Origin of the sequence: Mucilaginibacter polytrichastri, from assembly GCF_001911425.1 — a bacterium.
Taxonomy (GTDB): domain Bacteria; phylum Bacteroidota; class Bacteroidia; order Sphingobacteriales; family Sphingobacteriaceae; genus Mucilaginibacter; species Mucilaginibacter polytrichastri.
This window is the reverse complement of the sequence record NZ_MPPL01000002.1, coordinates 1-57,671: the sequence shown is the minus strand read 5'-3', so window position 1 is coordinate 57,671 and position 57,671 is coordinate 1. Positions and strand designations below refer to the sequence as shown.

General features: G+C 41.9%; 37 protein-coding genes (1 of these 37 running past the window's edge). 14 read left to right on the top strand and 23 right to left on the bottom strand.

What is annotated here, in order from left to right; genetic code table 11:
* The 3 genes from RG47T_RS25340 to RG47T_RS25330 all read right to left on the bottom strand — a co-directional run.
* On the bottom strand, window positions 1-2,647 hold the 5' portion of the coding sequence (locus RG47T_RS25340) for a SusC/RagA family TonB-linked outer membrane protein (protein ID WP_083627591.1). The gene continues 335 nt to the left of window position 1, outside the view; only the first 2,647 of its 2,982 coding nucleotides appear in the window; it begins with the start codon at window positions 2,645-2,647; its stop codon lies off the left edge, out of view.
* Between the two features lie 533 nt (window positions 2,648-3,180).
* Window positions 3,181-7,152 (bottom strand): response regulator, encoded by a 3,972-nt coding sequence (locus RG47T_RS25335; protein WP_139235780.1) that lies wholly within the window; start codon window positions 7,150-7,152, stop codon window positions 3,181-3,183.
* Window positions 7,153-7,440: 288 nt separating this feature from the next.
* A complete protein-coding gene (locus RG47T_RS25330; protein ID WP_083627593.1) occupies window positions 7,441-9,771 on the bottom strand; it encodes a glycoside hydrolase family 31 protein in 2,331 nt (776 codons plus the stop codon).
* 183 nt (window positions 9,772-9,954) lie between these two features.
* Between RG47T_RS25330 and RG47T_RS25325 the strand changes: the two genes are divergently transcribed.
* From RG47T_RS25325 to RG47T_RS25300, 5 genes are all read left to right on the top strand, one after another.
* The gene (locus RG47T_RS25325) at window positions 9,955-12,324 is read left to right on the top strand and encodes a glycoside hydrolase family 127 protein (RefSeq protein WP_074493871.1); all 2,370 of its coding nucleotides are present in this window, start codon (window positions 9,955-9,957) and stop codon (window positions 12,322-12,324) included.
* A gap of 272 nt (window positions 12,325-12,596) precedes the next feature.
* Complete coding sequence (locus RG47T_RS25320) at window positions 12,597-14,558, top strand: alpha-L-arabinofuranosidase family protein (protein WP_216351146.1); 1,962 nt, start codon at window positions 12,597-12,599, stop codon at window positions 14,556-14,558.
* 214 nt (window positions 14,559-14,772) lie between these two features.
* Window positions 14,773-15,063, top strand: coding sequence for a hypothetical protein (locus RG47T_RS25310; protein WP_139235779.1), 291 nt, complete (start codon window positions 14,773-14,775; stop codon window positions 15,061-15,063).
* A gap of 1,027 nt (window positions 15,064-16,090) precedes the next feature.
* Window positions 16,091-16,339: a cyclic nucleotide-binding domain-containing protein gene (locus RG47T_RS26930; protein WP_245770880.1), complete on the top strand. Its 249-nt coding sequence runs from the start codon at window positions 16,091-16,093 to the stop codon at window positions 16,337-16,339.
* A 415-nt stretch (window positions 16,340-16,754) separates the two neighbouring features.
* The gene (locus RG47T_RS25300; protein ID WP_074493864.1) at window positions 16,755-17,177 is read left to right on the top strand and encodes an ester cyclase; all 423 of its coding nucleotides are present in this window, start codon (window positions 16,755-16,757) and stop codon (window positions 17,175-17,177) included.
* Between the two features lie 396 nt (window positions 17,178-17,573).
* On the opposite strand, the gene RG47T_RS25295 is transcribed toward RG47T_RS25300, so the two are convergent.
* From RG47T_RS25295 to RG47T_RS25235, 12 genes are all read right to left on the bottom strand, one after another.
* Window positions 17,574-18,218: a TetR/AcrR family transcriptional regulator gene (locus RG47T_RS25295; RefSeq protein ID WP_074493862.1), complete on the bottom strand. Its 645-nt coding sequence runs from the start codon at window positions 18,216-18,218 to the stop codon at window positions 17,574-17,576.
* 551 nt (window positions 18,219-18,769) lie between these two features.
* Entirely contained in the window at window positions 18,770-19,156 is a 387-nt protein-coding gene (locus RG47T_RS25290) for a response regulator (RefSeq protein WP_074493860.1), read from the bottom strand.
* A gap of 914 nt (window positions 19,157-20,070) precedes the next feature.
* Window positions 20,071-20,520 carry a protein-disulfide reductase DsbD domain-containing protein gene (locus RG47T_RS25280; protein WP_074493931.1) on the bottom strand — a complete coding sequence of 150 codons (450 nt, stop codon included), beginning with the start codon at window positions 20,518-20,520 and terminating at the stop codon, window positions 20,071-20,073.
* 128 nt (window positions 20,521-20,648) lie between these two features.
* On the bottom strand, window positions 20,649-21,236 hold the full coding sequence (locus RG47T_RS25275) for a Crp/Fnr family transcriptional regulator (protein ID WP_245770879.1): 588 nt from the start codon (window positions 21,234-21,236) through the stop codon (window positions 20,649-20,651).
* Between the two features lie 181 nt (window positions 21,237-21,417).
* The gene (locus RG47T_RS25270; RefSeq protein WP_074493854.1) at window positions 21,418-22,569 is read right to left on the bottom strand and encodes a TlpA disulfide reductase family protein; all 1,152 of its coding nucleotides are present in this window, start codon (window positions 22,567-22,569) and stop codon (window positions 21,418-21,420) included.
* A gap of 21 nt (window positions 22,570-22,590) precedes the next feature.
* Window positions 22,591-24,201, bottom strand: a complete 1,611-nt coding sequence (locus RG47T_RS25265) for a S41 family peptidase (protein WP_074493852.1) — start codon at window positions 24,199-24,201, stop codon at window positions 22,591-22,593.
* Window position 24,202: 1 nt separating this feature from the next.
* On the bottom strand, window positions 24,203-26,191 hold the full coding sequence (locus RG47T_RS25260; RefSeq protein ID WP_074493850.1) for a TlpA family protein disulfide reductase: 1,989 nt from the start codon (window positions 26,189-26,191) through the stop codon (window positions 24,203-24,205).
* 18 nt (window positions 26,192-26,209) lie between these two features.
* Window positions 26,210-27,568: a RagB/SusD family nutrient uptake outer membrane protein gene (locus RG47T_RS25255; protein ID WP_074493847.1), complete on the bottom strand. Its 1,359-nt coding sequence runs from the start codon at window positions 27,566-27,568 to the stop codon at window positions 26,210-26,212.
* Between the two features lie 6 nt (window positions 27,569-27,574).
* Window positions 27,575-31,189 carry a SusC/RagA family TonB-linked outer membrane protein gene (locus RG47T_RS25250; RefSeq protein ID WP_074493845.1) on the bottom strand — a complete coding sequence of 1,205 codons (3,615 nt, stop codon included), beginning with the start codon at window positions 31,187-31,189 and terminating at the stop codon, window positions 27,575-27,577.
* A 162-nt stretch (window positions 31,190-31,351) separates the two neighbouring features.
* Window positions 31,352-32,584 carry a FecR family protein gene (locus RG47T_RS25245; protein WP_074493843.1) on the bottom strand — a complete coding sequence of 411 codons (1,233 nt, stop codon included), beginning with the start codon at window positions 32,582-32,584 and terminating at the stop codon, window positions 31,352-31,354.
* A 45-nt stretch (window positions 32,585-32,629) separates the two neighbouring features.
* Entirely contained in the window at window positions 32,630-33,271 is a 642-nt protein-coding gene (locus tag RG47T_RS25240) for an RNA polymerase sigma factor (RefSeq protein ID WP_139235778.1), read from the bottom strand.
* A 239-nt stretch (window positions 33,272-33,510) separates the two neighbouring features.
* Window positions 33,511-36,246: a hybrid sensor histidine kinase/response regulator transcription factor gene (locus RG47T_RS25235; RefSeq protein WP_083627592.1), complete on the bottom strand. Its 2,736-nt coding sequence runs from the start codon at window positions 36,244-36,246 to the stop codon at window positions 33,511-33,513.
* Window positions 36,247-36,617: 371 nt separating this feature from the next.
* On the opposite strand from RG47T_RS25235, the gene RG47T_RS25230 reads away from it, so the two are divergent.
* The 7 genes from RG47T_RS25230 to RG47T_RS25200 are packed head-to-tail and all read left to right on the top strand — an operon-like array spanning window position 36,618 to window position 48,232.
* Window positions 36,618-37,943, top strand: a complete 1,326-nt coding sequence (locus tag RG47T_RS25230; RefSeq protein WP_074493837.1) for a sugar porter family MFS transporter — start codon at window positions 36,618-36,620, stop codon at window positions 37,941-37,943.
* 11 nt (window positions 37,944-37,954) lie between these two features.
* Complete coding sequence (locus RG47T_RS25225) at window positions 37,955-38,863, top strand: carbohydrate kinase family protein (protein ID WP_074493835.1); 909 nt, start codon at window positions 37,955-37,957, stop codon at window positions 38,861-38,863.
* Between the two features lie 38 nt (window positions 38,864-38,901).
* Window positions 38,902-41,991, top strand: a complete 3,090-nt coding sequence (locus RG47T_RS25220) for a SusC/RagA family TonB-linked outer membrane protein (RefSeq protein ID WP_074493833.1) — start codon at window positions 38,902-38,904, stop codon at window positions 41,989-41,991.
* Between the two features lie 19 nt (window positions 41,992-42,010).
* On the top strand, window positions 42,011-43,732 hold the full coding sequence (locus tag RG47T_RS25215) for a RagB/SusD family nutrient uptake outer membrane protein (RefSeq protein WP_074493929.1): 1,722 nt from the start codon (window positions 42,011-42,013) through the stop codon (window positions 43,730-43,732).
* 17 nt (window positions 43,733-43,749) lie between these two features.
* Window positions 43,750-45,141, top strand: coding sequence for a DUF4960 domain-containing protein (locus RG47T_RS25210; protein WP_083627589.1), 1,392 nt, complete (start codon window positions 43,750-43,752; stop codon window positions 45,139-45,141).
* 50 nt (window positions 45,142-45,191) lie between these two features.
* Window positions 45,192-46,676 (top strand): glycoside hydrolase family 32 protein, encoded by a 1,485-nt coding sequence (locus RG47T_RS25205; RefSeq protein WP_074493831.1) that lies wholly within the window; start codon window positions 45,192-45,194, stop codon window positions 46,674-46,676.
* Between the two features lie 26 nt (window positions 46,677-46,702).
* Window positions 46,703-48,232, top strand: a complete 1,530-nt coding sequence (locus tag RG47T_RS25200; protein WP_083627587.1) for a glycoside hydrolase family 32 protein — start codon at window positions 46,703-46,705, stop codon at window positions 48,230-48,232.
* A 642-nt stretch (window positions 48,233-48,874) separates the two neighbouring features.
* Here the strand turns inward: RG47T_RS25200 and RG47T_RS25195 are convergent.
* The 8 genes from RG47T_RS25195 to RG47T_RS25155 all read right to left on the bottom strand — a co-directional run bounded on the left by RG47T_RS25195 (window position 48,875) and on the right by RG47T_RS25155 (window position 56,220).
* The gene (locus RG47T_RS25195; protein WP_171972612.1) at window positions 48,875-50,167 is read right to left on the bottom strand and encodes an alginate export family protein; all 1,293 of its coding nucleotides are present in this window, start codon (window positions 50,165-50,167) and stop codon (window positions 48,875-48,877) included.
* Window positions 50,168-50,317: 150 nt separating this feature from the next.
* Window positions 50,318-51,226 carry a pirin family protein gene (locus RG47T_RS25190; protein WP_074493825.1) on the bottom strand — a complete coding sequence of 303 codons (909 nt, stop codon included), beginning with the start codon at window positions 51,224-51,226 and terminating at the stop codon, window positions 50,318-50,320.
* 40 nt (window positions 51,227-51,266) lie between these two features.
* Window positions 51,267-52,295, bottom strand: coding sequence for an LLM class flavin-dependent oxidoreductase (locus tag RG47T_RS25185; protein WP_074493823.1), 1,029 nt, complete (start codon window positions 52,293-52,295; stop codon window positions 51,267-51,269).
* Window positions 52,296-52,313: 18 nt separating this feature from the next.
* A complete protein-coding gene (locus tag RG47T_RS25180) occupies window positions 52,314-53,051 on the bottom strand; it encodes a pirin family protein (RefSeq protein WP_074493821.1) in 738 nt (245 codons plus the stop codon).
* 345 nt (window positions 53,052-53,396) lie between these two features.
* Window positions 53,397-54,356 (bottom strand): SphA family protein, encoded by a 960-nt coding sequence (locus tag RG47T_RS25170; RefSeq protein ID WP_074493816.1) that lies wholly within the window; start codon window positions 54,354-54,356, stop codon window positions 53,397-53,399.
* A 96-nt stretch (window positions 54,357-54,452) separates the two neighbouring features.
* Complete coding sequence (locus RG47T_RS27140; RefSeq protein ID WP_139235777.1) at window positions 54,453-54,722, bottom strand: YceI family protein; 270 nt, start codon at window positions 54,720-54,722, stop codon at window positions 54,453-54,455.
* Window positions 54,723-54,830: 108 nt separating this feature from the next.
* Complete coding sequence (locus RG47T_RS25160; RefSeq protein ID WP_074493812.1) at window positions 54,831-55,157, bottom strand: amidohydrolase family protein; 327 nt, start codon at window positions 55,155-55,157, stop codon at window positions 54,831-54,833.
* A 337-nt stretch (window positions 55,158-55,494) separates the two neighbouring features.
* Entirely contained in the window at window positions 55,495-56,220 is a 726-nt protein-coding gene (locus RG47T_RS25155) for a hydrolase (RefSeq protein ID WP_091691002.1), read from the bottom strand.
* A gap of 124 nt (window positions 56,221-56,344) precedes the next feature.
* Between RG47T_RS25155 and RG47T_RS25150 the strand changes: the two genes are divergently transcribed.
* Window positions 56,345-56,950 carry a Crp/Fnr family transcriptional regulator gene (locus tag RG47T_RS25150; protein WP_074493810.1) on the top strand — a complete coding sequence of 202 codons (606 nt, stop codon included), beginning with the start codon at window positions 56,345-56,347 and terminating at the stop codon, window positions 56,948-56,950.
* 267 nt (window positions 56,951-57,217) lie between these two features.
* Window positions 57,218-57,391 (top strand): BF3379 family histone-like protein, encoded by a 174-nt coding sequence (locus RG47T_RS25145; RefSeq protein ID WP_074493808.1) that lies wholly within the window; start codon window positions 57,218-57,220, stop codon window positions 57,389-57,391.
* The last annotated feature ends 280 nt before the right edge of the window (window positions 57,392-57,671 follow it).

Sequence of the window (57,671 nt, the reverse complement as noted above, 5' to 3'; positions counted from 1 at the left end):
TTATACCCGGACCTTCATAATATAACCTTTGCAAATTCAAAACCTGGTAATCAAACGCTCCACGCATAGTAATGCTCAAGTCCCAATTTCCATAAGAAAAACTATTATTCCATCCCGCGTAAAATTTGGGCAACCCGTTACCAAGAACCTGTTTATCAGAAAAAGCATGGTTAAAATCATTATACGCAACAGATTTCCCGTCAGGTTCCTGGTAAATCCAGTAGCCATTTTTATCAACGCCAGTAACTTTAAAGCCGTAAAAATCACCAATATTATGTCCAACCTGAACTATGCTTGAGAATGTAGTAACAGGGCTTCCTGCCCAGCCTGTTGTAAAATAAGGTACACTCGCCTGATAAAGGTCATTGGAAAGACTGACAAGTTTATTTCGGTTAGTAGAGAAATTAATGCTACTCGTCCATCTGAATTTTTTTGTATTAACCGCTTGTACATTAATAACGGCCTCTAAGCCCCGATTTTGCATTGTGCCCACATTGGCTTGAGTTGTAGGGTAAAGGTTAGGTGGGCTTGGCACATTGTAGTTATATAATAAGCCGGTTACACGGCTGTTATAAACATCGATATTACCGGTAATGAAGCCTTTAAGTAAACTAAAATCAAGACCGATGTCTGTATCATGCTTTTCTTCCCAGCGTAATGATGGGTTAGCATTTTGACTTGGAGATAGCGTTTGAATCCAGGTACCGTTATATAGTACATAATTGCCATAGCCTAATAAGCCAACCCCCAGAAAACCTTGAGCCGGTTGATTACCCGTAATACCATATCCCACCCTTAACTTTAGATCATCAAATACCTTTTGATCTTTCATGAAGTTTTCTTTAGTTAGGCGCCAACCGGCCTGAATTGAGGGGAACTTACCATAAGGCTCACTGGCACCATATAACTGGCTGGCACCGTCAATACGCATGCTGGCCAATAACATGTATTTCTCTTTGTAATTATAGGTGAACCTTGCAAAATAGCTGATCAGGTTTGAGTTACTGCGAGAACTGTTGATAACGTCCTGTCCGTTTTTTTGGGCCGTTCCGAGCTGAATTTGATTAACCCCGAAATAGTCTGTCGGAAAATCATGATTAGTGATGTTGGTGCCAAAGGTATCGTCATCCTGATATTCATAACCGCCCAGCAGTGTGAATCGGTGATCTCCGAGCGATTTAGAATATTCGGCTGTTAAATTTAAAAAGCGGTCAATCGACTGGCCCTGCCCAATACTTGCAACACCATTTTGGTTGTCACGTAATGTCGATATATCCTGGTGATTGGCATAATACAAATTCTCATACCCACTTTTCGTATATGATCCTGTAGCAGCCAGACGTAGTCCTTCTACTGGCAGCAAAGTTATCGTAGCGTTGTATTTTTGACGATAAGAATTCTGCGGCTGCTCTTGATTAAGCATGTCCGCCACTGGGTTTTGATAGCCGAAGTTAGTTGGTTGCTGATAAAATGAACCGTCTGGCTCTCTGACAGGGGCGGTAGGGTTCATCATTAATGCTTGATTATACTCATTGCTATTAAATGGTATATCGTTAAAGTTAGTATTCAATATACCTAAATTGAATTTTAGTTTTCCATCGAGCATGGTGTGATTAATGTCTGCCCGGCCTGTAACTTGTGCATGGTTCGATTTTAGAAAAACGCCATTCAAAAAACGGTAATTTAAAGAGGCTACGTAATTGGTTTGATTATTACCCCCGTTAAAACTTAAACTTTGAATTGTAGAAACAGGATGTGCCTTGCTCACAGCTTTAATCCAGTCTGTTGAATTACCTAAATCGTAAGCCTTATCTCTTATCCCCTGGGCTATTTGGTCACGATAATCGTCTCCTGTTAGTAGTTTCGGAGTTCGGGTAAATTGCGAAAGACTTGCAGAACCGTTATAATCGATTCTATTGATCTTGTCGCCAGAACTTCTTTTAGTAGTAATTATAATTACACCATTAGATCCCCTCACACCATATATCGCGGCTGATGAAGCATCCTTTAAGACAGATATTTCGGCAATATCCTCTGGGGCTACCGTTAATAAATCTCCGGGAACACCATCTACAATTACTAAAGGGCCGGTGTTTGCGCCGTTTAAGGTCTGTGTCCCCCGTAATAAAATTTGCGATTGTGCATTGGGGTCTCCACTTGGATTGGATATGGTAAGTCCGGCAACTTTTCCTTTCAATAAAGCGGCGCCATCAGAGACTGGCCCTGTCACAAAATCGGTCGATTTGACTGTGGTAACCGCACTTGTTATATCAGCTTTTCGCTGGGCGCCATAACCGATAACCACTACTTCACTGAGCGATTGATTGTTATCTGTAAGAACAACGTTGATAACATTTTGATTGTTAACCGGGAGTTCCTTAGTCGCAAATCCTATAAAAGTAAAAACAAGCGTGGAATTAGCAGGTGCATTCAAAGTAAAATCACCTTCCAGGGAGGTTTGCGCGCCTGCGTTTGTTCCTTTAATTTTTACGCTGACACCAGGAAGCGCAAGCCCCTTGTCATCTTTTACGGCGCCTTTTATCTTAATATTCCCATCTTGTGCTTGAGCACACAGTGACATAATTGATGCTAAAAAAAAGGCAAAAAGGAGCCTACAACACCTTAAATAAAGTTGAATTTTTTTCATGAAATTGTTTATAATGGTTGGTTTATAAATGTTAATGGTTCAATTATTATTGTTTTTTCAACAGTTAATAATTGGGGTTGGGGGTACTTGCTTAGTTGAATTTTTCCATATCTTTTGATTTAAATGTTAAGCTGTTGATTTATTTGAATTACCGGTTTGTACAATGAGTTAACCAATACATGATTATCAGTTTATCAAAAAAAATGGCCTGAATCCGTATTTTTTAACAAATCGATAATCCTCGACGAATTAATTAACAAATAGATCAATACAGTCTAATACTTTGGCGCCTAACGCCCTACAGTATTAATCTTATGGTTCAATAAATTGGTTTATAGTTATCCTGACTATTTGGCTATCAGGTGAGGTAAAAGTAGCGGTGAATCACTGTTGGCAGACAACACTCACGTTGAAATAAATAATACATATGATGAAATTAAGGATGAGAGCCTATCCTTATAGCATTTAAAAGCAATCCGGGGATCTGAAATGCGGAGATAATGCCCCAATATCAATCAGTTACGCCCGGATGTTTAGCTTTGCTGAAGCGTGTCAGCGTAATGAGAGGGTTTTACATGAAATTCTTCCTGAAAACATTTGCTAAAGTATGCGGCATTACCGAATCCGACCTGTTCGGAAATTTCTGAGACAGATAATTCACGCTTACTTAACAATTGCGCAGCTTTTTTCAGTCTGACCGAGCGGATAAACTCAGAGGGCGTCTGACCGATGATAGCAACTAATTTACGGTATAACCCAGATCGTTCCATATTCATGTCACTGCTGAACTCTTCTACGGAATAAGTGGAGTTACCCAATTTTTTTTCGATACATTCCAGCGCCTTTCTTATTAATTTTTCATCAATGTCAGACGTAGTAACCATCTCCGGTTGCAATACGATCGTTTTTTTAAATAATTTCTTCCGCTGCTCCTGCTGCTCGATTAGGTTCCGAATGCGCACGGTGAGGATATCCATATTAAAGGGCTTGGTTATATAGGCATCGGCCCTGGCTTGGTATCCCTCATACTGTGATTCGTCAGAGGACCGCGCGGTTAGCAATATCAGCGGGATATGTGAGGCTCTGATATCTTTTTTCAAGGTATCGCACAGCTCGAGGCCGTTCATTTCCGGCATCATGATGTCACTGATCACCAGGTCAGGCAATTGTTCTAAAACTATATCCAGCGCTTCTTTCCCATTGGAAGCCACAATTATGTCATACAGCTGGCTTAACTGTTCTTGCAGAAATTGACGAAACTCATCATTATCTTCAGCAATTAAAATCTTAATCGGACTGTTCTTCCTGTATTCATCCGGGGCAGGTTTAAGCTTATCTGTTAGTACAGGTTTCAGGTCTACGGGGATGTACAAAGTAAAAACGCTTCCATTCCCTTCGGAACTCTTAACCTCGGCAAAACCATGATGCAGGTTTGCATACTCCTGCACAAGGTGGAGCCCGATACCGCTTCCCGTATTGTTACCAGACTGGTTATCTGCCTGGAAAAAGCGGTTGAAAATTTGCGGAAGATCCTTATCTGATATGCCAGTACCGGTATCTATCACACTCACCGCTATTGCAGGGGTTATTCCGCCCGGTATTACCGTATTTTCAATCTTTACACTAATAGTTCCGCCATCAGGCGTAAATTTAAACGCATTTGATAACAAGTTATTCATCATTATGCCGAATTTGTCCTTGTCGAGATTAAGCCAAAGATCGGCAGGGCATATTCTTTCAAAATAAATCTTCCTGCTAGCCGCCAGTTCCCGGAAAGGCTGGCACAGTGCTTCCGTGAATTCATTAACATCGCAGTAATTTAAGTGAAGCACTTCACCGTTTAGTTCCAGGCGACGGAAGTTGAGCAACTGGTTAACCAGGTCCAGTAATGATTGAGCATTTCGGTAGATACCGGTAAGCTGCGACTTGATGGGACCATCCTCTGCTTTTTTTAAGATCACCTCAAGTGGGGTCAAAATCAGTGTGAGCGGGGTTTTTAACTCATGGCTCATATTGGTAAAAAAGCTAAATTTCAGTTCGTCCAATTTCTGCTGCTGTATTTTTAATTGTTTTACCCTGCTTTTTTTAATGTACCAGGAAATGGTTAGATATATAAATAACACCCCGGTTATTGTGTACAGTGCGATCATAAAAGATGTTTTCCACCAGGGGGCGAGTACGGTAATTTTCAATGTGGCCATTTTCCATCCCCATTTTCCGCTGTTATCCGCGGCCCGCACCTTCAATAGGTATGACCCGGTGCCGAGATTGGTATAGGTAGCCCGACCAATCCCATCAGGCGCAGCAGTCTCGTGCCAATTATTGTCCACGCCTTCCAGGAAGTATTGATAATACGATTGCGAAGGGTTAACGTAATTGAGTGCGGAGAAACCCACGCTTAGAAAATTCTGGTTATGTTTTAATATGACCGACCTGGAAGCAGCGATGGCCTTTTCAAGAATTTTGGTTCCCTCATATAGTTCTCCAACTTTAACTGCCTTGCCAAAAACCTGAAAATCTACAAAAATAGGATCAAAAGCCTTTCTGGCTACAAAAATCCTGCGCAGATCTGCTTTATTGTAACCATCAATCCCTCCCAGCAATAGAGTTCTATCCTTGGTTATGTAAGATGATCGCGGTATAAATTCATTATTGATCACCCCATCATAACGGTTAAAATTTGTAAACGTATAAGTTCTTTTGTTATCCTTGTTACCTATCCGCAAATGTGAAACCCCATTTGATGTGGAAACCCAGACCGAGTTTTGGCCATCTTCTGTAACTGTTTTAATGGTGTTATTTACAAGGCCGTCATCAGTATGAAAACTAAGCAGCTGCTTTGCCTTGTCATCCCACACATTTAAACCATCTTGCGTTCCGAACCATAATAGTCCCCTGCTGTCGGCCAGCAGACAAGAATATTGCCTGTTATTATGATTTAACATCCCCGCGCCATAATGATCACTGATCATACGGAGTTCCTTTTTGCCGGTATCATAAACGAATAGGCCGCTACTTGAAATACCCATCAAAGCACCATTCCAGTCAACAACCTGAAGTATGGTATGGAGTTTGTCACGGTCGCTTTCCTTTACAGGAATGCTGTTATGACTACCCGTCGCGGGATCGAATTGCATAAGACCGTTACCATTCATACAAAGATAAAACCGACCGTCTTTTGCCTCCATTATATTGTTGATATCCCCTATCGGGTATTTGCTGATCTTATTGGAAGATATAGCAAACAAGCCTTGTTCAGCCGCTATCCATATATTTCCGTGGCGGTCTGTCAACATGGCCTTGCAAATCACCCCCCGGAAATCCGGCGCATAAAGCGTTAGCCTTCCCATTTTATCAGAATAGCGAAATAAGCCCCTGTCAGTACCTATCAAGAGCTGTCCCCCTTCATTTTCTGCGAAACTTGTTACATACAGTTCCTGATTTTCCGGTAAGGAAAAAAGGGATTTACCTATATTTCGGAACCGGAAACGATCGGGGTGATAATACAACAGTCCTTTATTCAGCGTACCCAGCCAAAGTCCGCCCTGACGATCAAAGAACAGGTTGCTTACTTCAATATCAATCAGCCTGCCGTCAACCAGGTGAAGTGTTGGGCTAAATGTGAGATTTGTTAAATCATGATCCATCATCCAGAGTCCCTTTCTACAGGTTACCACAATTTCTCCAGAGGCGCCAATAGACAAAGAATTCAGCCAGTAATCGGTTTCGATGATTTTCTCCCATTTATTCCGGGTTAGATTTAGGGCCAGCATAATACCGCGAGCGCCGTTTCTAAGCAGGTAAAGGGTATGATTACCGGGAACCACGTAAAGCGTAGACTGATAGGCGTCTGGAGTCTGGTTTTCCAGCGAATTTTGGCGGCCCGTTTCTTTTTGTGTTGCAATGTTATAAATGATAACCAGGCCAGAGCGATAAAAAACATACAAATTGCCATCCATCACCGCAATATCATAAACCGGGTCAGGAAATTTTGCAGGAGACTTTACTTGCGATAAAAATGTTACGATTTTTCCGGAGACCTGGTTCCGGCAAATCAGCTTGCCCGAAACGGTTATCACCCACAGATTCCTGCCGGCATCCATAAAAAAGTCGGATAAAGGCTCTATTATGCCAAGCGTTGCCAACACTTTTTCAGGATGTTCTTCATAACGTTCCGTACTCAGGTCAATTAACATCAGCTTTCCCTCTGTTTTGATCCAGAGCCGTTTTTCATTTTCAACATACATATGATGAAAGCCTAAGTAGCCTGTCAGCGGATAAGTATGCCCGTCATTGATATGAATGTATTGAAACGATGTGCCGTTATACAGGTTAACCATACCTTCGGTAACGATGGCCATTCTTCCATCGGGCAATTGGTTAATGGCACGAACACTGTTTTCAGATAGCCCGTTACTGCTCTCGATTGGGATAAAGGCACGGAATTGCTGGGCAAATGCGCCATCTCCGATCAATAACGCTAAAACGAAAAGAAGTAGTCTCACATTAGTACTTTTAATCCGGTTAATTCTTTAACTATCCGGTCCTGCCCTACGGGAAATTTAAATTTCATCATCCATCAGGCAAGATCAGCTATTGCACCAGGTTTATAAATTGGCTGCCAGACTTATGGATATTCCTGGTCAATTGGTCATTGAAATCTGGTTTAAATATACAATTTATTGATATGCAAGCCCCGAATTTTTATTAGCGGATAACCTTAATTTATTGATGAATGAGGAACAGGAATTATGTAGCTCTATCATACATAATTCCTGCACCTTGGGTTTAATTTACAATCTAATGGAAGAAGCCGCTCCGTTGTAATAGATAACTTTATCAGTTTTCTTACTTACTTGTTCTCCTATACCTTTCGTTTCCGTCACCAACACGATATTGAATTTCCTGTTAACAAGTGAACCAGTAAAATCACCTCTCCTTTTGCCAATCGTCAGGATATGGGATTTGTCATTCCAGTGGAACGGGGTTTCTGTGTATTTTCCTTCCTCGTAATTGTAATTGTCGTTTTCATCCTCATACAAGGTAAAATCGCCATCTGCCCCCGGGTAAATTCTGATTTCCAGGTTATTCCATTTTTTCTCTTCGGCAAACTGAACTTTAGGCCCCCATGGCATAATAGCTCCGGCTTTTACATATAACGGCATGATATCAATTGGGGTAGTGCTAATGATAGATTTGCCGCCGTCCTCGGTTTTTCCCGTCCAGAAATCATACCACAAAGTACCTGCCGGAAGATAAACAGCCTGCTCTTTTTGCCCGGCTTGAGTTACAGGTGAAACCATAAATGACTTTCCGAACATGTACTGATTGCCGATATCATATACTTGTATGTCTTTTTCAAAATCCATAAATAAAGCCCTCATGATAGACCCCGATTGATGGGTTACGTCCCAAGCGGTAGAATAGATATAAGGGAGAAGGCTGTAACGCAGATTGATGAATTTTGCTATAACGTCGAAAGTTTTTTCGCCTGGTTTTCCAAACTGGTAAATCTCCCTTGGAATGTCGGTTCCATGTGACCTCATCATCGGGGTAAATGCGGCGAATTGTAACCAGCGTGTATACAATTCCTGAAATTCAGGATTTTTAGCACCTCCCCCTTGTTTGAAAGCGCCGGCGAAGAAACCACCTATGTCCGCATTCCAATAAGGAATGCCGCTAAGCGAAAAATTCAATGCTGCCGGGATCTGCTTTTGAAGTGTAGGCCAGGTGGATACAATATCCCCACTCCATGTGTTGGCCGCGTAACGCTGCTGCCCTGCAAATGCAGAACGGGTAAAAATGGTTACACGTTTTTGAGAAGTAGTTTTGCGCTGGCTGTCATAGATCCCGCCTACATGCTCTAAAGGGAATGCGTTGATAACACTTCTGAATGACCCAAGGTAAGTGGGCTGGTCAAAGTCCTGATCTTTAATATTTATATGGTCAGGTTCGGTTGAATCAAGCCACCAGCCGTCTGTGCCAAGCGAAAAAACACCTTTATTGAGGTAATCCCAGTAGATGGCATGACTTGCCGGATTATAGGGGTCAAAAGGTTTTGCACCGCTTTTAGGGGGCCAGGTATCAAAGTCAATAAGCATGTTTTTCTGCTTAAATTCGGCGTATTGTTTGGTCAAAGGCCCGAAACCTGGCCACGCCACTATAAAGAGGTGTGCCTTTAACTGATGAACTTTGTCAATCATGCCTTTAGGATCAGGATAAGTAACCGGATCAAATGACATCGAATTCCATAAGCTATCTTTACCCCAGTACTGCCAGTCCTGTACAATACCATCCAATGGCACTTTTAAGGCTCTGTATTTTTTAACTACATCAATCAGTTCTTCCTGTGTTTTATACCTTTCTTTGGACTGGTTATAGCCATATACCCACAGGGGCATCATAGGTGCCTGGCCAGTAAGGTCGCGCATTTGTGCTATAACACCATCACCACTTCCGCCCCACATAAAATAGTAGTCAGAGCAATCTCCGATTTCTGAATCGAACGAAGTCTCTTGCAGATTATCAGTAAATGTGGTTGGTGAATAGTTATCCCAAAACACCCCATAACCCTTAACTGACTGAATAAAAGGAATGCAAACTTTCGTGTTTTGATTTGAAAGATACACTCTTTGTCCCCGCTGGTTCATTTTGCCGTTCTGCTGTTGCCCCAGGCCATAGATCACTTCATCTTTTTCGAGCATAAACGCCTGCCTAACCGAATAAGTGTTTCTACCGGCATCTTTGGTAGCCGTAAACTGGGCACCGTAATCCTTCTCGGTAAAAAGCGGTCCTCCCTGTAAATCTAAAAATGAAACTTTACCGGTTTTCAGGTTCAACGCCACCTGTAAAGCAGCGCTTTTTAAATATACGATATTGTTTTCTTCATTAACCGACAAGGCAGTTTGTTCGGGCTTTTTGATTACGGAAAGGCTTTGTTTATTTAGAGGTAATCCCTCGGGATTCCTGATAATCCTGACGATAGTCGGAGAAAAAAACTGAGCTTCGATATCCATGAACTGTGTATTCGCTTTTATACCCAACTGTGTTCTTTGGAAATCCTGCGCAAAAGTTCGTGCGGTAAAAAACAGGAGCATAACAGCGCCTATGAATTTAGTCCTCATATTAATTAAAAATTGGTTTATAGTTCCTGTAAATGTAAATGACATCTGTTAATGCCAACTTACAATCATGTTGAAAGAAATAACAATCTCGTTGAAAAGCGGACCTAATCCTTGTTTGCCGGCCTAATCGGGTTGCATTACAAATCCATATAGTGTAAATTTCACGACTAATTATAACCTGATATGATATTTAGAAGATTTTTCATAAGCGCTTTGGCTTGTGTATTCCTTATTCTTCCTTTTACCCTCAAAGCCCAAAAAAGCAATCAACTCAAAAGTTTTTCATTGCAAGAGGTTCGGTTGCTGCCTGGAATGTTTAAAACACAGGAATTAACAGATCTTAATTATATCCTTGAATTAAAGCCAGACAGGCTGCTTGCTCCTTTCAGACGGGAAGCAGGCCTTCCTGAAAAAACAAAAAGTTACACTAATTGGGAAAATACAGGATTGGATGGGCATATAGGCGGGCACTATCTGTCGGCTCTTGCGATGATGTACGCCTCTACCGGAGACCAAAGGATTAGGGATAGGCTTGATTATATGATTGGCGAATTGAAACTTTGCCAGGATAAAAATGGAAACGGCTATGTTGGCGGTGTACCAGGCAGCCAGAAACTGTGGCCAGAGGTATTGAAGGGAAATTTCACTGACTTTAACCGAAAATGGGTACCATTTTACAATATCCATAAAGTATTCGCCGGGCTTCGCGATGCATACCTATACGAAGGCAATCAGACTGCCAAACTGATGCTGATCAAATTCGCAGACTGGTTCTGTGAAATTACCAGGGCGCTTAATCAAAAACAAATGCAACAACTGCTGGGTAATGAACATGGCGGAATTAACGAAGTTCTGGCCGACGTTTATGGTATTTCGGGCGATAAAAAATATCTGGACGCTGCCAAAGGCTTTTCACATCAGGCTATACTGCTTCCACTGGAAAAAAATGTAGATAATTTGGATAATTTACATGCCAATACACAGATTCCGAAAGTTATCGGTTTCAAAAGGATTGCCGATTATAGTGGCGATACGAGTTACAGCCATGCGGCTGAATTTTTCTGGGAAACAGTAGTCAATCACCGTACAATAGCAACTGGTGGCAACAGCGTTAGAGAGCATTTCAACCCGTCGACGGATTTCTCAACGATGATATCCAGTGTAGAAGGGCCGGAAACCTGTAATACCTACAATATGCTTAAGCTGACGGAGGATTTATATTTCTCAGACCCGAAAGTATCTTACATCGATTATTATGAACGGGCATTATACAACCATATTCTCACCACCCAACGACCGGGCAAAGGTGGATTTGTTTATTTCACCCCTATGCGTCCCGGGCATTACCGCGTTTATTCGCAGCCACAGACAAGTATGTGGTGCTGTGTTGGCTCTGGCATGGAAAATCATGCCAAATACGGAAAAATGATTTATAGTCATTCCGCTAATGCGCTTTTTGTCAACCTTTTTATTCCGTCAAAACTGTCATGGAAAGAAAAGGGTCTATTACTACGACAGGAAACCAGTTTCCCTGAGCGAGATGAAACTACACTTAAAATTATAAATGCCGGGAAGGGATTGTTCAACCTAAACATCCGTTATCCTTCCTGGGTGGCGAAAGGGGGACTAAAAATCACCATCAACGGCAAAAACGTACCAGTGATGGCCGATCCTTCTTCGTATGTATGCCTGACCCAAAAATGGCATAAGGGTGATTTGATTAAGATTAAACTTCCTATGCGTATTACAACAGAAAAGTTGCCCGACGGATCTAATTACGAGGCTGTGCTGCACGGGCCGATCGTGCTGGCCTCTGCCATAGATACGCTTGCAGAGAAAGGCCGCGACGCAGACGATAGCAGGATGGGTCATGTAGCTGCGGGCGCGCTATATAAACTTACCGACATGCCTGTTTTTGTAAGTGACTTGGAAGATGATGCCGCAGATATAGTGCAGGACAAGAAAACCACCATGTCTTTTACTGCGAAAAACCTGATTTATCCTGTCAAATACCGAGAACTGAAACTCGTACCATTTTATAAAATACAGGATGCCCGTTACGTAGTATACTGGCGAAAGGAATCCCGTAAGGACTTCACCGCATTGCAGCAGAGACTTGCCGAGGAAGACGCTCAGGAAGCCCGGCTTGCTGAGAATACCATAGACCTGGTAACGGCAGGAGAACAACAACCAGAATCTGACCATTTTATGGAAAAAGAGAATTCATTTGAAGGTGTTAATTTTAACCGGCATTGGAGAGCAGCAAAAGATTGGTTCAATTATAAGTTGATTGATAAGGACAAGGCCGGAAGAAAAATCAGGATTACCTATTTTGGAACCGAATGGAACCATAAATTCAGCATTTGGGTCAATGACAGGAAACTTGGAAACGTAGATCTTAGCGAAGGTAAACGGGATACGTTCTTCTCAATTGATTACGCTCTGCCGGATAATCTGGCCTATGCGGCCGATCAATCTTTCCGGATCAAATTCATTGCGGAGAATGGGTCCACCGCCGGCCCTGTGTATGAAGTGCGGCTGCTGAAAAATTGATTGCCTTACTTCGAATATGAAAACGATACCGAATTAACAGGTTGAAAAACAATTGGACTGCAACGATCAATGAGTGGCAAATATGATTTTTACTAAAACGGGCGTTTTACCTGATTGCAGGCTGATATGACCGGCCCGAGTGTAGTATGGGAGTAGAAACACTTTTAAATGGAGTTGCTGAACATATAACCATAAACTGTTGGAGAAATGCTAATTAATCAATTACATATTGAACTATTATAAACTAAAATAAATCATTTAATCCAAAGCTTATGCTATTTAAACGCGTTGCGCACATCATTATATTTATTCTAATGGCAACTACTGTTTTTGCCCAGTCCGGCAATTCAGAAAAGGATAAGTCTACCACCACCAAAACGATCAGTCCGGATCTGTTCGGGGTATTTTTTGAAGACTTGAGTTACGCTGCCGATGGCGGTTTATATGCAGAGTTGGTGCAAAACAGATCATTTGAATACAGCGCGAGCGACAAAAAAGATTGGAATTCGCTAACCGCCTGGGAGTATATTACACAAGGATATAGCTACGGCACCCTATCGATAGAATCGGCGCATCCTGTTCATCCTAATAACCCTCATTATCTGCTTCTAAATATCGAAGATTCAGGACAGGAAGGTTTAGGTATCAGCAATTCTGGTTATGATGGTATCACCGTAAAAGCGGGCGAGCAATATAATTTTTCGGTGTATCTCCAGCAGTTATCCCCAAACCCCATCCCGGTAACCGTACAACTGCGTGATAAGAAAGGAACTGTTTATGGCGCGGCTACTTTTATTACTGAATCCGGCGGATGGAAAAAGTACAACAACGTGTTAACCGTAAATCAAACTGCCGATTCTTTAAAGCTGTTTGTTTTAGCAAAAAAGCCCGGAAAACTGGCAATTGACGAAGTTTCGCTATTCCCGCAAAATACTTTTAAAGGCGAAGCCAACGGCCTGCGTGCAGATCTGGCACAAGCCATTGCTGACCTGCAACCTAAGTTCATGCGATTTCCGGGTGGTTGCCTGGTACATGGCGACGGGCTTGGCAATATGTACCGCTGGAAAAACACAATTGGCCCGGTTGAACAGCGCATACAGCAACGAAACATCTGGAACTACCATCAAAGCATTGGCTTGGGTTTTTATGAATACTTTAGATTTTGCGAAGATATTGGCGCTAAGCCCCTGCCCGTTGTGGCGGCAGGCGTGAGTTGCCAAAATTCAGGCGGCACCTGGCGCATAGGCGGCATCGGGCAAAAAGGGCTTCCTTTAACCGACATGCAGGGTTATATACAAGATGTATTGGACTTAATAGAGTACGCTAACGGCCCGGTTAACAGTAAATGGGGGGCACAACGCGCAGCCGCCGGCCATCCAAAGCCTTTTAATCTGCAATATGTTGGGATTGGAAATGAGGACAAACAAACCGATGATTTCAGGCTCCGTTTTAAAATGATCTATGATGTGGTGAAAGCTAAACACCCCGAAATTACGGTGGTAGGCACAGTTGGCCCTTCACCTTCAGGCGATGATTATGATCAGGGCTGGAAGTTTGCTAACTTGCTCAATATCCCCATTGTAGATGAACATTTTTACGAAAGGCCAGAATGGTTTTTATCTAACAATGCACGTTATGATACCTACAACCGTAAAAAATCTGAAGTATATATTGGTGAATACGCATCGCAAGGTAACGATTTGATCAATGCGCTAACCGAAGCAGCATTTATGACCTCCATCGAGCGCAATGGCGACGTGGTACGTATGGCATCATATGCGCCGCTACTGGCCAATAGCAAGCATACTTCGTGGAACCCTAACCTGATCTATTTTAATAACAGTAAATGGGTACCAACTGTAAACTATTACGTTCAACAACTATTCTCGGTAAACCAGGGCGATAGCTATATTCGGAACGTAGTTACATTTAACGGTATCACAGATTCTACCCTTGCGGCATCCTGCGTTAAAGACAGTAGAACAGGCGATATTATTATCAAAATTGTGAACGCCGGCACTACTGCCACCTCCTCTAAAATCGATTTAAAAGCGTTAAACATCCAAAGTAAAAAAGCCAAGCTAAATATCCTTAAAGGTAATCCGAACGATAAAAACACATTAAATGAACCGCTTAAACTTGTTCCGATAGTATCAGATTTTGACACAAAAACGTTAAACAACTATACAGTGCCTGCTTATTCCCTGAGCGTGATAAGGATAAAAGGGCGTTAGTGAGGTAAAAGATAACGGCTAAGTTGCCCATATCTTAACGAGGTATGGGGTTAATGACTTCACATTGCATAAACTTATTGCAATATTCTCGGTCGTTTGCACAACTTGGTGGTTCAAAGCGTCCAGAATACCCTGGTCAACTCTCCCAGAATATCCAGTCAAAGCTGATTTCCTTAGCATCTGGCTTTCATTGGGCATACACGAAAAACAGGAAGTGGCAAAACTAAATGACCAGCTTTACAGGTTTATTAATACCGCAAATTTCACGGACCAGTCGCTGGAGCAAAGGGTCATCAAGCCTTTTGAATCTTTTGGTAAAACCATCTCGCTCAACCATGAGGTTACCCAGGAACAACTAAGCGGCTATGACGCCAGCTTAAGCGCAAAAGTCTTCCGGTTCCATTATACCGATAAAAAGGAGCATAAGGCGGTCATTTCGTGTTGGAGCAAGCCGGATTGCGTTCATATCACGATCAAAAACGAAGGCTGGAAGAAAGCTTTTTGAATACTGTAACAGATACGCTGAGTAAGTGTATTTACGTATAAATACATTTAAAGGATCGCCAGTTCTGTAAATTAGCCATGCCGAAATTTCAATTCCCCCCGCTAAAGGATGAAAAACTGTTTGAAGAGTTACCTGCGACCTGTTTGATGCTATCGACAGCAAGGTTACGCAATAGCCCGGCGACTACCAGATCTTCGGGGTCAGGGGACAAAACCAGCGCGGGATCGATATTTATTCGAGTAGAGGGACTACGGCCATTCAGTGCAAATTAAAAGACATCCGTAAAAAAGACGACCAGATCCGCCAGCAGCTAAAAGTTGACATCTTAACTGATGTAGGAAAAGCGAGGAAACTCAATTTGGGGATATCCCGGTTTGTCGTAATTTCCACATTTCGCGATGATACGTTATTACAGGAATTTGTCCACCAGTTAAAGGCCGGGCTACAGCTTCCCTTTGAGGGATATTACTGGGGATGGGATACGCTGACTGGCCATGCGGAACAATTAAGCAGTATCATGAATAAGTATTTTCCTCACTGCTGCTTGCTGTCTGCAGTGAGATTTCCTTGCCGCGCGATCTTAGATAGTGGTAAAGAATACCACCGGTTTATCCAACTTCATCGAAATCCCATCACACTCTTTGTAATATTGCATTTAACATCTGTTGCTGACCTTCGCTTGAAGTAATATTCAATTAGAAGAATGTGCCGCCGTTAAATATTACTTGCGAAATTTTGTAATTAATGCTTATAACTAAGGAATGCACCGGGAATGCACGTTAAAAAAGCCCCAATCCATCAGCATAATGTTAGGACTTTAAGCTGCGACTTGTAAAATTCAAATTGGTTTTGATCGAAAGCGAATTGGGTTGCAAATAGTTGAGAGCAGAGCTTTTCTGTATGAATCGGATGGAAGTTTTCGGCAAATCGTTAACTATACTTTATCGCAAGCTGCCAAAGCGACCATTTTACCATTTCATTCGTCACAATCAATGTGATTTAGATAAATTCGTTTAAATTGAATGAAGTGTCTATCGAAAAACTATATCAATATTTTGATAATTATTTTCCTCTAAATGCAGAAGAGGCAAAAGAGCTGGGATCGCTTTTTGCAGAACGAACAATTAAACGGCATCAATATATTTTACAACAGGACGATATATGCCGTCATTTTACTTTCGTGATTTCAGGCTGCTTAAAAATGTATGCAATTGATAAGATTGGTAAACACACAATATTCAATTTACTGCAAAAAATGATTGGATTACAGATTTAAGTAGCTTTTACGCAGAGCAGCCCAGTAAATTATATATTGAAGAAATAGAGTCAGCCGTTATATTGCAGGTTAAACATGACGATCTACTAAAGTTATATGTAAAATATTACACGATCGACCACAACTTTCGAGTAATTATAGAGCAAAAGTATATCGAACTGGAAAATAGAGCTACAAAATATTAGTTCTTCAGCCTAAGAACGATATTTGTTGTTTCTGGATCAATACCGGGACCTTTCCAGAAAACTTCCAAATACGCAAATCGCCTCCTATTTAGGTATCACGCCCGAGTTCCTGAACTTGGTCAGAAAGGGGCTTTCCCGTAAAAATTCTCAAAGTAATTTAAGATTATTTCTTAAGATACCTTATTGGTAGTATTTAAAAGAACAGTCGATATTTGTTTTAAATTAAATTTATGTCAACAGCAAACAATAAACGATTGATGAAACGCTTTGTGGAATTCATCAATACATCCAGCGAGGTTTTAAGTAAAGAACTTATAGCAACAGAAGCGAAATTTTTTGTACCGGGGCAAAAAGAGCCGCTAGAAGGACCAACTGGATATCTGAATATAATTAACATGATGCGTTCCGGTTTTTCTGACATTCAATGGGAACTCGAAGATATGGTAGCGGAAGATAATCAGATAGCTGCACGTTTTACCATGCGTGGCACACACGATGGCTTGTTCTTTAATGTGCCGGCTACATTTAGAACCATTGAAGTAAAAGCTGTAAATTTCTACAAATTTTATAATGATCAAATCATTGAAGAATTTGGCCAGCCTGACTTGCTAAACTTGTTACAACAGATAGGGGCATTACCATCAATGAATTAAAGCAGAGACCTGGACCATCATTATTCAATGATTTGATTTTATAATTTCCAGATAGGTGATATTTATTTTAATCTATGTTATAAGCGTGTCTTTGGCAAGTTTATTTTCGAGAATAAATAATAATTTGCTGAAGAAAACACTTATCAATTTAGGACTTCATTAAGCTAAAAATGAATAAACAAGGCGGAGTTGCCCGAAGAACTGGCTTAAGTGCTTACAGACTGATCCAACTATCGATTAACCCGAAATCACAATTCCGGCTTGATAAGCTATACCTTATTGCACTTGCTATCGAATCAGATCCGGCGGATCTCCTGCTTGCCATCATGCGGTAAGATTTCCTTACCGCATGATAGCCAATAGTTAAAATCACTTACGGTAAGAGAATTATAGATATTACTGATCTACGGCTGCTAGATAAGCCCAATCGACTATTTGCGCGATTGCCTTTGTTATGTCTGCCCGGCCTGGCTCCGTACTGATATCTATGTCTGTAAATTTACCACCATTATTTATGGTGTGTAGAATTGTATAATATATTCCTCCAACGATCAGGGCACCAATTGCCCGGAAATTAACATTTGAATTTTTAAAATGAAGATCAGTTAATTCAAGCAGTCCTTGACCCATCATTTCCCTCGCATTATGAGTCCTTTTCATTGTCTCACTTTTTGAGGTCAACTCCCAAAGAATTAAACGCTGCATGTCTTTTTGTGCGAAAAAATAAAGGAACTGATTTTGAAGTAAAGAAGTGATTAATTCTTTGCTGCCCGGAAATTCATTAGATTTTAATAGTTCGTTCATGTCCTCTAAAAAAATCAGCCAATAATCAGTCTTTTCCACATATCGCTCAATCAATTTATTTAAGCCGCCAAAATACCGGTTAATCAATTTTCGGTCTACTTCAGCTCTCCGGGCAATTTTGCTTCCGTTAAGCGAATTAAAGCCTTCCAATTTAATAGTTTCTCCTAAAGCCCAAATTAACTTCTCTTTGGTCAATTCTTTATTTTTAATCTGTTTTGAGTTAGCGTTTCCCTTCATGTTTGAAAATCATTTAAGTTAAATTTCACCATCTTATTTAGGCCTTTCATTTAAGGTTTTCCGTTGCACAATGATTATCCATGATAGTATCATTAGCATAAAATAGAATGCCAGGTTTTGCCACAAGCTTCCAATGCTTAGGTTTTGTTCGATGAAGTGTAGGGTATCGGCTGTCATAATGTTCAGGTTTATAACCAAATACTGTCAGGGCAATTCTCAGGATAAAAGCAATAAAACCCGATAATTTATCAAGTGTACCGAGTTAATTTTAAAGATCATCTTTCAACGTGAGAAATTCTCTAAGATAAATTGCTTAACAGAAGATTAAAAGGCAACTGTATCTTCAATCTAAATTAACTAATAGTTTAAAGAGAATCAGGGATTTATATCAGTTGTATCGCTGATATAAATCAGGTTCAGATTACTAGCAGAGACAATAAATATAAGCTGATGGCAGGGAAAATTAACCCAGTGACTACCGGGAAGAATGAATTTCTTGTCTGTGAAATTGCACTAAACTTTATAGTTATTATTGTCGAAAAGCGATGACGCTAAGGTTCGTACACTTCCTGGATGAGCTCCGCGATTTTAATGCCATTAAAATCCTTGGCTATAAATCGATCGGCACCGGCTGCTATCATTTTATTACTAACTGAAGGGTCAAGCGAACCCGAGTTGGCAATAATTTTGATTTGCGGCCAATGCTTTTTAAGCATTCTCGCAGTTTCGAAGCCGTCCATCTGCGGCATCTCTACATCTAAAATTACAATATCCGGCAACAAGTTGGCCTGCTCCATTAAGCCGATACTTTCGGCTCCGCTTGCAGCCTCAAAGAGAATTTTAACATTATTTTTTTCAAGCAGATGAGCAATCACTTTCCGGTATAGCGGATCATCATCAATAATGGCAATAGCTGGAATTTTAGGAGTAGGGTTCATCGTAACAGGGAGTTGAATTAAAAAACGGTTAATTACCAAAGATTTTTGATTGTACTATTCCCGTCTGTTAGGCTGCTTTAAAACAGTGTGTTTTACACTTATCATCCACAGCAAAAGAAAACAGGTCGAGTAAATCGCCAAATTCTGCCAAGCATATCCGACGCTTAAGTATGGTTTAATAAGATTCAGCACATCGACACTAATATGGATCAAGGGTACATAGCCTTTAAAAGGTATAAGCAGATCTGGCCATGTATCCCGAAATGAATAGTTGACTAAGATTTGGACCATGAACAATTGAATTAGCTTCATGAGCATGATTTTATTCGATCTAAACAGATCATCATTTGATAATTCTATCTGGTGCGATTCATTCGTAATTCAATACTGTCGATTTACGATATCATCTCTATTGTTCATCTTAACCTGCTACTTGTCCCAAAATGACTTGAGTCTCAAATTTAAATATCTTGAAAGAACCACTTCAGGCTTTCATTCAAAAATGGAAAAGTAGTTACAGCAGCAATGAACACGTATATGATAAAGCTTACCGCCAGCTTGTTACCGTCAACGACATATTGAAAATCATTCTTTATGTCTCCTTATCAAAAGACATCCGCTTCTGAGGATGTCTTTGTAATTAACTAAACTATTAACTGAAAAAGAACGATTGAAGACTTTATAATATTCCGTCACAGCCCCTGCCAAACTTGCAAGATATGTCTCAGAAAGTTTTTTTGCTTTGTTGATAGGTCTTTGCCACTGCCTTTCCCTTATTTTTCATCCACCGTTTCCCGGCTGCCGTTCTTTATTATTGTCCAGGTGTTTTTTGCAGCCGGGGAGGAGATCAATAGGGGTAAATTCTATTCCCGAAATAGCAAAGGCCTAAAGCCTCCCTGTTCAGGATGTGTAAGTTACTTTACAGGAATGCTGAATTCAATATTATCAGGAGGTAAGCACTTTTCATCGTTACAGGTCATATATTCCAGCTTACCACTGATAGTAGCCTGCTTGGCTTTCAATTTTATCTTTTGCTGAAAAACGACGCTATTTTCAAAAAAGCTGACATCCATTCCAAAAGCTTTTTCCATCCGGGTGACCGGCTTCGGTTCGATCGTTTTACCCACCAGAGTGAAAGTTTTGGACGGGTTGAAATTGATAGTAGTTTTTACCGGGCCGCCTTCTTTAACAAACTGCGAGTAAACATGCCAGCCGGCATCAATCGTTGCCTTAAGGAATACCACGGCCTCGCTTGGACCGGTTTTCTTGGCGGCATAGCTCCACTTTACCGGTTGTAATATTTGTGAGTTCCCTTGCAGGGCAAAAAGGACCAGTACGATTACCATACTTACAATTCTTTTCATTTTATCTTTTTTAATATTGAATAATAGGTTCATTAAACGCGAGATCGACAGGTAGCCGGTAAAATCCGTGTTAGCGACCAAGCAAATACTTTAAGTTTGACCCTGCTATTACCTCTATATCACGACGCTTACGGGTAATTGGATTCTTTTACCAACGATCGGATGTCTAGTACGATAATATTTCGGCCTTCTATCTCTATGATCTTTTGTGTTTTAAAGTCACGAAGTAAACGGATAACGTTCTCCTCAGCCAGACCTGACATTGCCCCAAGATCTGAACGCGAAACGCTGATAACAATTTCTCCGTCCTCTTGCAGCCCCTCCTTGAATTTTTCCCGTAAAATGATCAGCGCAATGGCCAGACGCTCGGAAGCGGAGTGCTGCATCAGCGTAGAAAGCATATTGGCATATACCGTAAATTCATGGCTAAGGGACTTAAGGAGATAGCGTGAAAAAGAGGGTGAATTATAAAGCGTTCCTGTAAAATCTTCCTTTGGAATATAGGCTATTTTGCAAGGTTCCATTGCAGCAGCGGAGTCCGGGTAGCGTTCTTCAGAGAGAATTGCATGATATCCGACCAACTCCCCCTGACCGGCAACATAAATGATTTGCGCTTTAGCCTGGCCACTAACCCTGTATTTTTTCACCTTACCACTTATGATCAGGTAAACGCCCGAGGGTACTGTATTTTCCCGGAATATGACCTCTCCCTTCATATAGGAAATATTTGTCTGCCTCGCGAGCAAAGCATCCCTGTCATTTTGTGACAGCGACTGTAAAACAAAACGCGTTGTAAATGTCCATCGGTCAATTGGAAACAATCCGCTTAGACTCATAATTCAGGTCTTTTATATAGAAATATATGTATAATAACGCAGGTGATTAATCCCTCCAAGATTACTTGGTTTCAGCCTTATAAATTTCTTTTAATTTAGTACTGAGGTCTTCGCCGCGCAGGTACTTGGCAATTATACGCCCTTGCGGATCGATCAAAAAATTCATAGGTATAGCTTTTACGTCATATAAAACAGCGGCAGCATTTGTCCAGGCTTTTAAATCTGATACCTGGGTCCATGTTAAACCGTCATCTTTAATCGCTTTCAGCCATTTTTCCTTATCTGCAGGCTTGTCTAAGGAAACACCCAGTATCCGGAACCCTTTGTCTTTGTAAGCAGCATAGGATTTAACAAGGTTGGGGTTTTCACGCCGGCAAGGCGCGCACCATGATGCCCAAAAATCAACCAATACATAATGCCCCCTGAAATCTGATAATTTTACAGGCTTCCCATCAACATCATTCTGCGTAAAATCCGGTGCAGGTTCTCCTTCCTGTGTTTTCTTAATATCAATTATCCTTTTTAAGGACGCTTGCGCAAGTTCAGTGTTCCTGACATCGGGACTTAATTTGTCGAATATTTTTTCAGTACCCGCCGCATCAAAACCATCCTTCATCGTTGAATTTAGTGCAACAATAGCCAGGTATGAGTTCGGATGAGCAAGTGCATAATCTTGTTTTGCTTTCACCGTCTCATTATCAATATCCTTAGCCCTTTTTTCCAGCGATTGTACATATTCCCTGTTAGATTGTTCTGTCGGATTTTTGCTTTCATACTCCTTATTCAAAGCTGCATACTTATCATAAATTGGTTTCAGGTAAGCCGTGAGCCTGGCGTTTTCGTCATTTAATGGCGAGCCTGTGATCTTTGCGTTTTTAATGGAATCAGTAGCTATGATGTTTATCTCTTTATTTTCGATAAAAAAGGAAAACAAATCCCATACCGGCCTCACGGTAGGGTTTAAAGGCACATCATCATGCTTCACCCTGATACCGGCTTCTTTTACACTATTTACTTTTCCTTTGAACTCGAAGCTACCGTTAACAATATAAGTTGAGTCTACTATTCTGTTATCACCAATTTTGTAAGACAAGTAGGCTTTAGCCGGTTTATTAAGGTTGCCGATTTTACCATGAATAACATATCCCTGCTGCGCCGCACATAACAGGGGTGCAAATAAAGCTGCACATATAATGGTTGTAATTTTTTTCATTTAGTTTTATTGTTTTTTATACTACTTGGTTATCTGAACTGTACTAGCAAGTACTTTGCCTTGCAGGTATGCGTTATATAGCTGTGCGTTATCTAATATTTTTTGCGCTTCTTTTATGCTATTATTTTCGGAATTAATAATTCTCAAATAGTTTTCTTTACCCATGTAAACCTGATTGGCTATCTGCGCTTTTATTTCCAGAGCCAATAAATTTATCAGGCGCTCTTTATACGCTTTCGAAGGTTTAAGCCCTTTTTGTTCAACAGCTTTGACAATGCCATTAATTATATTTTTAGGTACTTTATAATTAGCGGCAAATGATTCGATATCGGGATAAGCTTTTTTAATTTCCTCCCGTTGTGTATCCGCAATTTTCCAGGATGCATCGCTTATGTAGCCAGCTGATGCTACTGATTTAAGCCACGATGCCTCTTGCAACGTATCTAATGGGACAAACTTATCAGGCGTAATGCCTCCGCCTGCATATATAGTACGCTTATTAACCAAAGTTTTAAACTTTAGAGAGTCTGGCTTATGCTGATCTGTTTCCCTGAACAATTCGCCGCTGCCATATCTGTTGCTGATATCTGCCTGATAGTTTACTCCTTTGTAAGGTTTTTGTACCGATCTGCCGGCAGGCGTGTATAAACGGCCTGATGTAAGTTCGAGCACAGAGCTATCTGGCAAGGCAATAGGTTGCTGCGTAAGGCCTTTTCCAAAACTACGACGGCCCACTATTACTCCCCTGTCCCAGTCTTGTAATGCGCCTGAAAGAATTTCACTGGCTGAAGCAGTGTTCTGATCAATCAGCACCGCCAATTTTCCTTCCCAGGAAGTACCCGATTGTGAAGCGTAATAGTAATCTTTCCCTTTATCCTGTGTCATGATATAATAAACCAACTGGTCGCGTTTAAGAAACTCGTCCGCAACTCCTAATGCTGCCTGTACATATCCGCCGCCATTACCTTGCAAATCCAGGATCAACTGCTGCATGCCCTCTTTCTTTAATTTTTTTAATGAATTCTCAATTTCATTACGTGTACTTTGGCTAAATATGCGGATAGCTATGTAACCCGTTTTTTTATCATCAAGCATGTAAGCTGCAGTAACAGAATGATCTACCACAGGGCCACGCGCAATACTAAATTCCATGTTCTTTTTTGCACCCGGCCGGTATATCTCTAACTTAACAACCGTCTTATTTTCTCCCCTTATGGCATTCAGAATGTTCATATAGGTTTTTTTAGTGCCTGCCACATTCTCTTCATTTACTTTCAGCAAACGGTCTCCTGTAATTAAACCAGCTCTTTCAGCCGGCCCGTCTGGCAAAATCTGGGTAAGATAAACGGTATCATTCTGCATCATGTATTCAATGCCGATACCCACGAAACTGCCGCGCATGGCACTTGCCATGGCTTTTGCCTCTGCCTTACTGAAATATTTGGAATGCGGGTCAAGTTCAGTGAACATTCCCTTAATCGCTGCATCTGCCAGTGTTTGGTCGCTCAAGGAGTCTACATAATTCTTTTTTATCACGTTAATGGCTGCCTTTAGTTTATCCTGTGCCGTTACTTGTGCATTGGCTATTAGGGGCACTGACCATACAAGCGCTATAATTATCTTTTTTAACATGTTATTTTTCTGCTTTTAACATTTCAACTGCATATGATATTTCATCTTCTAATTCGCTTGGACTGCCACCGTAACCTTCGGTTGTGTAGCGCATTATCCCATCCTTTAAAATCACTTTACGAGGTATTCCCGAAGAATTAAACATTTTGGCGAAGGTGGAGAATACCTCATCTTCTTCTCCTGTTTTCTTATTTATACCATCATGCAATACTTTAAAACGCCAGCCTTCACGCTTCATGAAGTCCTTTACTTTTTGCTTGTAATCACCAAACTGCATAGTGCCTACGAAATAGAAGTCTACTTTGGGGTCTTTCGCATATTTATCAACTAACATTTGCATACCCGGGAAAGCCGCAATACATGGGCGGCACCAGGTAGCCCAAAAATCAATCACCACAATTTTATCGCCCCAGTCTGTTGAACGAACGATGTTACCATTGCTGTCTTCCATTGCAAAAGGCATAATATCCTTGTTAAGCATGTGGGCTTTAACTGTGGCTTGCAGTTGAGACATTTTATCTGCCGATTTTAGTGAAGCCAGATAATTATCATAACCCTCAGTATTTCCGTGCTGCTCATACACTTCTTTTAACCGGTTAAACATTGCCGGTGTAACCGCATTAGCCCTAACGCTATTCTCTAACAATGGCTGTATAAGTTGCTTTTGGTCTGTTTTGGCTAACATGTCTACATGAATGGCATTCAGGTCGGCGTTTGCAAATTTGTCTTGTGGACGAAGCATTTCAAAATACGCCAGCGATCCCTTATAATCACCTGCTAGGTAATGGATGTTTATCTGATCTTCTGTACGGTTTTTTAGCTGTTCATAAGCATTATCCTGCGCCTGTACCTTCGAATCGAAGTCGGTAGAATATGACCCGTCGTTAATTTTTGTAAGTAAATCTTTATACAGACTGTCTGCAAGTGGCTGTAGTTTTTTAAACTCCACTGTTTTGTGCATGTAAGCACGACCAACATTCCAACGGTAAATCTCGTCCTCTGTCTTAAAATCCCAATCCGGGCGTAATCGGATTAAAGCATCAAAATTGCCAGAATCAAAATAAGCAATAGCCAAATTGCGGTAAGCTCCGTAATAAATGTAGTCCTGATTATCTGGGTGCTTGCGCCACTCTGCGATTGGGAATTTTTTTAAAAATGCTTCGCCGTTGGCAATAATCTGTTCATTAGATTTTGCATCTTTTATGATACCCTGGAAGGCTTCTAACCTTGCGAATTTCCCGTTCGGATATTTCGCTAATATGTCAGTTCTTAACTTTGCTGCACCCGCTTCATCTTTAAGATCAAATTGTTTTACACGCTGAATTTCTACCAGGTCATCTTCGGTCAAATCCTTGTCTTCAAGAAGCATATTTAATATTGCAGGAGCATCGGATTTAAACTGAAGCCCTTTAATCGCACGTTGCAATGCCAGGTAATAATGTACAAACCTGGAAGGTTTGCTGTCTTTTTGTTTCAGCTCTTCATTAAGCAATAGCGCAAGCGAATCGGCAGAAAGTTTTGCCGAGTTGCCTGCAAAATAACCGGGAATGCCACCACTGTAGCCGGGTAATTTAAACACGGCCTCGGCAAGCGCAGCGCCCGGCAGTCTTTTACCTTTTGAACTTGTTATGCGAACAACGAACCCCTTTTCGCTATTGTTATCAGAAGAATCAGGTGCGCGTAAGTTGCCCTGATAGAATTTTACAGCAGCAAATGATGCCCCCGGAAGCAAATTAAAGGTAGCCTTGAGATTACTATCCTGCGCTTCCATAAAAGCTGTATCAGTATACCATTTATAATCGCTGAACTGGTAGAAGGCAGCTTTAACCTGCTTTGCCTTATCAAGCGGGCTTAGCCTGGCATTGTACAGCAATTCTAAGGGTTTACCCGGTATAGGCTTTTGAGGCACTACCGACGTACGGTTTGAGATTACCTGCGCCTTAGCGCAGGTAAACAGAAGCATCAGTGATGCTAATATATATTTAAACATAGTTATCTATCAGTTTATTTATCTAGGATTTTGCTGAATCTCGGGGTTAAGCAAAATATACTTTTGTCCTATAGGGTATACATAGCGGTTACTGCTGGGCTCAAGGGTATATGTATTGCCCTTGAACACCCTTGTTTTTGTTACTGCAAAGCTGGCATCATAATTTAACCGCCTTTGATCAAACCAGCGGAACCCTCGACCGGCAAACTCCCTTTCACGTTCGTCAACAACAACTTTCAGCGCAACATTAGCATCTGCTGCAGTAATGTCAGCATAGTTCGTAGCGAGAAAACGCTTTTTGCGCAGCGTGTTAACAATGGTAATTGCCCCTGCCACGTCGCCCTGACGTGCCAGGCATTCGGCTTTGGTGAGCATTACTTCTGGCACCGACAGTCCCGTTTGTATTACAGACTCGCCGTTTAATCTATACCTCCAATTTGCACGACCATTAAATGATGGAAAAAAAGCTGAACCGTCCCTGGTAAACAAAGTATAGCGCAAATCGTTAGTACCCAGAATGTTTAAAGCGTTAGCACTGATAGGTATACCTGTAAAACTTCCGTTTACAATTTTTGACAAGATGATTTCCGGATCGCTAAGCCTTTTGGGTATTGTGCCCGGTGTAGCACTATAATTTTTTAAGTCAAGTAATGTATTTTGTATTTTAAGGGTACTGTCTGCATATAATCCAGCATTATTGAAATCGCGTAGGTTTAAATAAGTTTTTGCCAATAGGGCATAACTTGCTGCCTTTGATGGCCTGATGTTATAATCAGGTACAGCAGGCAGTGCTGCTACGGAATGTTTCAGGTCATCTAAGATCTGACTGTAAACCGTACTAACAGGGGCTCTTTTTAAATTAGCAAAAAGATCGGGAGTCAACAAAAGAGGCACACCCAAATCGGTGGCGGCGGTAGTTGCATTATACTGTTTGGCATAGAGGTTAATTAAGGTCAGATAGCAATTGGCCCGGTGTACCAACGCTTCCGCATAAAGCTGCTTTTTCATGGCATCAGACCCACCTTCAGATGTCAATACTCCATCTAAAACTGCATTACAATTGTAAATAATGTTGTAAAGCTTCTCCCAATCAACGTCACCAGCGGTTTCCGGCACATAGATATCGCTCCAAGTGTAAACGCTAGCCGATATGCTTGTTATACTATTTTGCTGATTCGGATCAGTATATTCTGTATCATCGCCTGACAATATGGGGAAACTATAACTACCCTCAAATATCTGGGCATTATCCAGCAGGTAACGATAGTCGGTTTTATATTTGGGTGTGCGTATACCCGGCTGGGTAATTTCAACATATTTACGGCAACTGGTTGCGGTAACCAACAGCACTAAAATCGCATATATATATATTTTCATAATTTTTTAGAATGAGGCATTTAAACGAAGTAGATAACTTGTTGCGGGCGGCAGGTTTGAATAGTTGGATGTATTGGTATACAATGGATCTAAGTGATCTTTATTCGCCCGCCAGATAATACCCAGGTTTTGCACATTGGCACCTATTGATAAAGCCTTAATTGAATTTTTAGGCAATAGCCTTGCCGGAACATTGTAGGAAAGGCTTACTTGCTGTAACCTGATATGGTCTCCCTTTTCTAACAATGCATCCGAAAACTGATAACGGTAAATACTGCTAAAGCTCGAGTTTGCTATACCTGGTACGTTCGTTTTTGCCTCATCACCCGGCTGACGCCAACGGTTAGCCAAATCTGCAACTTTACCAAGAGATCCGTAAAAAGTTGAATTACCACTTGTTGGATAGTTATTAGTAGTTACAGATTGGCGCAAAAATACGCTGCCGAAATAGTACGACATTTGTACCGTTGAAGTAAATGGCCCCATGGTAAAGGTGTTGAAAAAGCCACCAGTGTAAGGCGGATTAGTAACACCAGCATATTTCAAATCCTCACGTGTAAAATTTGCAGTTGAAGCAGTACTTGAAACGATCTTACCATTTCTGTCATATATTTGCGATTCACCCTGGTTATCCAAACCAGCCCAACGATAAACGAATAAGGTTGCAATCGGAAGCCCGTTTACATAAGTTGAACCTGTTATCAGATTAGCGGTTTGGTTATCAAAACGCTCATCGGTCACTCGATTAGTAGTATAACTAAAGTTAAACGTTGAACTCCAGTGAAACTGTTTTAACTTGACGATTTCACCTGTTATCCCTAAATCTATCCCGTGCCCTTTTAACTTAGCCGTGTTATAGTATAACCCCGCCCATCCGTAAGTTGGGTTAAAAGGTAAGTACCTGATAATTCCATCGGTTTCTTTGGTATAATAATCGAAACTGCCTATTAATCGACTTTTAAAAAGGCTAAAATCTGTACCTAAGTTTAATTGTTTGGTAGTTGACCAACGTAAGGCACTGTTTGCGGGTGTGGTAATTGAAGCAGTTGTTAAACCGGTGCGACTATCTGAGGTGCTGTTTACAGCAAGCAAAGTAATATTAGAACCTGCAGTTGGTATAGTACCCGAAGTTCCATAAGAGGCGCGTAAAGCAAAATTAGATAACCAGCTAACGTTATTTAAGAAGTCTTCCCGCGTGGCATTCCACCTTAGGCCAGTAGACCAAAAAGGCCTTGCCCTTACACTGGGCGCCACTCCAACAAGGGTAGCATCATCAAAACGAAAACTTCCGGTTGCAAAATATTTGTCTTTGAAACTATAACCCGCATTACCGTAATAAGAAAGATATCTTCTTCTTGTCTCGGTTATACCCGACAGGTTATTACCCAAAGTTTGAGAATAACCATAAAGTGTCATGTATGGGTCGCCAGGGTTAAATACGCCTATGCTGTTTGCGTCCTGATTGAACCCGTATCTTGTAGAAAATCCATCTTTACTTCCTGTTTCCCGGACTTCCGTACCTAACAACGCAGTCACCTGGTGATCCTGTTTAAAGGTATGATCAAAGTTTAGTTGGCCCCTGAGTCCTGTATCGTAGGCATTCATATTATCCTCGTAATATGTTCCGCCATAAGGCAGTCCATAAATAAGTTTACCATTATTTGCAACGGAGGTTGCGGTATTTAACTGGATACGGTTGCTGTAACTGTTCAGTTCATTGATACCAATAGTACCTGCAATTTGCTTCTGGCTCATTATCGATACATCAGCATTTAGCCATTTGGTAATTTTACCGGTCAGGCCGGCATTTATCCTGAAAGTATTAGTCTTTAACTGAGTGTTAGAGTAATTTAATTCATCAATGGGATTGTAACTGAACGGCAAATATCCTGTTCTAACCAAACTATCTGCAATAGATTGCCTGAAAAGGTAAGTACGTTGTATATGATTATTATTTGCATCTACCAAATTGTCGTATGGCCTTAAAGAAGTGGTTGTACTTGACAGCGCATCAACGGCAGCTCCATTGTATTGGGAGTTATCATACTGATAGTTTAAACCGCTATGAAAAATCAAGCGTTTATTGAACAAGCCGGACGAAAGATTAGAATTTAAGTAAAATGTTTCTCCATAGTTGCTTTTATAAAAAGGCTGATTCCTTGTATAATTTCCGGACACATTGTAGGTTGTGTTTTCAGCCCCACCGGAAACAGAAATATTGGTTTGATGTGTAACGCTGTTTTGCAACAGGTATTTGTTGATTTGATCAAGTGAATTATGGGTACTTAGTTCAGCGAGGGCAGCATCTCTTTGTGCCGGCGTAGCAGTACCTCTTTTAACGCGAAACATCCACTCTGTAGCGTCACTGTTATTTGCCGTATAAAGTGCGTTATAGCTGGGTGCCAGCGCGGGATCGGTTATTAGGCCGCTGTTAACAAGCTCTTTCTCCAGGTCAATATACTGACTGCTATTCATCCACGACAGATTTTTAAGGTTAGGCCTTTGCGAAATGCCTAACGTATAATTAACATTAATGACAGGCATTCCCTTTTTACCTTTACGCGTTTCAATAACGATTACACCATTTGCACCGCGTGACCCCCATATCGAAGTTGCAGAAGCATCTTTTAATACGGTGATCTGTTCAATATCATCTGGATTAAATCTGTTAATTATGGCGTTGCCTGAAACGCTGCCAAGTGGTGTAGTTAGGCGCGGCTGGTCGTTACCGCTAATAAGCGGAAAACCGTCGACTACAATAAGCGGGGAGCCAACCGTAGTATAATCATTGACTCCCCTTACCTGAATAGTATTACCTTTAAGGTCAACATTTACGCCCGGCAGTTTACCAGCCAGTCGCTCAAGCAAGTTTGGGCTTGGTGTTGTTTGAAGTTCATCGTGACCAATAGAGGCATAAGCACCTGCCGCACGTTCTTTAGAAATTTTACTATAACCATCATATAACACGATCACTTCGTTCAAGCGGCTCATTGTAGATTTCATCGTGATCTTGAAGGGGCTTTTGTCCCGGATATTGACGTACACTTCCTGCGTTTCATAACCTACATAAGACACCAAGAGCACCACGCCAGCTTCAGATACATCAGGAACTACAAACTCGCCTTTTGAATCAGCCACATAGGCAATCCTACTAAACTTAACGTATGCAGATGCGCCGGGAAGCGTGCTACCCAGGCTATCTGTTACGACACACCTGATATTAACACTCGCAGGGATCACATCTTTGATTTTGTCAAAAAGTGTTTTTTCCCGGATGACAATTTTCTTTTTATCAACCTCAAAATAAAGCTGTCTGCCAGAAAGCACAGCGGTTAAAGCCTCCTGAACTGTGGCATCTTTTATATCAATGTTTACTGATTTTGATTTATTTAGGACTTCGAGATCATAAACAATATCAAAACCACTCTGACGATGAATTTCTTGCAATACACTTTCGAGTGAAGCATTTTGCTTCTTCAGCGTTACGTGCTGGGCCAGGGTTGCCGCACTAACCTGAAGAAAGCCAACCAATAGAAACAGGGTCGTCCATCGCATAATACGCAGGGTTTTTTGGAGCTGTCGTTTAGGCACGACAAATTCATTAGTATAAATTTTATACATTTGTTCGTTTTGTTATTGCAAAGCGCTATTGTTTGGAAGCTCCAGCGTTTTTGCAGGTTTAACTGTAAGTTTAAAATCGGGTAAAACCTGACAAATCAGAGCCAGAAGTGTTTACAGCACTTTTGGCTTTTTATTTTATCGGTCTTGATTAGTTGTGAGTAATTATTCGGTAACCAAAACCCTCCTTCCTTCAAGTTTAAGATGAACTTTCCCAGTAGATTCCATCAGGTTCAGCACCTCCGACAATTCGTTTTGTCGTGAAATAAATCCGCCCAACATCAGGTGCTGGGGAGCACTCGGGAGATAAACTACATCCACATCGTACCAGCGAGCAATTTTTCTTAAAGCGCTGCTGATATCTTCATGAAAAACAAATTCACCATTTTTCCAGGCGATAGCTGCGTCTGTATTCGCCTGTACTACATTAAAACTACGATCTCCGTTTATTAATTGCTGGCCCGGATGTAACAGGGCTTCCCGTTTTTGATCGCCATCTGTTACCTTCACACTACCTTCAAGAAGCGTCGTTACAGCATCGGGCTCATCTGGGTAACAGTTAACATTAAAGTGTGTACCCAATACCTCTATGTACTGTATTTTACTATTTATATTTACTGCGGAAATAGTTTTAACGGTAAATCTTACCCTTTCGCCTGTTTTAGGATCAGCCAAATGTGCCACTTCAAAATATCCTTCTCCGTTTAATTCTACCTCCCTACTATTTTTAGCAAATGTTTCAGGATATTTTAAGGTCGTTTTTGCGTTGAGCCAAACTTTCGTGCCATCAGGTAGAACAACCATGTACTGCCCTTTAGCCGGCGTTTCTATGGTATTTGTCCCGACGGAAGGACCATCAACACCATTTGATTGATTGTTAGCTTTGTAAAGGATTTGACCATCAGCATTTTTAAATATGCTTACTTCTTTTTGGTGAGCCAATAAACCCGTTTTGGCGCTTGTAAGATTTATCTTTTCGCCATTAGCCAAAAGAAGTACGGCATTGTTGCCACCAGGTGCAACATCGTGCTTCTTATTAGTGCTGTAATTACTGGTTGCAGTTTTATTGGCAAAAATGAAACAGGCCCCAACTATAGCAAACGCCAACAGGCATGCAGCTGCATAATAAAATTTGTGATAAGGTTTAAGTTTTTTAATATTTTGATAAGGTCTCTTTATACTTTGCTGCAATAGCAGGTATTGCGATTCCCTTTGCTGCTGGGCAGCAGTTATACCTAAGCTTATAACATGAATTTTAAGTTTAGTTATTTCCGGCTGAGCATCGGGATGATCATTGATCCAATTTCGCCAGTAAAGGGTATCATTCTCGTTTTTTTCGAGACAATAATTGATGAATGACTCATCTTTAAGTAAGTTTTCCGACTGCGTTTGATCCATTTCTATTGCTTTTCGTACAATAGGGCAAATTAATTCTCATTTTCACTATCCTTTATTGAAAAAAAATAAAAAAAATATAAGAAAAGCAGAAATAAGACTAAAAAGGAGCAAATCTTCATCATCAATTATAGCCCGCAAGTTAGATATAGCTTTATAAACGGTATTATAAACGGTATTTACAGAGACATCGTTGGCTTCTGATATTTCATTATAAGATAAGCCGAGATAAAATTTCTGATATATCATTAAACGTTGCCTTTCGGGCAACTGGTTTACAACATTAAGTAATGCTTGGGTGTATTTAGCGTTGTTGTTATTGTATATGTGAACGGTTTCTACTGAAGGCACCAAAAGAGATTCAGGAAGATCTGTTAAAGCGGCAATATCTTCAGTTTTGATGCTGTCGTCCTTATACAGCTTGTGCAAAAAAGAAGATATCAGATAATTATGATGATTTTTAACGTGCATCAGACGCGTTGAATTTTCCCATATATATAGAAATATTTCGTTTACAGTATCCTGCACCAACACGGCATGAAATCCTCTTTTGTTTCCAATGAAGGAAAAATAATCATAATAATGAGTGTAGATACGCTTGAAGGCTGGCTCACTTGATTGATGAAGGAAAGTGTGCCAGTCAGACGCTAAATCGGATCCTCTTGAAATTTTATCTGGCCAATCGTTCACAACAAAAATTTTACAATTATCTAAGTTAAAGATAATATGGTGATAATATACTATCGTTTATAACGTGATTTTATATGCCAGGGCTCATTTCAGCCTTTCGTTGTCCTCACTGCCGCGCCCAAAAAGCAAAATATTGCTATTACACAGGTCGAATAAAATGTTCCGGACAATACATCAAGGATCCGGACTCCGACTACCTTGAAAATGGACCAGGCGGTTTTTCTGCATTGCATCAAACGTCAATGAAACTTGTTCTTTTTGAATTCGCTTGGCGTACAATCATATTTTGCCTTAAATACCGTTGCGAAATAATTCGGATTGGAAAAACCGATCATATAGGTAATTTCCGCAATGGTATAGTTTTCGTTGATGAGGAGGTGTTTGGCTTTTTTTAAACGCCTGTTCAAAATATAATCGGTAATACTGCAACCCATCAAAGCTTTGACTTTGCGATATAGCTGCACTCTGGAAATACCGATTATTTTACAGATGTCATCAACGTTGAAATGCTCATTAGACAGGTTTTGCTCAACGATCCCTGAAAAATCGTTAACAAATTTTTTGTCGAGGTTTTTCGAATACGGGAGCTTATCCATGTCACCACTGATATCACTGGAAAAATGCTCTTTTAATTTCAACCTGTTCCTGATCAGGTTCTGGACATTAGCCAGAAGGTAAGCAAAATTAAACGGCTTAATGATATACATATCCGCCATGGATTTCAGTCCGTCGATTTGTTGTTCCATACTTGCCTGTGCGGTGAGCAATATCACAGGTATATGAGAAGTACGCACATCCGATTTCAACTTTTCTACGAGTAATTTTCCGGTTATACCTGGCATCATTACATCCGCAATAATGAGGTCAGGGACTTTTTCAAAGGCTTCATTTAAAGCCGCATTACCATTGGCTGCGGTATAGATATCATATTGTTCTGATAATTTTTCTTTGAGGTAGGAAAGCAGTTCAGCATTATCTTCAGCCAGTAACAGGGAATATTCTTTAGGAGTACCAAACGCCTCATTTAATTCAAGGTTACCTATTCGTTCCAGGTCAGCCTGGTAGATCTTCGACTTTTCACTGATTTCATCGTGGCTTAGGGGTATATTTGATTTTTGTTGCTCATTAAACTGCTGCGCTCCTAAAGGTAAAGTAACAGTAAAAGTTGTTCCCTTCCATTTTTGACTGTGAACATCAATTGTGCCGCCATGAAGCTGAACAATCTCCTTGGAAAGTGAAAGTCCGATACCCGATCCCTGGCCTTTATGATGTTCGACCTGGTAAAACTGGTCAAATATTTTAATTTCCTCATCCGGGCTCAGACCAACCCCGCTATCCGCTACGTCAATATAAACCTGAGATTCGTCTTTCCTGATATGAATGCGGATCTGTCCCTTTTCCGGACTAAACTTGATCGCATTAGACAAGAGGTTAAAAAACACCTTATCAAGCATATTGACATCAAACCAGGATTTGATTTCTTTTTCCGCATGGGAAAATTTAAGTTCGATCTTTAATTTACCGGCATGATGCTTGAAACTTTCTACGATATCTCTTAAAAACTCGACCAGATCGTTCTCTGAAACCAGTAATTGCTGCTTATCATATTCTACCCGGCGGTAATCGATCAACTGGTTGACCAGGCGCAGCAAACGGTAAATATTTTGATGCACCATTTTAAGCTGGCGCCCTGCAATCGCGATGATCTTTTCGTTTTGAAAAAGTTCTTCTATTGGTGATAGCATGAGCGTCAATGGCGTACGGAATTCGTGTGAAATGTTAGTGAAGAAATTAAGTTTCGCCTCGGTCGCTGCCTCCGCCAGCACCGACATTTCCATCAGTTGATTACGTTGTTCCAAAATCTCGGTGTTTTTTACCTCCAGGCTTTTATTGATCTTCCGGTTTTCCATCAGGAAGTAGAACGCCAGCCCACCCAAAATTATGGCAAGAACTAATGTAATGATGATTATATTGAGTACGACCTGCTGGCTGTTATAAACCGCTTCCTGTTCTTCCAGCAACCCTTTCTGTTTTTCAATATCCTTTTGCTGGTTGCTAATCCTGCTCCATTGCATTTTCATTAATTGTACATTGGTGGAGTCAATCACCAGTGATTGCAGAATATGCTCCCTTTCGAAAGATTCTTTATTAAGGATGTGGAACGCGGTAGTAATGGCTTCTTTTCCACCTGTAGGGTAAAGCAAACTGGCATCCAGTACCTTTTCAGAAACCATCTGCAACCCGCCGCCGGGGCCAGGCAAGGCATCGATACCGATTATCTTCGTAGTTCGCGGCAAACCTTGGCGGTCGAACACTTCGCGTGCACCGCCGCCCATCACGTCATTATGCGCAAATACCGCATTTACGCCAGGAAGAAGATTGTTTATTTTGACCAATTGATCCTCGGCATCTTTTTTGAGCCAATTTCCATATACCTTGCTTATAATCCGGATATTTTTGTACCTGCGGATTCCATCCTCGAAACCACGGTCGCGTTCGATGGCTGGCGAGGAACCGGGAAGCCCCATAATTTCTAATAAATTAACATTGCCTTTCAAAGACGCGCCAACATAGGTCCCGGCCATCAAACCGAGCTGATAGTTATCTGCACCCACATAAGCCGTGTATAAGGATGAAGCGGTTTTTCGGTCAATAACAATCACAGGAACACCTTTATTATAGGCCTGTTCTACTATTTTCGTTAGTGGTCGGGCTTCATTGGGTGAAATGATGAGCAGATCTATGCCTTTATCCAGCATTTTTTCTACCTGATTCACCTGTTTATCACTGCTCCCGTCGGCGTCGGCGTAAATGAAGTCAGCACCGGGGTGCAGCGAAAGCTCCATTTTCATCTCTTCCAGCATTGTCTTTCGCCATTGGTCAGACCCCACACATTGTGAAAAACCGATAATATATTGTGATTTTTTATTAACTGGCCTGCACCCGAAGACGGAGAGAACAAGAACAAGTGACAATATGGTCCTAAAATACCTCATATAAATAGTACTGCATAATTGGATATGATCAACAAATAGCGGGCGAGATCTCCGCAATTGGTTGGCGGGATACGTTTCTATTGTAAAAATAATCATAATGAAGCGGCATAACAAAATTGGCGCTTGCAACGCGTGATAAGCCCTGTATCTAAATATGTAACCATACAAGAGATGGGCGTAACAAAAACAAAGATTTCTATAATTTATACATTGCCATTAAAATTTAAGAGCCTTAATTTCAATCACTTATAAAATTGTTCAAATTTTGAGATTTTTGGTACAAAAACATTCACCAGCTGTGCTGTAATCGGCCTACTTTCGATCTGTTAACCAATTAACACCAATAATTTATGAGAAAACATTCCGTCCTGGCTTGGTCCATGGTCGTAGCCCTTGGTGGCTTTCTGTTCGGGTTTGATACTGCTGTGATATCAGGAGCCGAAAAATCTATCCAACAATTCTGGCATTTATCCGTAGTGGAACATGGTCTTACCATTTCTATCGCTTTAATAGGCACAGTCATTGGTTCTTTATTAGGTGCACGTCCGTCAGACCGGTTTGGACGAAAAAATACGCTGTACTTCGTAGCAGCGGCTTACCTGCTCTCTTCTATTGGTACCGCTTTTGCTGACAATTGGTATATATTTTTAGCATTTAGGTTGCTTGGCGGGCTGGGTGTAGGCGTCTCCTCCGTAACAGCTCCTATTTACATATCAGAGGTATCACCTGCCGATAGCCGGGGCAGGCTGGTGGGCTTGTTCCAGTTCAATGTGGTATTAGGTATATTGGTTTCCTATCTTTCCAACTACCTCATCAGCCAAGGCGGTGAAGCCTCCTGGCGCTGGATGCTGGGAGTCCAGGCGTTCCCCTCCCTGTTATTTTTAGTATTGATCTATTTTATACCGGAAAGTCCGCGCTGGCTTATTCTCAAAAAGGGTCAGACTGCCAAGGCCCTCGAAATTCTGCGGATCATTAACCCACTGAACTGTGACACTGAACTTGCTGCGATCAGCGGCTCTAAACTGACTGATCAGGGTAAAAACGAGAGCCTTTTTTCAGGTCAATACAAAACACCTGTTGTATTGGCCATTCTATTCGCTTTTTTCAACCAGGTATCAGGCATTAACGCCATTATTTATTATGCGCCACGAATATTTGAAATGGCAGGACTTGGCGCACATTCATCCCTGTTATCAACGGTTGGCCTCGGTGCCATCAATTTCATATTCACCTTGCTTGCTATTAATATTATAGACAAGGTAGGACGCAGGATATTAATGCTGATCGGATCTGTTGGATTAATCGTTTCTCTTTTCCTGGTCGCTTACACCTTTTTCTCCGGTCAGCTTAATGGTTTTGCCATCCCGGCCTATATGATGCTGTTTATTGCTTTTTTTGCTTTTTCACAGGGAGCGGTTATTTGGGTGTTCATTTCTGAGATATTTCCAAACCAGGTGCGCGCAAAAGGCCAAACCCTCGGTAGCTCTACCCACTGGATCATGGCGGCGCTGATCGCTTTTTCCTTCCCTTATTTCGCCGAGAAGCTGGGCGGTACAGTAACATTTTCCTTTTTCGGAACGATGATGATCTGCCAGTTGATTTTTGTCTGGAAGTTCATGCCTGAAACCAAAGGAAGGTCATTAGAGCAAATCGAGACGAATATGGTCATGCATTAATATTTACAATAATGAGTTTAGAAACAAATACAATTACACCGGCCATTTGCTATGGCGAAATACTCTGGGATGTTTTGCCTGATGGACCGCAGCCGGGAGGCGCTTTACTGAATGTATCGTACCATTTGAATAAGCTGGGGATGCCAACCAGTCTGGTAAGTAAAATCGGCAATGATGAAAATGGTCAAAAACTGGAAAGCCTGCTGGATGTGTGGGGCATCAAAAAACATTTGTTACAGGTAGATGCAGAGCACCCAACCAGCGAAGTAATTGCCAAAATGAACAACGGGAATGAAGTGTCTTATGAGATCATTTTCCCGGTGGCCTGGGATTTTATCGTTAACAGTCAGACTATCAAAACACAGATCAAGCCATCAACTTATTTCGTTTTTGGAAGCTTGGCATCGAGGAACAGCGTTTCACGCGACACTTTGTTTGAGCTGCTGGAGAGTGATGCTATCAAAGTTTTTGATATTAATCTGCGGCCCCCGTTTATTAACCGAAACCTGCTGGAAGATCTGCTGAAAAAAGCCGACATCGTTAAGTTCAACCAGGCTGAACTGGAAATGGCGCAGGTGTTATTCAGGGGCTCATACTGGAACGAGGCTGCCCAGATCCGGTTTATCCAGGATCATTTCAATATTCCGGAGATCATCGTTACCAAAGGGGAATTTGGCGCTTCCTATTACAATCAGGATAAGGCCTATCATGTTGCGGGCAAAGAGGTGGAAGTAGCAGATACCATAGGATCCGGAGATTCATTTTTGGCAGCATTTATCGCAAATCATTACCGGGGAGAAACACCACAGACCTTATTAAAAAATGCGATAGCGATGGGCGGCTTTATTGCAACAAAAAAAGGCGGTTGTCCCGAATATACTATAGACGAATACATCGCTTTTAGGAATAAAATATTCTAAAGAACCTATATAACCAATAGAAACCAAATAACTGAGAAATGAGAAAACTATTACTACTATGCGCCCTTCTTTATGCCTGTTGCGGTACAAGCTATGGGCAGTCCCGAACGATTACCGGGACAGTCAGTGATCAAACCGGGCACCCACTTGAGGCAGTGACTGTAACCGTACTCGAAACCCAAAAATCTGCATTAACTGACAGTAAAGGTAAATTCAGCATCGCTGCACAGAATGGCCAGAACCTGAAATTTAGCTACATCGGTGCGCAACCGGGCAGTTTGCTGGTCACCGCTGAAACCAGGTCAGCTAACATCACACTTGATATGGTATCCAATAACCTCAATGAGGTTGTAGTTACCGGCTATCAGCAGGAACGTAAGAAAGACCTTACCGGTGCGGTAACGGTTGTCAATGTAAAGGATATCCGGGATATCCCTGCCGGAAATGCGATTAAGGCACTCCAGGGCCGTGTTCCGGGTGTCACTATATCAACAGACGGATCACCTGCAGGTAACGTAGCCGTAAGGATCAGGGGAATCGGTACTTTAAACAATACCGACCCGCTGTATGTAATTGACGGCGTGCCTACCACCCGCGGCTTACAGGAATTAAACCAGGAGGATATCGAGTCGATACAGGTATTAAAGGATGCTGCATCGGCATCAATATACGGGTCAAGAGCCGCCAATGGTGTGATCATCGTCACTACCAAGAAAGGAAAGACCGGAGCCAACCGTATTAACTTTTCGGCAACAACTTCACTTCAGTTTTACGGCAGCAAGCTTAATGTATTGAACACGCAGCAGCGTGGCGAAGCATATTGGCGGGCGGCTGTCAATGATGGATCCAATCCGAATAATAACAGCACCTACCAATATGATTGGAATGGCAATTATAATAACCCGGTGTTGAATAAGGTATTGTTACCGGAATATTTGGATGCCGCGCGTACCTTAAAACCAGCGGATACCCATTGGTTTGACGAAATTTCCAGAACCTCTGTTTTACAATCCTATAATTTAACTGTGTCTAACGGCAGTGAGAAAGGCAATTCTTTATTCTCTCTAGGATATTATGATAACCAGGGTATCATCAAAGAGTCGCGAGACCAGAAAATTACAGTAAGATTTAATTCTGACTATAACTTTTTCAATAACCGGTTAAAGATTGGGGAAAACTTCAATGCGACCTATATGCGCGATGTGTTACTGCCTACTACGGATATTACCAGCCTGGCATTGATTGACGAACCGGCTACCCCTGTTTATGATATCAACGGCGGCTGGGGCGGCCCTTCAAACGGCATGGCCGACAGACAAAATCCCTTACGTTTGATCGAGGATAATAAACAAAATAAAAATAATTTCGGCAAGGTATTTGGAAATGCGTTCGCGGATCTGGCTGTTTTACCTAACCTGCATTTCAGGTCAAATTTTGGCGTAGATTATGCCATCAACTATGCCCGCACCATCCGTAAATCATATGTATCTGGCTTTTTAAATGATCCGTCTAACCTGGTCAATACCAGCGGGACTTACGACGGAAGTTTAACCTGGCAAAACACCCTGACCTATAATTTGAATTTCAAAAAAAGCAAGCTTGACTTTTTGCTTGGACATGAGCAGATTAAAGTGGTCAATCAGAACTTTTCTGGCAGCAGACAGGGGTACGCCATTGAAAATTATGACTATGCTTACCTCAATGCAGGCACAACCAATGTGCTCAATAGTGGCGGCGGGGCAGGCAACTCACTGCTTTCTTTTTTTGGAAAAGCCAACTATGTGTTTAATGACCGTTACCTGGCTTCCGTTACTTTACGCCGGGACGGGTCATCCCAGTTCGGTATTAATAACCGCTATGGCTATTTCCCGGCCGCATCTTTGGGATGGCGCTTAAGTGAGGAATCTTTTTTCAAGAACAAAATATCCTTTGTTTCCGACTTAAAATTGCGTTATAGCTGGGGCCAGACGGGAAACCAGTCCGCTCCGAATTATGCCACCAATACTTTATATGCCCCGATCTACGGCACCAACATCACCGGTTTATTTGACGGAGGCACCGCCTATGATATCGGCGGTTCTGGAACAGGACAGTTACCGTCGGGCTATGTACAAACCCAGCAAGGCAACGCTAACCTGAAATGGGAAACCGCTACGCAGAACAACTTTGGACTGGACTATGGCATGTTCAACAATTCGCTGACCGGCTCTTTTGATTACTTTATTAAAAACACGACCGATATCCTGATCACTCCGGCATACCTGGCTGTAATAGGTGAAGGCGGAAACCAAACCGCAAACGGGGCTTCGGTTAAGAATACCGGGTTTGAGGCTATGGTGAATTACAATACTAACCTGGGCCGGGACCTAAGTATAAATATCTCAGCTAATATATCCGCCTACCGTAACAAAGTGACCAAACTGCCGGAAGCGGTACTTACCTCTTATCCGGGTAACGGAACCGACAAGAACATTTTAGGCCGGTCCGTGAATTCCATCTTTGGCTATGTAGCTAACGGACTTTTTACTACGCAGGCAGAAGTAGATAACTCCCCTGTACAACCCGGTAAGGGCCTCGGGCGGATCCGCTATAAAGATTTAAATGGCGACGGTGTAGTTGACAATAAGGATCAGGATTATATCGGCAGTTTCGACCCAGATTTCAGTTATGGCTTTAATGCCGGCGTCAAATATAAAGACTTTGATTTGACGTTCTTCTTACAGGGCGTACAGGGTAATAGTGTGTACAACACCTATAAGGTACTCACGGATTTTACTTCATTGCAACCCGGTGCCAATTGGGGGAGCAGGGTGCTGCAAGCCTGGACCCCACAAAATCCGAATTCTACTATCCCGGCGCTTACTACTGTTGACCGTAATAATGAAGGCCGCGGGTCAACCTATTTTGTAGAGAATGGCTCTTATCTGAAGTTAAGGAATATACAGTTGGGTTACGACCTAAAGAAGGCGTTAAAGGGTCTTAAGATCCGTGATGCGCGGGTATTTATCCAGGCGAGTAACCTTTTAACGATCAAAAGCAGCTCTTACAGCGCTACCGATCCGGAAAATGCTGTTAATAATTTCCCGATACCCATCGTCACTACCTTGGGTGTTAATGTGACCTTTTAACTTGAAAAAAGATATCAAAATGAAAACAAAAATATTGATGGCCGCAGTGCTGATCTGCCTGCTGTTCGCTTCCTGTAAAAAATATTTGGATGAAACTCCGCAGGGTTTAATATCCAGCGATGAATTAAATACACCCACGAATGTCGACAAGATGGTGATTGCCGCCTATTCGGCATTGGGCAACGATTATTGGGCCGCCCCCTATACCAGTATGTGGGCCTATGGCAGCATCCGGAGTGGTGACGCCTATAAAGGCGGCGACGGAACCGGCGATGTTTCCGACTTTCATGCCTATGAAACGTTCTCCCTTAACCGTGTCGATCTCGGGACCACAGATAATACCTGGTACCGCCTATATATCGGCGTTAACCGGGTAAATGATGCCTTAGGCAGGATTAACAATATGACCACAGCGGATTATCCCAATAAAGTGGAACGCCAGGCTGAAATGCGTTACCTGCGTGCACACTTTTATTTCCTGCTGAAGATCCTTTACAAACGTGTACCTTATATTGATGAAAATATCCCGAAAGCAGGATACGATACGGTATCTAACCGGACCTATACAAGCGACCAACTCTGGACTAAAATCGCGAATGATTTCAGTTTTGCAGCCGCCAATTTACCTACCAAACAAAGTGATATCGGCCGTGCCAATAAATTCGCCGCAGAAGCTTACCTTGCCAAAACACTTCTTTACCAGGCGTACACACAGGACGACAATAATAACGTAACCAGCATTGATAAGGCGAAGCTCACACAAGTTAATACTTTGTGTGATGATGTGATCAGTTCAGGCCAGTATGGTTTGCTGGCCGATTTTGCAGATAATTTTTTACCAGCCTTTGATAACAGCAAGGAATCGGTATTTGCAATTCAGTATTCCCTAAATGACGGCACCCCACAGGGGCGTGTGGATAACGGTCATTCGCTGGATTATCCGATGGTTTCTCAGTATGGGTGCTGCGGTTTCCATGTGCCAAGCCATAACCTGATCAATGCTTTCCAGACAGATAATAGTGGATTGCCCCTTTTTACGACGTTCAACAATACGGATATTGAAGCAAGCGGTGATTACTTTACCAGTTCTTTTGATCCGAGAATTGACCATACGGCTGCCATCCCTGGACACCCCTATAAATACAAAACAGATTTTATTTACCAAGCTACATGGTCAAGAGCGCCACAGGTATACGGTCCGCTGCTGAGCATGAAGGAAACTGTTGCTTACGACGACCCTACGTTTAAAAAGTTCGCTCCTTTTATGTCGAGTTCCAAAAACTGGGCGATCATCCGTTATGCCGATGTGCTGCTGATGAAGGCAGAGACACTAATTGAATTGGGCCGTGAGATGGAAGCTTTACCCTTAATTAACCAGGTGCGCCAGCGTGCGGCCAACAGTACGGCCTTGTTAAAACAGGCCGGCGGCGGAGCGACATCAAACTATAAGATCAGCACCTATCAACCGGGCGTGAACTGTGCCTGGACCAATGATTATGCCCGCCAAGCCATAAGATATGAGCGCAGAATGGAATTCGCGATGGAAGGTTACCGTTTTTTTGACCTGGTACGCTGGGGCATAGCTGCCGAATATTTGAATAGCTATTTCAATGCAGAAAAATCAAGGGTGGGACAATTACAGGATGCGGTTTTCAAAAAGAACCGTGACGAATATTTACCTATTCCCCAAAACCAGATCAATTTTAGTAAAGGGCTGTATAAACAAAATTCAGGTTGGTAACAATTAAAAAGACAAAAATGAAATCAACAATATTAAAAAACGGGATTTGGCTCTGTATACTGGGTTTTATCCTGGTATTATCGGCCTGTAAAAAAAATCAATCAGACCTGGTTTTAAATACGGATGTAACTATTTCAGGTTTTACCGCTAATGGAGTAAACGGGAAGATCAACGACACCACAAAGGTGATCAGCATAGTTTTGCCTTTCGGGTCGGATGTTACAAAAATTAAGCCGTCTCTAAAGGTTGCAAACGGCGCAAATGTTTCTCCGGCATCCGGTGAAACCGTGGATCTATCACTCCCGACTGCCTACAAGGTTATCAATGGGAATATTTATAGTAATTATACCGTTAAGGCATCTGTTGAAACAGCTTTCCGGGCATTTAAAATTGATACGGTTAGCGGCGTTATCAATGACATCAGTCATACTATTACGGTAACAGTTCCGCCGGGGACTAGCGTTAGTCATATCGCGCCGTCTATTACCTTGTCACCGGGTTTAACCATCAGTCCGGCAATCGGCACCCCGCAGGATTTTACCCAGCCGGTCAAATATACGGTAACTTCCAGCGTAACTTCCGTTGCATATACCGTCAATGTTACCGTACTGAACGCGATACCTTACATCGCCTATATCGGGACGGCTCCTAACCGCAGCGGTATCACCAATCCTGATGAAAAGGCGGCTGCTGATTGGTTATTTACCAATTATACGCATGCTGAATATGTTTCATTTGACCAGATCAACTCCGGTGCGGTCAACCTCTCTAAATATAAAGTGATTTGGTGGCACTATGACAGCGGGCAGTCGTTGCCTGATATTTCCAATTGGGCGAATGTGCTGACTGCTTTAAAAGCCTATTACGCAGCGGGAGGAAATTTCTTCCTGACCACTTATGCGGTTCAGTATTTACCGTCCTTAGGCATCATACCGCAAGGTAAAGGGCCAAATAACGTTTTCGGGGATGCTTCGCCCGGCATTGATACGAACAATGACTGGGGGATCTCATTCAATGGAAACGCATCCAATCCATTATTCCAGGGCCTGACGCTTAGCCCATCCAATCCTACCACTGCCTATTTGCTCGGCAAGGGAACAGAAAGGGAAAATCATACCGCACAATGGAAGGTAAGTGACTGGGGTGGTTATACCAATACGGCCGGCTGGCAGGCGCAAACCGGTGGTATAGCTTTGGCATCAACCGATGGGTCAACCACGGACAATACGGTCAATATTGCTGAATTTCTTTCCAAGAACAACAGTGGTAAAACACTGGTGATCAATTTGGGCGCTTATGATTGGTTTAATGAGCCTGACCCGAATAGCAACACGCCAAGTATTGCCAACCCGTACAAGCCTAACATTATTAAACTAACGCAAAACGCGATTGGTATTTTAACCCAATAACTGTGTAAGCCTTACCTCTTGCGAGGTAAGGCTTTTAAAAATATATGATGATGAAGAAATTGATAATACTTGTCTTGCTTAACGCCGCACTGGTATCATGCAAGAAAGATAGCACCAAACTGGTGCCTTATGATCCGTCCGCACCGGTATTTGCCATATATCCTGCGCCTTTTAAAGGTTACGTAGGAGATGTTATGCCATTTTACGATAATAATACATTTCATTTGTTTTTCCTGATGGATTGGCGTGACAACGCGCCACAATATCATCCCTGGTATAAATTCACAACTACCGATCTGCTGAATTACACCAACAAGGGACAAATGATCGGTTATGGAAGGGCTGATGAGCAAGACTATACTTTGGGAACCGGTTCGGTAATTAAACAGGGAAATGTCTACTACGGATATTATACCGGTCACAACTACCTGTTTCTAAATACCGCCCGCCCACAGGAAGGTATTTTATATGCTACCAGTGCGGATTTGAATACCTGGACAAAAAAGACGGAATTCCTGATTACGCCACCTGCCGGATACGATTTTAATAATTTCAGGGATCCGAATATATTTTTCAATGATGCCACGCAAGAATACTGGATGGTTGTGGGTGCAAGAAAAAATAATGCAGGTGAACTGGTTTACTATACAACCAAAGACCTGGCTTCACCTAACTGGGCCTTTCAGGGTACTTTTTATGCGCCCAATAAATACGATATGCTGGAGTGCCCTGATATATTTAAATGGGGAACCTATTGGTACTTGGTGTTTTCTGATACCAACCTGGAGAATGCTACGCATTACCGGATGAGCACGTCTCCGTCTGGTCCGTGGATAACCCCGGCAAACGACCTGCTGGATAGCAAATACTTTTATGCCGCCAAAACAGCGTCAGATGGGAAAAACCGTTATCTTTTTGGCTGGGTACCCACCAAAAGCGGCTTTGCCGACAATGGCACCAAGGATTTTGCCGGCAATATGAGCAGTCACCTGCTTACCCAGAATACAGATGGTACATTAGCTGTTTCCGCTCTGGCTGCCGTCATCCAGGCCTTTACTAAAGCGAATAATATTACCACATCGACCAAGACCAGTGATGTCACAACATCCGGCAGCGATTACAATTTGACCTCCGCATCTTCGTTAAGCTATGCTTTATTTGGTAGCATCAATGGTTCTTACATGATAAGCGGCACGGTCAACTTTACGGCAGCACCTCAAAATTTCGGCATTTTGCTGGGTAGCAATACCTATGCCAGTCAAACCTATAAATTAGGGTTTCAGAACGGAAATATGGAAAGCGACAGGGTAGCATCAGGTAACACGACTACGGAGTCTTCTGTTCCCTTTATACTTACAGCGGGCAAAGATTATAACTTTAAAGTCGTCATCGAGAACTCCATTGCTACCTTGTATGTAAATGATCAGGTGGCCTTAAGTACCAGGATCTATTCGCTGCAAAATCAATCCTGGGGTATATTTTCGAGCAACGGATCTGTCGTCTTCAAAAATTTAAAATCATTTGGTTTAAAATAACGATTTAATCAAACCGCAACACCGCTATGAGAAATAGAAAATATTACTTTTTACTGGCGCTTTCCATGGCCGTGTCATCCTTATTATATGCGCAGGAAAAGAATACCCAAGCTTACCAGGCACAATACCGGCCGCAGGTACATTTTTCGCCCGCCCAGCATTGGATGAATGATCCTAACGGTATGGTTTATTTTAACCATACCTACCATTTATTTTTTCAATACTACCCAAATGATATTATATGGGGCCCAATGCACTGGGGACACGCAGTGAGCAAGGACCTGATTCACTGGAAGGAATTGCCTATCGCTTTATACCCGGATAGCCTTGGGTATATCTTTTCGGGCAGTGCTGTTGTTGATTCGAACAATACTTCGGGGTTCGGTAAAAATGGCCAAATACCACTGATAGCTATATTTACCCATCACGATCCGAAAAGAGAGGCCGAAAAACGCGATGACTTTGAGAACCAAAGCCTTGCCTTCAGTTTGGACGGTGGGGCAACGTGGACGAAATATACCGGCAATCCGGTTCTGAAAAACCCAGGTATCAGGGATTTTCGCGATCCGAAAGTGATGTGGTATGCCCCGGAGAAAAAATGGATAATGACGCTGGCCACCCAGGATCGAATTTCGTTTTATTCGGCTCCTGATCTAAAAAACTGGAAAAAAGAAAGTGAGTTTGGGATAAAAGCGGGTGCGCATGGTGGCGTATGGGAGTGTCCTGACTTATTCGCGCTAAAAATGAGTGGAAAAACCTATTGGGTACTGGTGGTAAACCTTAATCCCGGTGGACCCAATGGAGGTTCTGCTACACAATATTTCATAGGCGATTTTGATGGAAGTAAGTTCATTCCTATTGATAACCGCACAAAATGGCTGGATTACGGTCCGGACGAATATGCTGGGATTACCTGGAGTAATACTGGCGAGCGTAAAATATTTTTAGGTTGGATGAGCAACTGGCAATACGCCAACCAAGTTCCAACCCAAGCCTGGCGTAATGCTACGACCATACCGCGTGAACTTAGCCTGCAACTAAGCAAAGGAGAAATTTTACTGGCATCTAAGCCGGTGCCCGAACTTAAAAACATCGCAGAAAAACCGATCGCGTTAAAACAACGTTTAGTTAACCATTCTCTTGATCTTTCATTATATACCAATAAACTTGGAAGCCGGTATATCTTAAAATTGACACCGCGCACCTTAAAAGATTATTGCCTCAGGCTGTCAAATACAAAGGGAGAAGAACTGCTTATCGGTTATGATCCAGTCAAAGATCAATATTACATAGACCGGACACGGGCAGGAAAATTGGATTTTCAAAAAAACTTTTCAGGTCGTTTCACCGCGCCACGACTAACCCTTGCTAAAAATTCAGATATTAATATCGTGGTTGACAAATCATCTGTTGAGTTATTTGCTGACGGAGGTTTAACCACCATGACCGCAATTTATTTTCCAACCGAGGATTTCAATAACCTTGCTATTAAAACAAGCGGGCAATTAACCCTCATTAACCTGAGTATTTCCGGGTTAAACCCCATCTGGAAATAAAAGAAAACAGGAGCCATTTCCTGATTATTTAGTTGATATAAGGCGCTTCAGTGAGATCGAAGCGCCTTTCTAATCATCCAACACGGCATCAAGCCGCTTAGTTATTGGGGTATAGGTGTTTTTCGGTTTAGTTTTGATCCGGTTCTTGCCATTTCTAAAATATTTACAATTCATCGTTACGCTTCCTGTCTTTTCTGAAAGAACAACCCAAGATTTATATAGATTGATTCCAGAAAGCTATTCTTAAAATACTATCAAATCAATGCTATTCCACACGATATATTAATAGGCAAAGATGGAAAGATACTTAATGCCGACGCCCCGCGCCCCAGCGATACAAAATTAAAGGTACTGATTGATAAATATTTATAAAAAAATCAGGACACCTAAGTTAGTTATTACTCAATCATAACCAAATGTTATGTATTTAAAGGTTCGATAATATAAGTGGATATTCCGGAAGGTGTGACCAAGCGACTCTGTGCTATTTGGAGCACCGAATTGTGTTATCACTTTAAAAAAATGATAATTATCAATCAATGAATTGATATGTTCAAAGTGTTGCAGAACTGACGGTTCTCAATTCGGGAACGTAGTGATCAAGGGCTTCGGAATGTCCACAAAAATTAGTGATTGAAGTATTTACAACTTAGCCGTAAAGCTTAGCCCGGAATAATAAATATCATGAAGTGTTATCGGGTTGTTTTCAAGGAAAGGCCCGCGCTTGTAGTATGCGGAAGTATATTTCAGAGAGAGCCTATTATTAAAGGTATAACCCAGGATCAGATCGTACATGCTACCCACCCGCTTTTGGTTATTGGTTGAATGAAGTAATGATGTTCCTGAAGGCCCATAAATGCCATCCTCGGCGGATTCGCGCCAGAAGCAATAATAGTCCCCCGTCAGGCTAATTTTTTTTGAAAGATCCAGCCCGCTTTTTAAATGCACCACTAAAATATTGGCTGACCCTACATTATCAATGTACCCATAATAAATGGCTTTCGGATAGATCGGGTTAAATGTTCCCAGAGTTCCATCATTAGGATTTTGGTCACCGCTGGACATGGCCGTCTGTAAGGCAAATATTGGCTTTAACCTTGCGACAAGGTCCTGGTAAGTAAATGTTTGCACCCATTTCCAGGCGAATATGCGGTCACGGTTAAAAGTGCCGAACTGCAAAACACCTTCTGTGTATAAATTCCAGTTTCCAAAAGTCAGCAAGGTACTACCTCCTGCTGTATGTCTTTGTTCTCTGCCTGTTCCCTGGGCAAAGGCAACCGGGCTGCGATCCGTATAAAGATAATACGCTTCCAGCTTGGAAATAACTGCTGCGGGGTTAGTTCTTGTATACCATGCGCCTGCGATCCGCTGATCAGGATCAACCCCATCGTCAAATAATCCCGGATTTGTTTTCATAAGCTTCATTGCGAACAGATCAATACGATCCTTGCCTGTTTTGATGATGAATTTTCCCCCGGCAAAAGACCTGCGTACATTGGCGTCGCGAATGTCCAGTAAGGTCCCCAGGCCGTAATTCAGCGCTTGCACGCCCAGTCGCAGGCTTAAGCGGGTGACGGTATCTATTTTGAAATTATATTCGGCAAAAAGTTCCGTTGAAGCGAGCTTGTTCAGATCCTGAACGGGCCGTGGGCCTCCATTTCTACCATTAACAAAGCTTGATTCCAATTCTCCAAACAGCCTAAAATGGCTGTTATACCGGTAATCTACATGAACTAAAAAACGGTTAAGAAGATAACCGTTTTTATCCTGGGGGCCAATGCCCCAGAGATAATTATCGAAATATTCATAAACTTCCCTTGCAGAACCGCCCAGTGAGATAAAACTTTTATCACCTCTGACCGAAATATGTTTAATATTGTCCAGCATGTTATTTGAACTCGTTTTGGGCCAGTATTCTTCAGCGGCATCTGCCATATACCCGGTACGCAAAGAGTCAGGATGTTGGGCCAATACCTTAAGCGGAACGCAAACCATTATAAATAAAAACAGGAAGACTACAGTAATTATTTTTTTAACTGCTATTAAGCTGCTTGCTTTTAACTGTTTCATCTGGAACATGCCACCTTATGAAAGCGGTTCCGGTTTTGGTGATGCATTATATTTGTCATCCGGTAGCGGAATGAATTCCTTGTTGTCAGTTGGCGGCAATACAATACGGCCCTGCTTCCAGTCTTCTTTGGCTTGCTCAATGCGTTCTTTGCGGGAAGAAACAAAATTCCACCAGATAAATCTTTCCCCCAACGGTTCGCCGCCCAGCATCATTAAAGTACTGTTTTCCTTTGCCAGGATCACCGGATCGACGCCTTTGGTAAAAACTAGCATCTGTCCCGCAGGGTAGGTAATACCCGACAACTCGACACTTCCTTTTACAATATAAAAACCCCGTTCAGCATGTTCCAATGGAAGGCCAAACCTTGCCCCCTGCTCAAGTACCACATGCAGGTAAAACAGCGGAGAGTTTGTCTTGACCTCGTTGCCAAGCCCGTAGGCACTCCCTGCAATAAGACGCATCCAGACACCCTTGTCCGTAAATACCGGCAACTGGTCCGGCGTATAGTTATTGAAAACGGGTGCCGATTCTTCGTCTTTCTCAGGTAGTGCAACCCATGTTTGTATCATTTCCAATTTTCCGCCTGCTAATGCTGCCGGATCTTCAAACCTTTCAGAATGGGAAATGCCGCTGCCGGCGGTCATCCAGTTTACCTCACCCGGGAGAATGATCTGTTCAACGCCCGTACTGTCGCGGTGCATGATCTGCCCGCCAAAAAGGTAGCTGACGGTGGATAACCCGATGTGTGGATGCGGCAGTACATCCAACGATGATACTATCGGGGGCGTGTTCAAAATAGGCCCGGCATGATCCATAAAAATAAATGGGCCTACCATGCGGTGTAACCTGAACGGAAGGATGCGTTTTACCTTCATAGACTCACTGATAGCGGCATCACGGGCTTGAATCACAATATCTAGCATAGGTCGTTGATTTAATTAATATGGTCTAAAATCTATATTATTATAAGCGTTCCTTTTTGATCAGCGGGATAACCTTCGTTCCGATCAATTCAATCGACTGCATTAACTGGGCATGGGTCAGCCCTGCATTATCCATTTGGAAAGTAAACCTTGAAATCCCACCCAATGCCTCGCTGTGTCTCAGTATTTTTTCAGCAACCTGCTCAGGTCCGCCTACCACAAGGACACCTTTTGGGGCAGTAAGCGAATCGAAATGCGGCCTTGTGACCGGTGGCCATCCGCGTTCCTTTCCCAATCTGGTCCAAAGTTCCGCATAACCTGGGTAATAATCAGCGATTGCTTTCTCATTGGTTGCCCCAACATATCCGGGTGAATGCAACCCCACTCTCAGTTCCCCGGGTTTAAAGCCTGCCGCTGTGCCGGCCTTCCGGTACAGGTCAATCAGCGGACGAAAGCGGTGTGTTTCACCGCCGATTACAGCCACCATTAACGGTAAACCAAGAGTTCCGGCTCTAACAAAAGATTCCGGCGTACCGCCGACACCCAGCCAAACCGGTAACTTTTCCTGCAGAGGCCTCGGATAAACCGGCAGGTTATTTAGGGCAGGCCGGAACCTGCCGGACCAGGTGACAAATTCATTGTCGCGTATTTGCAGTAATAAGCCCAGTTTTTCCTTGAACAATTGGTCATAGTCCTTAAGTTCAAATCCGAATAAAGGGTAAGCTTCAATGGACGAACCACGGCCAACGACGATCTCTGCCCGTCCCTTAGATATCAGATCAAGCGTTGCGAAATTTTGATAAACGCGGACAGGATCAGCAGCGCTTAAAACGGTTACAGCGCTTGTTAAGCGTATGCGTTTGGTTCTTGCAGCGGCTGCACCCAGGATAATAGCCGTCGCCGAATCTAAAAACTCTTTTTTGTGGTGTTCACCTATACCAAAAACATCAAGCCCGACCTGATCGGCCAGCTCGATCCTATCGAGCAATTGTTCCATAGCATCCACACTGCTTAATGTGTTATGGGTACCATACATTGCCGAAGCAAAACTGTCTATTCCTATTTCCATGATAGTAAAATTATATAATTAGCTCCAAACCGTTTTATAATCTGGAACTGAAGGCGTTTCGATGTAAAACAATTCACCGTCTACCTCAAACTCCACTTCCAGGTTTTCAAGATTGGAGATTCGAACTGCATCATCTGCTGTTAAAGCCTTTCCATCTATTTTGGCATCGCCTTTTAAAACATAAAAGGTATAACTACTATTTTTATTTAATTGTAAATTATACTTGCTTTTCTGATCGAAAAAAAGACGTTTGATTGATAAACCCGGCGTAAGCACATTGGCAATGCTTCCTTTTCCCACATAAATAATTGTTTTAATTCCATTTTCAATGATCGGTTTAAAATCTTTACTATGATAATCTGTATATGCTGGCGCTTTTTTTACTGCTTCATAAAAATCAGGATCAAACCAAACCTGGAAGTTTCGTGTTCCCTTCGTAATTCGCTCCGAGTGCTGAAGTCCGCTGTTTGATTGAATAACTTGGAAATCTCCTGCTTCTAACGGTGTCCAAACTTGTGTTGCCGTGTCGTAATGTGCTACACTTCCTTCTAAAATAAAAGTCATTATCTCAAACCCCTCGTGCGGGTGCAATCCAAACTCGCTTTGATCAATCGCCCGTGCATGGCTCCAATAAAATATATTGGAATAAGGTTTGACATTATCCGTTGCTCCGCTCGCTACCGGTTTGTTGGCAATGAAATTACCATTGAATATGGTTCTGTTGAACTGGTCTGCTTTTTTTAATATTTGTATCATTTTTATTTACCTTTTTAATGTTATTGAATGGTTACTGATTTTAATTGTATGCACGGTAATCAGGACAGTTAACCCGGAGGAGGGCCGCCGGCAGGTCTGGAATGATCTTCCGGCATGGTCCATAAAGATGAAAGGCCCTACTGTTCTTCTTAGCCGGATGGCAGAATGCGCTTTACCGAAAAGCCAGGAGTTATTATTGCCTGCCTGGATTCAATAACGATATCTACCATAATTAATACATTTACAATTATTGGTTATTTTACGTATTTAAGTTTGATGATTGATAGTCATTTTTACAGCATATTTTACTGGCTTCAAGAGTAGATATAAATAGTATCTTCCTGTTCAATTGAGTGGAATTGCAATCCTTACTGTAGGCCGATAACCTATTACACGGTTCTTACCAGCCGTTTCAAAAAAAGCTTTCGCTTCTATCAGTGCTCCACCCTTGGTAAAATAAGCCAACCCCGGACCGAAGCCCAGCACCCGTTCCCTGGTGTCATCGATGCCAAATTGCTGTTGATAATAGTTGTTGTTCCCGTCATAGCTATCTTGATTCAGCTGTGCCAGAAGATAACCTACGGCCTCAACCCGTAGATTTGGGAATACGGCATAATCTAACGCATAGTTTCCATTATAAAAGGCACCAGCTTTAGCCTTTTGACCAATAACGCGAGTGTTATAATTAAATTGATTTCTTGAACTTATGCTCACCTTATCATTAACCATAAGGGTAAAGGCATGAGAGGCGCCAATCGTATAAGCATGAGAGGAAGCATTAATATTATATTTTTTGTCATAACTACCCACTGGAAGCGCAACAGTCAGTTCGGCACGGTGAGAGAAGGGTTTACCAAATAACTTCTTCCCCGACCATTGAACCGCCGTACCCTGTATAACGTCTCCCAGTACACTAGAATTTACACTTGGTGAGGGGCCTCCAGAATTAGAGGCATTGATTTGCACAACAGGCAACATGAGCATAAATGCTAGCTCCCCACCAAAAACCTTTATAGGTGTTTGGTAGAGCAACTGGTTGATCTGCACAATGGAGTTGATTTTCAAATCTGAATGTGTATCCTGACCCTGATCACCGTAAACCTTTCTGGTCTGGAATACCTGTACATATCCCTGATAGACGAAGCCAGGTTTACCGCCCATTCCGTCAAAAACGTTTGCCATCCCCAGATTTGTGGCTGGTAAAACAGGGTCTTGCGCCGATGCCTTGGCGGAGCACACCATTGACAATATAACAATTGACCAAATCAGGTGGCAATTCATATTTATTTTGTTTATAAATTTCATCGATTTATAATTGTTTTCATTGTTTAGTGCTTCTGATTCTAATTATTTGAAAATAGAAAGCAGAATCAGTTATTTTATTTTTTGATAAATTCTCCGTCAGCTTTTTATGTCCACATCGTCGGCTATAATTGGCGGTGGGAATTTTGAACCAATGGCAAAGTCAGAACGTTTTAAATTTCCCGTCAACTGAAAACCAGCAGAAGTAATTTTGTTCATTGGGTTCGTTGCCATACCCCTATACCATAGATCTATTGACACAGACCTTGTAACCCCATGAACGGTGAGATTACCCTGAAGTTTATATCTGTCTTTACCAAGCTTTTTTATTGAGGTGCTTTTGAAGATCATCTTCGGATATTTTTTCACTTCAAAAAAGTTAGGTCATCTTAAATCATCATCTCTCATTTGCACTTCTGTAGAAATGCTGGCAAGTGGTTTTTATTTCGTCATCAGGTATCGTGAAGTAATCTTTATTTAGCAGTATAAAATCTGCCAGGTTGCCGGGAACAATTTGCCCAGCTCACTATCACTATGCTCGATCCATGTTGGACCTACTGTAAATAATTTGAGAGCTTCCTCTCTTGTCAAACGTTTGTCCACCGCCAGTATTTCAGACCCTGATACAGACTTACCGGTAATCATCCAGCTAATACCAATCCAGGGATTGTATGAGGCGGCCCTGAATCCGTCCGTCGTAATAGCCAGCGGTATATCACTGTCTACCAGCTGTCGTAATCTAGGCGTTTGCAATGCATTTTCAATACCGTATGTTTTTATGAAACCATCGCCGTGAACATCCATTTTAATGTCGAGGGCAATATTGTCCTGTTAAACTGATCTTCTTTTTTTAATATTTATATTATTTTTTGTCCCTTTTTAATGTTATTGAATTGTTACTGATTTTAATTGTATGTAACTTCTTTCTTCAAATTCACCTTTTGTATGATGATTATATAATGCTTGAAATCTGAATTTTAATGACTGATGAATTTCAAAAAATGCCGTACAAATTTGGTATTAAACTTATTAAGCCGTATATATAATTGCAATGGTGGTTTAAAAAAATGGTTGCTTTTATAAAAGCAACCATTTCTTATTGGTCGGAATTTAATGTATCCTTAGGATACAGGATTACATATTATTTTACTGATTTTGCAACTTCCTGAGCTTTATAGTATTGCTCAATAACAGCCTGGAAATTAGGTACCATTTGTGCCAGTATTTTAGCAAAATCTCCGGCTTCTTTCCTTCTCCAGTCTTTCATCAATTCTGGAAGCACGGCACCACAGGTTACCGGGATAGCGCCTGCCTGGGTTAAGCGTAGCATAGCCAGGTTATGAGCTTCAGGCGTGATATCTCCACTGGCATCGGCAACTGCATAAACAGTATAGCCTTCTCCAAGAGCAGACAAGGCAGGATACACTACACATACGCTGGTCCACATACCGGAGATAATGATGGTCTTCTTACCTGTAGCTTTAACTGCATTAACGAATTCTTTGCTATCCCAGGCATTGATTTCTCCCTGTCGGATAACATACTTTGCATTCGGTGCATTGTCTTTTATCTCAGGAAGTGTAGGACCGTTTGGTCCTGTCGGAACTGATGCAGTATAAATGGCGGGGATGTGCAAGAGTTCGGATGCTTTTGCAAGAGCGGTTAGATTGTTCCTTAATTCTCCAACCGGCATACTGTGAACGGTTTGAACTAAACCACTTTGATGGTCGACAAATAAGAAAACAGCATCATCCGGATTGATCAGCGTAGTTTTTTTCTGCTGTGCGTTAGCTACTGTAAAACTCACGCTTAAAACGAATATGATCGATAGCGCTTTTAGAACTGATGATTTGATTAATTTTTTCATAAATTTATTTTTAAAAGTTTTAGTTATTTACTGGCACAAAATTAGACCTTCGCATGCGTCACTGAAATAATGTACCTTATTGAATTGACTTAACCTAGATTAAGAAATAACTAGACTTACCCTGATGACTGATCCAAAATTTGACACCGCCTCCCTCGAAAACCATGTCAAAAACTATGTGAGTTTGAGCGAGGATGAAGTCTTGGTACTAAATTCCCTGGCTCAGTATAAAAAGGTAAAAAAGAATCAATACCTACTCCATGAAGGTGGAATAGCAGCCATGAGTTGCTTTATATTAAGCGGGTGCCTAAGGACTTACCTAATAAACAACAAAGGGATAGAGCACATTCTTGCATTTTCAACGCCTGGCTGGTGGACAGGAAATTTGCAGAGCTTCTACCATGACAAACCGAGCCAGCTGAACATCCAGGCTATAGTTGATACGGAAATCCTATTTTTCACAAAGGAGACTAAAGAAAGGCTGTTGCTATCAGGTGCAGTTTTCGAAAAATACTTCCGGATTTTGACTGAACGTGCATTAATTGATCTTCAGGCACGCACGATGGAAATTCTCAGCCTCAGTGCAGAAGAACGCTATTGGAATTTCTATAACAAATATCCCGACCTGATGATGAAATTACCACAAAAGTACATCGCCGGTTATATTGGCGTCACACCGGAATTCTTAAGTAAGATGAAAAGCAATGGCTTAAGAAAGTCGCAATCTTGATGTCTCGGATCCATCACACAAATAAACGCCGGCAGATATCGTTCCATGTAAAGGCGACGATCTTTGTCGCGTAACCCTCGGAGGGAATATTCATCCAGAGAAAAATGGCTGCTGCTGCTGCTGCGATGGAAACCCCTGGTCAGTTTGGCCTGGAATTACATGGTCAACATCCCCGGAAACAGACGCCTACCCGGCTCGTGTACTATTTCATGCGAAAACTTATCTTTGCCCATTCAAAAACGATAATTTATTTCAATTAAATTCCCGATGGAACAGATCACCAAATTAAAAGAACTCATTGCCTCAGCGGAGGCCGATGCAGCGAAATTCGAAAGTGGCAATAACGCTGCAGGCACCAGGCTGCGAAATGCCATGCAACAAATCAAGGCCACGGCACAGGAAGTGCGGACTGCTGTAACAGAAAAGAAGAACACGAAATAATCACAGTTAACAACTGTTTTGGGAAAGTCCTGCCGTCATCGGCGGGACTTTATGTTTAAGGCCATTACGAATAGCCGTTTCATTCGGAAACAGCGAAAGCTATAAACCTCTTGCCTGAAGCTGTAACCTACCCCCGCCATTGTTCAATGGTCTGAAAATAAACCAGCAACTTAAACTGGGATGACCAAAAATGACCATAACTTACCAATGGCCACGGCTCCGCCGTGGCCGCCGGGGAATTTGACCCCTAAAAGCTATTCGGCGAACTCCTGATCTCCTG

What these genes read in the sequence shown, in the direction of transcription:
- RG47T_RS25330 (WP_083627593.1), bottom strand. Translation starts at nt 9,771, where the DNA reads ATGAGGACTAAATTCATAGGCGCTGTTATGCTCCTGTTTTTTACCGCA.
- RG47T_RS25325 (WP_074493871.1), top strand. Translation starts at nt 9,955, where the DNA reads ATGATATTTAGAAGATTTTTCATAAGCGCTTTGGCTTGTGTATTCCTT.
- RG47T_RS25320 (WP_216351146.1), top strand. Translation starts at nt 12,597, where the DNA reads ATGCTATTTAAACGCGTTGCGCACATCATTATATTTATTCTAATGGCA.
- RG47T_RS25300 (WP_074493864.1), top strand. Translation starts at nt 16,755, where the DNA reads ATGTCAACAGCAAACAATAAACGATTGATGAAACGCTTTGTGGAATTC.
- RG47T_RS25295 (WP_074493862.1), bottom strand. Translation starts at nt 18,218, where the DNA reads ATGAAGGGAAACGCTAACTCAAAACAGATTAAAAATAAAGAATTGACC.
- RG47T_RS25290 (WP_074493860.1), bottom strand. Translation starts at nt 19,156, where the DNA reads ATGAACCCTACTCCTAAAATTCCAGCTATTGCCATTATTGATGATGAT.
- RG47T_RS25280 (WP_074493931.1), bottom strand. Translation starts at nt 20,520, where the DNA reads ATGAAAAGAATTGTAAGTATGGTAATCGTACTGGTCCTTTTTGCCCTG.
- RG47T_RS25275 (WP_245770879.1), bottom strand. Translation starts at nt 21,236, where the DNA reads ATGAAGGGAGAGGTCATATTCCGGGAAAATACAGTACCCTCGGGCGTT.
- RG47T_RS25270 (WP_074493854.1), bottom strand. Translation starts at nt 22,569, where the DNA reads ATGAAAAAAATTACAACCATTATATGTGCAGCTTTATTTGCACCCCTG.
- RG47T_RS25265 (WP_074493852.1), bottom strand. Translation starts at nt 24,201, where the DNA reads ATGTTAAAAAAGATAATTATAGCGCTTGTATGGTCAGTGCCCCTAATA.
- RG47T_RS25260 (WP_074493850.1), bottom strand. Translation starts at nt 26,191, where the DNA reads ATGTTTAAATATATATTAGCATCACTGATGCTTCTGTTTACCTGCGCT.
- RG47T_RS25255 (WP_074493847.1), bottom strand. Translation starts at nt 27,568, where the DNA reads ATGAAAATATATATATATGCGATTTTAGTGCTGTTGGTTACCGCAACC.
- RG47T_RS25250 (WP_074493845.1), bottom strand. Translation starts at nt 31,189, where the DNA reads ATGTATAAAATTTATACTAATGAATTTGTCGTGCCTAAACGACAGCTC.
- RG47T_RS25245 (WP_074493843.1), bottom strand. Translation starts at nt 32,584, where the DNA reads ATGGATCAAACGCAGTCGGAAAACTTACTTAAAGATGAGTCATTCATC.
- RG47T_RS25230 (WP_074493837.1), top strand. Translation starts at nt 36,618, where the DNA reads ATGAGAAAACATTCCGTCCTGGCTTGGTCCATGGTCGTAGCCCTTGGT.
- RG47T_RS25225 (WP_074493835.1), top strand. Translation starts at nt 37,955, where the DNA reads ATGAGTTTAGAAACAAATACAATTACACCGGCCATTTGCTATGGCGAA.
- RG47T_RS25220 (WP_074493833.1), top strand. Translation starts at nt 38,902, where the DNA reads ATGAGAAAACTATTACTACTATGCGCCCTTCTTTATGCCTGTTGCGGT.
- RG47T_RS25215 (WP_074493929.1), top strand. Translation starts at nt 42,011, where the DNA reads ATGAAAACAAAAATATTGATGGCCGCAGTGCTGATCTGCCTGCTGTTC.
- RG47T_RS25210 (WP_083627589.1), top strand. Translation starts at nt 43,750, where the DNA reads ATGAAATCAACAATATTAAAAAACGGGATTTGGCTCTGTATACTGGGT.
- RG47T_RS25205 (WP_074493831.1), top strand. Translation starts at nt 45,192, where the DNA reads ATGAAGAAATTGATAATACTTGTCTTGCTTAACGCCGCACTGGTATCA.
- RG47T_RS25200 (WP_083627587.1), top strand. Translation starts at nt 46,703, where the DNA reads ATGAGAAATAGAAAATATTACTTTTTACTGGCGCTTTCCATGGCCGTG.
- RG47T_RS25195 (WP_171972612.1), bottom strand. Translation starts at nt 50,167, where the DNA reads ATGGCAGATGCCGCTGAAGAATACTGGCCCAAAACGAGTTCAAATAAC.
- RG47T_RS25190 (WP_074493825.1), bottom strand. Translation starts at nt 51,226, where the DNA reads ATGCTAGATATTGTGATTCAAGCCCGTGATGCCGCTATCAGTGAGTCT.
- RG47T_RS25185 (WP_074493823.1), bottom strand. Translation starts at nt 52,295, where the DNA reads ATGGAAATAGGAATAGACAGTTTTGCTTCGGCAATGTATGGTACCCAT.
- RG47T_RS25180 (WP_074493821.1), bottom strand. Translation starts at nt 53,051, where the DNA reads ATGATACAAATATTAAAAAAAGCAGACCAGTTCAACAGAACCATATTC.
- RG47T_RS25170 (WP_074493816.1), bottom strand. Translation starts at nt 54,356, where the DNA reads ATGAAATTTATAAACAAAATAAATATGAATTGCCACCTGATTTGGTCA.
- RG47T_RS25160 (WP_074493812.1), bottom strand. Translation starts at nt 55,157, where the DNA reads ATGGATGTTCACGGCGATGGTTTCATAAAAACATACGGTATTGAAAAT.
- RG47T_RS25155 (WP_091691002.1), bottom strand. Translation starts at nt 56,220, where the DNA reads ATGAAAAAATTAATCAAATCATCAGTTCTAAAAGCGCTATCGATCATA.
- RG47T_RS25150 (WP_074493810.1), top strand. Translation starts at nt 56,345, where the DNA reads ATGACTGATCCAAAATTTGACACCGCCTCCCTCGAAAACCATGTCAAA.
- RG47T_RS25145 (WP_074493808.1), top strand. Translation starts at nt 57,218, where the DNA reads ATGGAACAGATCACCAAATTAAAAGAACTCATTGCCTCAGCGGAGGCC.